The sequence below is a fragment of the Streptomyces sp. NPDC104309 genome, from assembly GCF_055584025.1.
On record NZ_JBVJMV010000025.1, the window covers coordinates 1 to 56,279 of the forward strand.

Genomic DNA, 56,279 nt, shown 5'->3' on the forward strand with positions numbered 1-56,279 from the left:
GGCCCTGTCCTGCCGATCTTCGCGGGCCCGGAACGCCTGGCACGGCACCTCGCCGCGTTGTCGGAGTCGCCCAAGTACGTCCAGTACGAGGACGAACCTCCGCCTTGCGATGCACCGCACCAGACGCCCCGGGCTGATCCACGAAGATCGACAGGACAGGACCTAGGCGCGCCGGTCCGCGCTCACGCGGCGCGGCGCCGTACGGGCGGGCTTCTCCAGGATCTTCAACTTCTGGGCCGAGTCGCAGTCCTGAGCGACTGCCAAGTGAGTGTGCATCCTTCGTTCGGGCACCGGTGGCCTCCAGCGACTTGCTGATGACAGCGAACTGGGCTTCGCCCCCACACATACGAAGGCGGCCACCCTGCGCACAGCGCGGGCGGCCGCCCTCTCTAGTGCCGTAGCAGACAACGTTTGCCCTGTTGTGATGTGACGCACCGTCCGGGTGTTGTGCCGGGCGGCGCGTGGCCGTCACCCTGACTGGGTGGCGGAACGAGTACATGTACGCGAGATCGACGATGACGAGGGCAGACGACTACTGCGGATCATCCGCAGGGGCACCGGATCGGTGGTGACCTGGCGGCGGGCCCAGATGGTGTTGCTGTCCGCCCAGGGCATGCCGGTGGCGAAGATCGCCGGGGTGTCGTTCACCAGCGATGACCGGGTCCGGGATGTGATCCACAACTTCAACGCCGACGGCTTCGACTCCCTTTATCCGAAGTACTCCGGTGGCCGGCCGAAGACCTTCACGCTGCCCGAGCGGCGCGAGATCAAGAAGATCGCCAGGTCGAAGCCGACCGAGCATGACCTGCCGTTTTCGACGTGGAGCCTGTCCAAGTTGGCGGACTTCCTGGTCGCCGAGGGGGTGGTCGACGACATCAGCCACGAGGGCCTGCGCATCCTGCTCCGCGAGGAAGGCGTCTCGTTTCAACGCCTGAAGACCTGGAAGGCTTCCCGCGATCCGGACTACGCGGCCAAGAAGGCCCGCGTCGAACACCTCTACGCGATCGCCGACGGCGAGGTCATACCCGAGGACGACGAGCCTGAAGTCATCTTGATGCCCCACCCGGGCCGGCAATGGGCCGAGCGCGGCGGCAAGCACAAGGACCTCGACCGTGAACCACGCCGGCGACGGCGGGCGACCTACAACCGCTACGGCGGAGTGCGGCACCTGTTCGCCGCCCTGGACCTGGCCAAGGACAAGCTCTACGGCCACATCAAACCGGTCAAGAAGCGGACGCAGTTCCTGGAGTTCTGCCGCTACCTGCGCAGCCTCCACCCGGACAACGTCCGCATCGCGATCGTCTGCGACAACTTTTCCCCGCATCTGACCACGAAGAGGTGCCAGCGGGTCGGCACCTGGGCGGCCGCGAACAACGTCGAGATCGCCTACACCCCGACGAACTCCTCCTGGCTCAACCGCATCGAGGCCCAGTTCACGGCCCTGCGCTACTTCACCCTCGACGGCACCGACCATGCCGACCACAAGGAACAGGGCAGCATGATCCGCCGCTACATCATCTGGCGAAACCACCATGCCGACGACCGGCGCCTACGCGCCGTCGTCGACAGGGCAAACGTTGCCTGACCCGGCACTAGTATGGTCCAGAGCTCAAAATCAGGAGGCAGACTCCGCATCCGCCTTGAGCGCTTCCTTCACCATCTCCTTCAGGTGCGCCTCGTCCTCCTTGCTGAGCGAGGTCTGCACGAGCTGACCACCGAACTTGACGATCTCGGGGATGACCTTGTCGCGGGCGGACTTCCTGACGAGCACGAAGACGGCGGCGGCGCCGGGCCGGAGATTGGCGCTCAGCTCCTTCATGAAGTCGTCATTGACACCGGTGTCGACAACGGTCCCTCCAGCGGCACCGGCCGCGGCGCCGACCGCGGCACCGAGGAACGGCACGAGGAAGAGCAGCCCGATGACGCTCCCCCACAGCGCGCCGCCCGCGGCACCGTTACCCACGTGGTTGACGGCCTGATGCAGCTTGATCTTGCCGTCCTTCTCACGCCGTTCGACGACGACAACGTCCTCCAGCTCGACGAGGTGCTCGCGGTTCATGGACAGCAGCTTGTCCCGGACCTGGTCGGCGGTGGCGAGATCGTCGTAGGCGATGACGAACAGATTGCTCATGCGGCTGACTCCTCCTCGTGGTGCGTTACCGCACCAACCATAGAGGAACTGCTATTAAATAAGACATTAAGTCCGAATGCATCGGCCCTCCGGCCGCTTCAGCCCTCCACCGCTCCCACCACCCGTGCCCGCTCAAGGCTCGCGAGTACCGCGTCGACCGTCTGCTCCACAGTCTGCCCGGTCGTGTCCAGCCAGAGTCCGATCCGCGGCGTCTCCTCCCGCAGCACCCGGTCCAGCGACTCGACCGTCCAGCCGCCCCCGTAGCCGCTCTTGGTGCGCCCGGCCTCCCGCTCGGCAACGGCCCCCGGATCGGGGGCGAGCACGACGACGTACAGCGGCTGCGTCCGTACGAGTTCGACGTAGTCGGCCAACTCCTCGCCCAGCACCACGTCCTGCACCACGGCGGTCCAGCCTTCACCCGCGTACGCGTCAGCCGTCATCGCGGACAGCCGGTACCGGAGCCGGAGTTGGGCGACAGCCTCCTCATACGCCCCCGGCACCATCTCGGCCCGCCCGGACACCACCATCCGCCGGAAGACATCCCCCCGCACATGAACGGCCCGCGGCAGCCGCTCGGCGAGGGCCTGGGCAACAGTGGACTTCCCGGAGGCCATCACACCGGTGATCAGGACAACGGCGGGGCCGGGATCAGCAGGTCGCAACACGATCGCGGTCAGCCCGCGACGGCACTCGCCAGGAAGGCGGTCCACGCGGCGGGGGCGACGGCGAAGGCGGGGCCGTCGACGACCTTGGAGTCGCGGACGTGGACGGTGTGGGGGCAGGTGGCCACCTCCACGCAGGCTTCGCCCTCGTTGTTGCTGTAACTGGACTTGCGCCAGTCGTAGGCGACTTCGACGCAAGCGCCGCCCTCGTTGTTGCTGTAGCTGGACTTGAACCAGGAGAGCTCGGGCCCGGTGGTCACAGTTGCCTCGCCTTCGTTTCGATGATCTCCGCCGACTTCCAGGGGTTGAGCGCCTGGGCCCGCAAGATGCCGAAGAGGTCGAATGTGTCTCCCACCTGATCCGGCCTGGAGATCAACCTATCGCCGCCCTGACCCTCCGCGAAGACCAGATTGCGGCCTTCCGCCGTGCACATCAACTGCATGGGCCCGTTCAACCCCGCGTGGGTGTGCTGATCCGAGGGCATCACCTGCACGGTGAGGTGGTTCATCCGCCGCATGCACTCCAGCAGATGCAGCAACTGCTCCTTCAACACCTCCGCGCCACCGAGCGTCCGGTCCAGGATCGACTCCTCGATGACGAAACCGACGTACGGCGGAGGCGTGCGCATCAGCACCGCCTGCCGTTCCAGCCGCGCCTCGACGTGCCGGACGATCTCGTCCTCGGTGTACGCGGGTTTGCGTGCCCGGTACAGGGCGTACGCGTACGCCTCCGTCTGGAGCAGCCCCGGGATCAGCATCGTCTCGTATGCGCTGATGACGCGCGCCTTCCGCTCCAGCCGCGCCCAGCCCAGAAACTTCGCCGGGTACTTCTCCTCGTCGATCAGCTCGACGCACACCTTCAGCGCACCGCCCGCGTCAAAGACCCGGTCCGCGTCGGCCAGCAGTTCCAGCGTCGGAATACGCTCCGCCCGCTCGACCGCCCCCATCAGCGACTCCGAGATCAACAGCTTGTCCGCAGCGTCCTTCTGCGTGAGCCCGGCCCGTACCCGATGGATACGAATCAGGTCTCCCACAAGCCTCCGCACCTGCGACGGCTCACCACTGGTCCCCACAGCCACCACCACCCTCACCACATCCCGTCGATGTGCATCGCGTCCTCCTGGTCACGCTACGCAGCCGAAGGAATCCTCATAGCCATGACGAGCAAGAATCGCCCCGAATGGGTACCCGCCGCCGGTCTCCACCTCCACCTGACCGGCATCCACTTCGACGCCATCCGGCTGCGCGGCGTACGGGGCGAGGCGGTGCTGCACCACCTCGGAACCCTCACCGAGGGCGAACCGGGCCCGGTCGTACGGGAGATCGCGGGCGGCCGATGGATGTACTTCCTGATCCCGCCCGGGTCGAGCAAGGAGTACGACTGGCCGCCGGGCGCCAGGTGCTTCGGGCCGGCTGCCCGTGACCAGTACGTGGGAATCCCCGCACCGGACGGCAACACGTACCCGCTGAGCTGGCGGTGCGGGGCACCACGGGAAGGGGAGTTCGTGGACGTGGAGCTGCTGTACGGGCTGGTGATGGCGCAGCTGGCGCCGGAGGAGGGCTGAGGCGGGCGCGGGTAGGTAAAATGACCGTCAGCTGCCGACCCTGGCGCGGAATGCGTCCATGGTCATGGTCTTGTCCGCGCTCGGGAGCGTGACGGTCTGCTTCTTGCCGAAGTCCAGGTAAGTCGTGCTGCTGGTGCGGCCGTCGCGCGTCGACTTCAGCTTCAGCAGATACGCCGGGTCCTTGGCGCTGACGTAGTAGGTGTCCGTGGCGGACGCCGACGCGGACACCTTGACGGCACGCGCCGGGGTGCCGTTCACCGTGGCGTCGTCGGACGGGGCATAGCGTCCTGTGGAGGACAGAGCGAAGTACGCGTCGCAGCCCTGCCCCGACTTCGTGGTGACATACGTGTCGTCCAGGTCGGCGGGGACGGTGATCTCCTGGCCCTGCTGCTTCAGGCTCGCGGCGAACAGGTTGGAACTGATGTAGGTCACGCCGTCCTGGCAGTACATGTTGCCGCCGATGGTGCCGCTGACCTCGATGCGGAGACCATGTTCCGGGTTCCACGTCATGCGCTGGAGGGCTCCGTCGTACGCGGTCGAGGTCCCGACCGCACTGAAGGTCGTGGTGCGCATCGTCTTGTTCACGGCCTCGATGCGCGCGGCGGCCGAACCGCCGGTCGCGTCATCCGCGGCAGCCGAAGTGGACTTCTTGTCAACGGAGTTGTCGCTGCAGGCGACCGCCCCCGCCAGGAGCAGGGCGGCCACGGCTGCTGTACGCAAGGGAAAAGACATGAACGGTCCTTCTGCTAGGGGAGGGTGACGCGCGGGCACGAGTGGGCGGCGGCCGTCGCGTCGAGGAAGTTCTGGAACGTGGCTTTCTTGACCTTCGCGTACGCGCCCCAGTCGCGGTGGACGCTGTCGATCAGGGCCCCCTCGTATTCAGTGTTCCAGTGCGCGGAAAAGTGCACGTCACTACTGTCACAGTGGAGAACGACCTGGTCGCTTCTCGCAACCCCCTTGTCGCCAGGGAGCGCTTTGAAGCCGTACGGAAACTTCTGAGCCGCCTCGACGAAATTCTTGTCCGACGTCACGGCAAAGGAAACGGCCCCCTTGGCCGACCCCGCCAGGCTCAGGTCACACGCCCACGTGTCGGCACTTCCGTCGTTCACCTGCTCCAGGTCCGGTTCGGCCCGGGAGACGACCACGGCCGCCTTCGGCAGCGCGAAGCCCCGCACTCCACACACGTTCTGGACATCTGTCGTCCGCGAGGCGTACGGGGCTGCGAGATCGGGGGCGGCCGAGAGCTCCGCCGTGCCGCAGCCGGCCTTGTCGGCGACCTGCCGCGCCGAGCGGGTCAGCAACCGGGCCAGACCGGCCGCGTCCACTGCCCCCTTCTGCACCTCGGCTTCCACGATCGCCACTCCGCTGCCGTCCTGCCAGCTGCCGAACTTGTCCCAGCAAGGCTTCGGCAGGACCACGTACCCGCCAAAGTCCTGCGACACGGCACCGGTCACGCCTCCCTTGAAGTAGGACCGGGCAGCTGATCGTGTCGGTACGGGTCCTGCCCCCCCCGTCGTCGTCAGCGGTGCGGCAGGTCGGCTCCCTGATATGAAGCCGGTCAGGGGCATCACCGCTGGCGGGAGCTGGAGCCGGGGGGATCGGTCGGAGGGGGCGCATAGGTCGGGTGCGTGGGCTGCTGGTGAGGCTGGGATTGCTGGTGCGGGTTGAGGTGCGGAGGCTGGTCCGGGTACGCGGGCGGTGCGGCTCCGGCGGCGGACCCGCGGCGGCGGGAGCGGATGGCCAGAGCGGTGACCACTGCGCCGATGAGCGCGGCTCCGCCGATGCCTAGGCCGATCCAGAGGCCGGTCTTGCTGCTGGTGTCGCCGGATACCGGGGCTGCTGCGGCAGGCTTGTCAGTGTCCTTTGAACTTCCGGTCGCCTTGGAAGGCTCGACGGAGGAGCTGGGGCTCTCGGCCGCCGCGAGATCGGGGAGCGGGTACACATCCGCCGGGCCGGGGTCGCCCGGGGTCTTCAGGGCGATGCGGGGGCGGACGATCCCGTAGCCGATGTAGTCCGTGCGCTCGTCGCCACTGATTGGGCCGCCGGCCGTGTTGAGCATGACGCGCAGAACCTGGTTGTTCGTCCAGTGGGGGTGCTTGGACCAGATCAGGGCGGCGGATGCGGAGGTGATGGCGGTGGCATCGCTGGTACCGCTGCTCTTGCACAGCTGAGTACCCCCACTGCAGGTGTGGACCATGTCCACGCCCGGGGCGGACAGATCGACCTGTGGACCATACTGAGAGGACTTGGCCCTCTTAAGGTCCTTCCCGACCGCCCCCACGCCGACGACGCCAGGAGTTCCGGCCGGGTACTCGATCGCGTTTCCCTCGTCAGCGCTGTTCCCTGCGGCTGCGAAAACGAGCGATCCCTTGCCCAGGGCGTACTTCACGGCATCCGTCAGACGTTGCGATCCCACATTGTTACCGAGAGAGATATTAATTACTTTGGCGCCGTTGTCAGCCGCAAAACGAATCCCTGCAGACACGTCGTCGTTGAAATTTTCATCCCCTGTCGCCCCATTGACTTTTCCGAAGTTATCCCTCACGCGAATGGGGAGAATTTTACTCGTCGGCGCTAGCCCAAAGGCACCGCCCCCGCCGCCGGAATCGCCCGTCCCGGCGATGAGGCCAGCCATCCCGGTCCCGTGATTGTCGTAATCGGCGTGCTCATCGCCCGGAGAGTCTGCCGCCAGGTCTTTCCCTTTGAGTACACGCCCTCGGAGATCAGCGGTTGACGCATCGACACCTGAATCAATAACGGCGACGGTAACGTTTTCTCCCGTACTCGACGCCCACATCTGATCGGCCTGCATCACGTCCAGATGCCACTGCCTCGCACGAACAGAATCCGCGGACACAGGGCTGGCGCCCACCAGTAGCGACGCCGCTACCGCGGATACGACGGTTCCACGACGGATGACCGCTGCACTGCTGGTACGCATCCAATTCCCTCTGTCTGTTTTCCTGCTGCTCAGTCGATCACTGGTGGGACAACCCGTCGGCTGCCCTGCTGCCACGTCTCTTCGTCCTCGACGAGATAGTCCAGCCGCTCACGTTCGTCACGGCGCGGCTCCCCGGCACGCTGAGGAGTTGCCGCTCCGCCGCGCCCCATCTGACCGCCCGCGCCCCGCACCAGACCGGTGCCTCCAGGAGTGAACGGGCGTGCAGATGTCCGCCCTGGCTGCTGCGGACGACCTCCCACCATGCCCCCGGTCTCCCCGGCAAGTCGGCGGCCACCCACGTTTCCGCTCTGGCCACCGCTCCCGACTCCGCTCATTCCCGCGCCGCGCCCCATCGCTCCACGGCCGGCGTGTGTGCCCTCGCCACCGATCACGGTGCCACGAGGAAGACCTCCCCCAGGCCGCCCGGACGTCTGCGCGGCCGGACGGCCACCGACGATCCCACCGTCTCGGGACGGGCGACCGACCGGGCTCGCGCCCGTATTCCCGTTACCCGGAGGCATCGGTGGACGGGGGATCCCAGTCGTCCTCCCGCCGGTGTTCGTCGGCTGAGGCCCTCCACCAATGACGGGCGGCAGAACAGCAGGCGTAGTGAGGAATGCATCGGGCTTGCCCGGCCCGGGAGTTACGGACGGACCCGGCACAGGAATTGACGGAGCCGTCGTCGGCAGCGTCTCAACACTGTCGATCTCCATGTCCACCGGCGGCCGCACCACACTGGCGACCGGTGCCGTCACGCTCGCGTACGTGGACGACGGCGTTGTCACGCCGCCCACCGCTCCGTGACCGCCCACAGGCGTCGAGAAGCTTCCGGCATAGGCACCGGCAACTTCCCCCGCCGACCCCCCGCCGGAGATGCGTTCGTTGGTGTCGCTCCGCTTGGCCCGTGTGTCCTCCGGCGCGATCACCTGCGGCGGCGGCGGAAACTCGGGCTTCTCCAGCTTGCCGAAGCCTTCGACCGACTGGGAGTACGTCTGGGAGAGCTTCCTCATCTCCGCAGCCGCCGCCTCCCGCTCCTCGGTCAGCTTCCGCACCAGAGCCGTGGCATCCGGATCGTTGTGATTCTGGAGAGCAGCCTTCATCGTCGCCTCCGGATCCCCCTGCGGACGCGGTGTCGCCGCCTTGGCCAGGGCGATCGCGTCAGCCGCGTGGCTCAGCTGCGTCGATGCCCCTTTGCTGTAGAGACCGAGACGCAGCGTCGCGTTGGCCAGGTCCGCGCTCCAGGTACGGAACGACTCCGCACCCTGCCCCTTCCATTCCACGATCTGCGGACGGGTCTTCAGTTCCTCACCGATCTTGTCGATCTCCGTCGCCGCGGTCGCCAAGCGGTCGGCCACAGCTTTGACGGCCTCGCTGTTGGCTTGCTCCAACCACGCAACCAACTGCACGTGGGACATGCCCTCGAACGATGTCGTACTCATCCCGCTCCCCCGTTCATACCAGCGATCGCCAGGTGATCTTCATCGCCATCACGCGGCTCCGGTCTCCTTCGTCGGCGAAGGCTGGGGAGTCGTCGCCGGCTGCCCACCGTCCTGCTTGCCCTCGTTCGGAACCGGGTTGTACTCACCCTCATAGTGCTTCTCCGCGCCCCACTTGATGGCGAGCATGCGGTCACGGATGTCGTCGTCCAGATTCTCGTAGCCCTTGTGCGCCGCCAGGACCGCGATGCCCAAACCTTCTATGGAGTCCGACAGCAGCTTCGATAAGGTTTCCAGCTCCGCAACAACCTTCTGGTACGCGGTGTGCAGGCCGGATGCCTCTGCCCACGCAGGGTCGCCGAACTGGGTCGCACCGATGGCGACTTCGCCCACCTTCTTCGAGTCTGCCGGGGATGCCTTGAGATCCCGAAGCAGTTCGTCGATGCGGTCGCGGAACTTCGTGAACGACGACAGTTCGGTGACCAGATCGCCAACGGCCTGCGGTGCCACCGCGCCGATCGCTCCGATGCCGCCCATGACAGCCAGTGGATACGCCGAAGACTCCGCCCCCGGATCGCTCTGCCCCATAACGCCCTCCCCCGTTTAGCAACAGCCGATTACCGCTTCAGCTTCGGGCTCACCTTAGCCAGCAACGGTGACAGTGGGCGCCTCCGGGTTGCATCCGCAACCCGGATCGCGCCATCCGTGCAGGGCTCAGGACTTGGGGGCTGCCACCGCCGCCTGGGGCCTGATCGGGAGGCGGTTGATCGGGCGGCCGGTGGCGGATCGTACGGCTGCGGCCACGGCGGCCGGGGACGTCACCACCGGGATCGCCGAGGCGGGCTTGGCGCCGAAGGGAGCGACCACGTCTCGTTCTTCGACGAGTTTGACGATGCGAATGTCCGGTGCGTCCAGGGAGGTCGGCAGCGCGTAGCCGGTGAGGTCGGGGTGGCGGATCAGGCCTCGGGCGCCGCGGAGGTTCTCGGTGAGGGCGGCGCCGCCGCCGCCCTGGGTGATGCCCGCCTCGATACGGGTCGCCAGCTGGGACGGGTTGAGGACCCGGCCGACGTCCTGGGCGACCGCCATCTCCACAACCCGTACGGAGCCGAGTTCGATGTCGACGTCCACCACCGCGCGGATCGCACAGAAGGCGAGGCCGATGAAGGCATCGCTCTGGCCCGACTCGTCCAGGGACTCGATGGCCCGACGGCGGGTTGTTCGTACGGACCGCCCAGCCCTCGATGAAGGCGTGCGGTGCGAGGCGGTGCTGCAGCACCTCGGGACGCTCACCGAAGGCGAACCCGGCCCGGTCGTACGGGAGATCGCGGGCAGCCGGTGGACGTACTTCCTGATCCCGCCCGGATCGAGCAAGGAGTACGACTGGCCGCCGGGCGCCAGGTGCTTCGGACCGCCCGCCTGTGACCAGTATGTGGGAATCCCCGCACCGGACGGCAACACACCCCCGCTGAGCTGGCGGTGCGCGGCACCGAAGGAAGGGGAGTTCGTGGACGTGAAGCTGCTGTACGGGCTGGTGATGGCGCAGTTGGCCCCGGAGGAGGGCTGAGGCGGGTGCCCGGATGCGCCATTGCACTGTGCCATGTCACATGGTTCACTCGCGGGCAATGAGGCCGGCTCGGGAGGTGCCGGGTGTCCGCACGGTCGATCGAGGAGACCTTTGCCGCGCCGGCTGAACCCCTCTGCGCCCATGGCCTGACGGCCCGCCCCGCTGTCCCGTGTCAGGATCGGACCCCACCATGACCATCACCGACATCCGCACCGTCGACTATCACGCCGGCGGTGAGCCGTTCCGGATCGTCACCGACGTGCCCGGGATCGCGGGCGACACCGTGGCGGACAAGCGTGTGAGCGCGATCTCCGATCCCGGGATCGACGGGCTGCGCGCCCTGCTGTGCTCCGAGCCCCGCGGCCACGCCGGCATGTACGGCGGGTTCATTGTTCCGCCCGACGACGCGGGGGCCCATTTCGGTGTGCTCTTCTGGCACAAGGACGGTTTTTCGACCGCCTGCGGTCACGGCACCATCGCTCTTGGTGCGTGGGCGGTGCGTAGCGGCCGGGTTCCGATCGATCCCAGCGGGGTCACGGAGGTGGTGATTGACGTGCCCTCGGGGCGGGTCCGCGCCCATGTGGCCACCGACGGCGACCGGGTCGTCAGCGTCGACTTCGTCAGTGTTGCCAGCTACGTCCTGCACGACGAGGTGGCGGTCCCGACCTCGCGCGGGGAGATCCGGTGCGGGATCAGCTTCGGCGGCGCGATTTATGCTCACGTCCCGGCCGCAGCGGTCGGCCTCGACGTGAGTGTGGCCTCGCTTGCCTCGCTGATCGAGCTGAGCCGCGAGATCAAGAGCTTCCTCAACCCCACCGCCTTCGCCGGGCACCCGCTCGACGACAGGCTGAGCGGCATCTACGGCGTCATCTATATCGACGACCAGGGAATCGGCCCGGACGGCAGCCTGCGGCAGCGCAATGTCACCGTGTTCGCCGACGGTGAGGTCGACCGTTCGCCCTGCGGGTCGGGCACCTGCTCGCGGGTTGCCGCGTTGCATTCCACCGGCCGGCTCAAGCCCGGCCAAGTGCTCGCGCACAGCTCGATCACCGAGACGACCTGGCTTGCGCGGGTGCAAAGGACCACGCACGAGGCAGGCCGGGAGGCCGTGGTGCCGGTGGTCACCGGTCGGGCCTACCAGACCGGCGAGCACCGGTTCGTCGTCGACCCCGACGACGACATGGTGCCGGGTTTCGTGCTTCGTTGAGGGAGAGTCACAACGTCAGCGCCCTATGCAGTTAGGCGCTGGAGTCGGCCGCAGGGAGGCCGCATGCCCTCGGCATTCTCCGAGGGAGATTCCGAGGGAGATTCCGAGGGAGATATGGAATTCGACTCAATGGCGGCAGCGCCCGGAGACGGCACCGGAACCGATGCGGTCTCCGGGTCGCACCCGCAACCCGGATCGCACCATCCGTACAGGGCTCAGGACTTGGGCGCCGCCACCGCCGCCTGAGGTCGGATCGGAAGGCGGTTGATCGGGCGGCCGGTGGCGGCTCGTACTGCTGCGGCCACTGCTGCCGGGGAGGTCACCACCGGTACGGCTGAGGCGGGCTTGGCGCCGAAGGGGGCGACCACGTCTCGTTCCTCGATGAGTTCGACGATGCGAATGTCCGGTGCGTCCAGGGCGGTCGGAAGAGCGTAGCCGGTGAGGTCGGGGTGGCGGATCAGGCCGCGGGCGCTGCGGAGGTTCTCGGTGAGGGCCGCGCCGATGCCCTGGGTGATGCCCGCCTCGATGCGGATCGCCAGCTGGGCCGGGTTGAGGACCCGGCCGACGTCCTGGGCGACCGCCATCTCCACGACCCGGACCGAGCCGAGTTCGATGTCCACGTCCACCACGGCGCGGATCGCGCAGAAGGCGAGGCCGACGAAGGCGTCGCCCTGGCCCGACTCGTCCAGGGGCTCGGTCGGGTGGGGGCGGCACTGGGCGGTGGCCCAGAGTTCCTTGCCGTGCATCTCTTCTGTGACGGTCGTGGACAGCACCCCGTCGTACGAGGTGATCTTGCCGCCGGCGATCTGGAGCAGTTCCGTGGACATGCCGAACTTGTGGGCCAGGGGCTGGAGAAGCTGCGTCCGGACCATCTTGGCGGCGCGTTCCACCGCTCCGGCCGAGACCCAGGTGTGGCGGCCGTGCGTCGCGGGGCCCGCCGGGGGCTGGTCGGTGTCGACGGACGCTACATGGACCTCTTCGATGCCCAGGGTCTCCTGGACGACCTGGCGGGCGAGCGTCGAGAAGCCCTGGCCCGTTTCGACCGCGGCACAGATGACCGTGGCGACGCCGTCGTGGACCCTGACCGTGGCCGTGGAGACCTCGTCGGCGCCCTCCGCTCCGAGCATGTGGACCATGCCGAGCGCATAGCCGACGCCCCGGCGCACCGCACCGGGCTCGCCCGCGCCCTCCGGGCCACCGGGGAGCAGCCAGTCGTCCTCCGGGGAGTCCTTGGGAAGGGCGGGGAGCGGGAAGTCACGTACGGAGGTGAGGAGTTCGGACACCGGCGCCGGACAGGTCACCGTCTGGCCGGTGGGGAGGATGTCGCCGGTGGACAGGGCGTTGCGCAGGCGCAGCTCGGCCGGGTCGATGCCGAGCTTGGTGGCCAGCTTGTCCATCTGGCCCTCGTACGCCGCGCAGACCTGCATCGCGCCCTCGCCGCGCACATGGCCGGACGGCGGGTTGTTCGTACGGACCGCCCAGCCCTCGATGAAGGCGTGCGGGACGACGTACGGGCCACAGGCGAAGGCGACGGCGGCGGCCAGCGACTCGGACGAGGCGTCGGCGTACGCGCCCGCGTCGAGCAGGATCTGCGCCTCGACCTTCACCAGCCGGCCCTCGGCGTCCGCGTGGTGCCGGTAGCGCAGGAGCGTCGGGTGGCGGTGGGCGTGGCCGAGGAAGGACTCCTCGCGGGTTGCGGCCAGTTTGACCGGGCAGCCGGTACGCAGGGCCAGCAGGCCCAGCGGGAGCTGGAAGCCGGGGTCCTCGCGGTCGCCGGTCGCGCCGGGGACGCCGGTGACGACGACCTTCACCCGGTCCGGTTCGAGACCGAAGCAGGCGGCGGCGAGATCGCGATCGGTGTGCGGGTCGGTGGAGGCCGTGTAGATCTCCACGCCGCCGTCGGGCCGGGGCACGGCGAGTCCGGCCTCGGCGCCGATCGGGGCCGGGTCCTGACGGCCGATGCGGTACAGGCCCTCGACGATGACCTCGCCGGTGGCCTCCGGGTCGCCGTAACGCAGCGGGATGTGACGGATCAGATTGCCGTCGGGGTGCAGCGGTTCGGCGGCGAAGGCCTTCTCCGGGTCGGTGACCGGTTCCAGGACCTCGTACTCGACGGCGATGGCCGCGGCGGCGAGCCGGGCCGTGTCGGGGTGGTCGGCGGCGACCGCGGCGATCGGCTCACCGTGGTGGCGGACCAGGTCGGAGGCGAAGACCGGGCGGTCGACGACCCTGCGTCCGTACGCGCCCTCCCCCGGGACGTCCGCGTGCGTGATGACGGCCCGTACTCCTGGCATCTCGGCGGCGCCCGAGGTGTCGATGGACAGGATGCGGGCGTGCGGGTGCGGGGAGCGGAGGACGGCCGCCCACAGCAGGCCCTCGGCCCAGAGGTCGGCGGCGTACGGGAAGGTGCCCTCGGTCTTGGCGCGCGCGTCGGCGGCCGGGAGGGAGACGCCGAGGCCGAGCGCGGGCGGCTCGGTGTCGGGTCCTTCCACCGGGGGGGCGGTGATCCGTGTGCTGGTCGCGTTGGCAGCGGTGGCTGCGTCGTTGCTCACGCCATGCCTCCGTCCTGCGAGTGCGGCTGGACACCACCGGCGCCGGCGGCGGCCTGATGCGGAATGCGGGCCTCGTCGGACTCCGGGGACAGGGAGTCCGACGAGGCGGGTCCGGCGCCGGCCTCACGGCCTGCGACGACCTCGTTCACGGCGTCGAGGACGCCCCGGTAGCCGGAGCAGCGGCAGAGGTTGCCGCAGAGTGCCTGACGCGTCTCCAGTTCGCTGGGGGCGTGGTTGCCCTCCAGGAGGTCGTGGACGGTCATGGCCATGCCGGGGATACAGAAACCGCACTGGACGGCACCGCACTTGGCGAGGGCGCGCTGGACGTCGGACGGCTCACCGTCCACGGCCAGGCCTTCGACCGTACGGACCTCGCTCCCGGCCGTGATCGCCGCGGGGACCAGGCAGGAGGCGACCAGACGGCCGTCCACCTGGACGTTGCAGGCGCCGCACTCGCCCTGTGAACAGCCGTCCTTGGCGCCGGCGAGACCGAGACGCTCGCGCAGTACGTAGAGCAGCGACTCGCCGATCCAGGCGTCGGTGACGGGGCGGTCGGCGCCGTTCACGTGCAGGACGTAGGAGGTGGCGGGGTGCTCGCTGGGGACATTGAGAGGCTGGGCTTCGAGGGGCTGGGCTTCGAGGGGCTGGGCCTCTACGCGCTCGGCTTCGAGGGGCTGGGCCTCTACGCGCTCGGCTTCGAGGGGCTGAGCTTCTACGGGTTCGCCTTCGAGGGGCTCGGCTTCGTGGGACTGGGTTTCGGGGCTCTGCTCTTCGGGGGATCGCGCTTCGACGGGGTGGGCTTCGGAGGTCTGCGCTTCGAGCAGTGGGGCCTCCGGCAGTGGCGCGTCTCCCGGGGCGCCCCGGAGGGGCGTGTCGGAGTCCGTGTCGGAGTCCGTGTCGGTTGTCGCACCCGGCTCCGCGTCGGGCGCCGTGCCGGTCGACGGCTCGGCCGGGCGCTGCTCGGGCAGGCTGTCGACCGCCGGCGCGGCGTCGGCGGCGGGGACCTGCGTGAGGTCCACCCCGAGAGCGGGGGTGTCTCCGGCAGCGGGTGCGGGGCCGTCCTCCACGGCGGTGACGGGTGCCTCCGGTGCCGCCCCGGATGCCTGCGGGGACTCCTCGTACGCCACAGAAGACGTCTCGGACGCCGTCGCGGAAAGCTGTGAGTCCGGCGCGGAAAGCTGTGAATCCGGCGCGGAATCGGCTTCCGGCGCGTGCTGCGGCTCGGTGTCCGCGCCGAGGTCCGGTTCCACCGCGTGCTCAGGCCCGACTTCGGCCTCGGACTCCGCGACCGGCTGCTGTGTCGCCCACGGTGCGGGCGCACCGCCCGGCAGCGTGGCCGGAGGAGTCCGGTCCGCGTACCACTGGGAGGCCAGAGCCGAGGCCGCGAACTCGCCGGACTCCTCCGGGAGGTCGCCATCGGCGACCGGAATCGTCCACTGGCCGGTGTGGCCGGACTGGCCGGTGTGGCCGAACTGGCCCGTGTGGTCGGCCGGTCCGGACTGGCCGGTGTGGTCGGCGTGATTGATGTGACCGGCCGAACCACCGTGGCCAACTGGACCACCGTGGTCACCATGAACACCGTGGTCACCATGAACACCGTGGCCGACCGAACCGCCGTGGCCGGTGTGACCGCCATGGCCGGTGTGACCACCGTGCTCGACATGACCACCGTGCTCGACATGACCACCGTGCTCGACATGACCGCCGTGCTCGACATGACTGCCCTGGTCGGCATGACCGCCCTGGTCGGCATAGCTCGTATGGTCCGCGTGCCCGCCGAACTCCCTGGGTTCGGCGGCCTGCGCGGACTCGGTGAAGTTCCACTGGCCGGTCGCGGCCGACGTTCCCCCGTACTGCTCCTGCGGCGGATACCCGTACCCGTACTGCGGCTGCTGCTGGTTCGGGTCCGGCCAGTGCACCGCGTCGGGTTCCGGCTGCTCCGCTCCCGTACCCCGCTCCTGCTGGCCCTGTGTCTGTACGACCCAGCTGCCCGTGGCCGCCGGGTCGAGTCCGACCGCGGGTGTCAGCGGCACGATCATCGGCGGTACGTAGCCCTGGCCGGGCGCCGCCAGCGGGATGTTCGCCAGGTCCTCCGGCGGCAGGTGGACGAAGGCGGTCGCCTCGGCGTCGTACTCGCCGCCCTGCGGCGTCGGCTGCCAGCCCCCGTGCTGCGGCTGCTCCCGCTGCCCGTGCTGTTCGTTGTGTTCCTCGTTGCTCACGACAGTGCCCTCCCCAGCGCGCGTCGGGCCAGCGCGGCGACGGTACGCCGCAGATGCAGTACGGCGGGGGGCAGCGGTGGCGCCTCTCCCCCGTCGGCGGGCGGTGCCTGGTCCGGGATGCAGGCCGCGGCGACGTACTCGCCGAAGGCGGCCAGCGCGTCGGGGGCCAGGCCCCGTTCGCCGTCCCAGTCGATCAGTGAGGCGATCCAGCGTTCGGCCTCCAGCGGGCGCAGCGGCATCGGAGCGATGGCGCCGACCGCGCAGCGCACCCCGCGCCGGGCCGGGTCGAGGACGATCGCGACGGATGCGGTGGCGCGGCCGGGACCGGTGCGGCCGGTGGCCTTCAGAAAGACCTGGGGGGCGTGCAGCAGCGGTACGCGGACGAAGCCGATCAGTTCGGCGGGTTCGAGCATGTCGCGGCCGGCCAGCAGGTGGGAGACCGGGATCTCGCGGCGGGCGCCTCCCGGGCCCGCGATGACGAGTTCGGCCTCCAGAGCGGCGAGCACCGGCAGGGCGTCACCGGTCGGGGCCGCGGTGGCGATGTTGCCGCCGAGCGTTCCGGCGTTACGGATCTGGGGCGGGCCCGCGGCGCGCGCGGACGCGGCCAGGGCGGGGATGAGGGCGGCGAAGTCGGGCCGCCCCATGCGTGCGTGGGTGAGTCCGGTACCGAGCAGGGCGTGGCCGTCCTGGTAGTGCCAGCCGCGGAGCTCACTGATCCGGCCCAGGCCGACCAGCCCCGAGGGGCGCAGCAGCCCCTTGTTGACAGCCGACATCAGGTCCGTCCCGCCTGCCACAGGAACGGCGGCGGGCATGGCGCCGAGTGCCGCCACGGCCTCGTCGAGCGAGGCCGGCAGCGTCACCGACTGCGTCGCCTGCGGTGCGTGCATGGTCAACCCAGCTGCCCCTTCCCGGTGTCCCGGCTGTCCGGCTCGTTTCGCCGTACGGTACGTGCTCAAAGCCTGGACGTGGCAACTCTGGCACATCTTCCGAGCGGACCGACGCGAGGGTCCACGAAGGGCGTATCCGTCCTCGGCCTGGGGGATGATCCCGATTCGCCCCGCTTCCGTGCGGAGTGTGAATTGCTGCCTCCCGGCGGGCCTCGCACGGGTCGTTCGTGCTGGGGCGGCTCCGTTCCGAGGGGGCGCGTACCGCCGGGGCGCGTACCGCCGGGGCGCGTACCGGTGGGGTGGGGGCGCGTCCGTGGCACGCGTACCGGGTGACGCGCGCCGGCCGTCACGCCCCCAAGGAGCGTGACGGCCGGTCCCGAGCGCGGCCGGGATCACACGTTCGGGGGCGGTCCCTCAAGAGGGCGTCCGAGGACGCCGGGGCGCTGCTGCCGGGGCAACGGGCCGCTCGGTGGCCGGTAATCGACGCCGAGGGCGTCCAAGCGGGCGTAGTGCGTGGTCATCCGGCGTTCGAAGTCGGCGAAGTCCCGGTCGGCGGGGGCGGGCAGGGGCGACCAGGCGACCTCCGCGAACGCGGCGAGGCGCGGGAAGACCTGGTAGTCGACGCGGGCCCGGTTCTGCATGACCTCGGTCCACACATTGGCCTGGGTGCCGAGGATGTGACGGGCCGCCTCCTCGGAGAGGCCCGCGGGCACGGGTTCGAATCGGTAGACGTCCTCCAGGGTGCGGATGAACCCGATGGGCATCGGCTCGTCGGGGCCGCCGTCCTGACGGTGGTCCAGGTACACGTGCTGCTCCGGGCACATCACGACGTCGTGTCCGGCCTCGGCGGCCGTGACGCCTCCCCCGTACCCCCGCCAGGACGACACGGCGGCGCCCGCCGGGAGGCCGCCTTCGAGGATCTCGTCCCAGCCGATCAGGCGACGGCCGCGCGCGGTGAGCCAGGTGTCGAAGTGCCGGATGACCCAGGACTGCAGTTCGTCCTCGTTGGCCAGGCCGAATTCGTCGATCCGGGCCTGGGCGGCCGGGGACTCCTTCCACTGGTCCTTGCGGCACTCGTCGCCGCCGATGTGGATGAACGGCGAGGTGGCGGCGGGAAAGAGGTCCAGGACCTCTTCGAGCACGCCCTCGAAGAAGCGCAGGGTGTTGTCAGTGGGGGCGAGTACGTTCGCGTTGATGCCCCAGGTGTCCCAGACGGAGAGGGTGGTGGTGTCGATGACGTCGGTGTTGCCCAGTTCGGGGTACGCGGCGATGGCGGCCTGCGAGTGGCCCGGGATGTCGATCTCGGGGACGACCCGGATATGCCGCTCGGCCGCGTACGCGACGATCTCGCGGATGTCGTCCTGGGTGTAGTGGCCGCCGTGCGGGGTCTCGTCCCACAGCTCGGAGGCCCGGTGGCCGTGCTTGGTGCGGGCGCGCCAGGAGCCGACCTCGGTGAGCCTCGGGTAGCGCTTGATCTCGATGCGCCAGCCCTGGTCGTCGGTGAGGTGGAAGTGGAAGACGTTCAGCTTGTGGGCCGCGAGGAGGTCGAGGTAGCGCAGGACGTCGTCCTTGGGCAGGAAGTGCCGTGCCACGTCGAGCATCATGCCGCGCCACGGGAAGCGGGGCCTGTCCTCGATGTCCGTGAAGGGGACGACGCGCCGCGTGCCGGGGTTGATCGGGGCCCGGCGGAAGGCTTCGGGGCCCAGGAGCTGGCGGAGCGTCTGCGCGCCCCAGAAGACTCCTGCGGCGCTCCCTCCGGTGATCTCCACACACCGGCGGCCGGGCTCGGCGCCCAGCCGGTAGCCCTCGGGCTCCAGGGCCGGGTCGATGCGCAGTCGGATGGTGTGCGTGGCGTCCTCGCCGCCCGGTGCGAGGGGCAGGCCGAAGGCGGCTCCGAGCGTGGAGCGCAGCCAGCGTTCGGTGTCCTCGGTACCGGGGGCCGCCGTGATGGTGGTGATCGGGTCCAGCGGGAATCCGTCCTGCCCCGCCGCGTCACCGGAATCAGCCGCGTCACCCGCGTGCACGGGTGCCGGGATCAGCGCCGGGATCAGTTCCATGGCCATGGCGTCAGTCCTTTACCGCTCCGCCGAGTCCCGAGACCAGGCGGCGCTGTACGAGTACGAAGAAGACCAGCACGGGAATGGTCATCACCGTCGAGGCTGCCATGATCCCTCCCCAGTCGTTCTCATCGGGTTTGAAGAAGACCAGCAGCGCCATCGGGAGCGTCGACTGGGAGGTGTCGCTGATGATGAACGACTTCGCGAACAGGAAGTCGTTCCAGGTCGAGATGAACGAGAAGACGCTGGTGGCCACCAGGCCGGGGAAGACCAGCGGGAAGAGGATCTGCCACAGGAAGCGGGCGCGGCTCGCGCCGTCGATCCAGGCGGCCTCCTCCAGCGCCTCCGGGACGGCCTTGACGAAGCCGCGCAGCATCCAGATCGCGAACGGCAGCGAGAAGGCGAGGTGCGGCAGGATCAGCGAGCCGAGCGTGTTCAGCTGGCCGAAGTCCCGCATCAGGAAGAACAGCGGGATGGTCAGCGCCTCGACCGGCACCATCTGTGCGACCAGGAACGTGATCATCAGCGTGGTGCGGAAGCGGAATCTGAACCGGGTCACGGCCGTGGCCGCCAGGAAGGCGATCAGCGCGGAGGCGATGACGACCGTCCCGGCGACGATCAGGCTGTTGAGGAAGTACCGCCCGAAGTCGTGCTGTTCGAAGACCCGGCGGAACGAGTCCAGGGACGGTGACAGCGTCCATGGGCGGGGATCGGTGGACTGGATCTCGCCGGCCGGTTTGAGGGCGGAGAGCACCATCCAGTACAGCGGGAAGGCGACCGCGGCGGCGATCAGGAGGGCCGCGCCCTCGGCGGCCAGCCGGCCCGGCCGGCGGATGTTCAGCATGCTCCGCGCGCTCACAGTTCCTCCCCCTGGCGCCGCGTCAGACGCAGATGGACGAGCGTGACGGACAGCAGGATCACCAGCATCACGACGCCGATCGCCGAGCCCAGGCTGTACTGCGAGGACGCGAACGCCTTCTGGTACGCGTACACGTTGAGCACCAGGTTCTGGCCGGCGATACCGCCGCCGTTGGTCATGACATAGATCTGGGTGAAGACCTTGAAGTCCCAGATGATCGACTGGATGGTGACGACGACGAGAATCGGGCGCAGCATCGGGGCCGTGACCGAGCGCCAGATCCGCCACTGCGAGGCGCCGTCCAGCGCCGCCGCTTCGAGCACCTCGGCGGGGATCGCCCGGATGCCCGCGTACACGGTCACCATCACGAACGGGAACGAGCACCACAGGACTTCGAGGAGCACCAGGGCGAAGGCGCTGTAGCGCCCGTACGTCCAGGAGAAGTCGCCGAGCCCCAGCACCCGGTTGACCGGGCCGAAGTCCGGGTCGAAGAGGAACACCCAGACGGTGGAACCGGTGATCGCGGGGGTCGCCCAGGCGCCGAGCGCGGCCAGCATCAGCGCGAGCCGCGGCACGGCCCGGATCCGGGTCAGCAGGACGGCGAGCGCGCAGCCGACCAGCAGGGTGGCCAGCACACAGGCGGCGGCGAAGACCAGGGTCGCCAGGAGCACCTGCCGGAACTGGCCGTCGCCGAAGAGCGTCGCGTAGTTCCCCAGCCCCTGGAAGGTGGTCGGTTCGCCGCCGCTGACCTGGGCCTGGGTGTACTCCAGGAAGGAGATCAGGCCGAGTTGGTAGATCGGGTAGACGAGCAGCCCGCCGAGGACCACGAGCGCGGGCAGGAGGTAGAGCCAGGGGGTCCAGCCGGGGCGGCGTGCGGACGGGGCGGGGCGGCGGCGCCGGGGCGGGCGGGCGGAGGTCCCACCCGCCCCGGACGTGCCGGGCGCTTTGTACGCCGTACTGTTCGCGGTCATCGTCAGCCCGCGTCGGCGAACGCGGCGTCCATCTTCTTCGCCGCGTCGTCCGAGGCCTTCGCCACGTCCTTGCGGCCGCTGACAATCTCCTGGAGCATCGTCGGCAGGACCAGCGAGGCGTCGATCTGAGCCCAGCCGGGCGAGGCCGGGACGAACTTCGCGCCCGCGCCGAGCGTCCTGACGAACGGCTCGACGAACGGCTCCTTCTTCGCGACCGTCGCCCGCACGTCCGTGTACGTCGGCAGGAAGCCCATCGCGTCGAACATCTTCGTCTGGGTCTCCTTGCCGGTCAGGGACTTCATCAGGTCCACGGCGAGGGTGCGGTGCGTGCTGCTCCTCAGTACGCCGATGTTGTTCCCGCCCGCGAACGCGGGGGCGATGGAGCCCTCGACGACACCGGGCAGCGGCACCACCGCGTACGCGCCCTTCACCGAACCGGCCTCGACGGCCGCGTGGCTGAAGTCACCGCCGATCGCCATGGCGGCCTTGCCGGAGGCGAACGCGGTGACGGTGGCGTTGCCGCCCATGGACGCACACGTGGCGGCCGGGCAGTTGTCGTCGCCGAAGAGCGAGGTGTACGCCGCGATGCCCTTGCGGGCCCGGTCGCTGTTGATGGCCGCCTGGTACGTACCGCCGTTGTCGTCGGCCAGTTCGCCGCCGTTGGCCCAGATGAACGGCATCGCACCGTACGTGTACGCGCCACCGACCGCCAGTCCGTACAGATCCGGCTTCTTCTTGTGGATCTTCTTCGCGGTGGAGATCAGCTCGGCCTGGGACTTGGGCGCCTCGATCCCCAAGTCCTCGAAGATGTCGGTGCGGTAGTACAGCGCGCGGACGCCGACGAAGAGCGGGGCCCCGTAGATCCTGCCGCCGACCGTGACGGACTGCCTGGCGGTCGGGTCGGTGTCCTTGGCCTCGTCCCAGGCGGCGAACTCCGCGCCGATGTCGGCGAGTCCGCCGTCCTTGACGTATCCGGCGGTGTCCGTGTTGCCGTACTCGATGAGGTCCGGGGCGCTCTTCGGGTCGTTGAACGCCGCCTTGATCCGCTGGGCGCGGGTGTCGACCGGGATGTACTCGACCTCGGCCTTCGCGCCCTTGTGCGCCTTCTCGAAGTCGGCGACCGCCGCGGCGACGACCTGCTTCTTCGGCTTGTTGCCGACCTCCTGGAACAGCCAGACCCGCAACGTGCCGGTCTTCTCGTCCCCCTTGGCTCCGGTGTCGGAGGTCTGCGGCGCGCAGGCGGTGGCGGTGAGACCCGCCAGCACAAGCGCCGCGACCGGAACGGCAATTCGGGCAGACAGCTTCATCCGGAACCCCTACCGGTAGGCGTTGCAACATACGCAACTCTCGTTTCGTTCTGCACAACTGGCAGGAGAGTAGGTGCGCGTGCGGACGCCGACAAGTGGTCTCAACCACTCTGTGACCCGCGGGTGCGGCCCGTGCAACGCGAAAGGCCCCCGGGGCGTGCGTCAACGCGCACCCCGGGGGCCCGAAGCAATGGCGGCCGAACGGCCCAGGACTACTTCTTGTCCTTGCCGCCCTTGCCCTTGTCCTTGTCGCCGCCGGCGCCCATGGACTCGTAGATCTCCTTGCACATGGGACAGACCGGATACTTCTTGGGGTCGCGCCCCGGTACCCAGACCTTCCCGCACAGTGCGACCACGGGAGTGCCCTCCAGGGCGCTCGCCATGATCTTGTCCTTCTGAACGTAATGGGCGTAGCGCTCGTGGTCGCCGTCGCCGTTCGACACCTGCGGCGTCGGCTCTACGAGGGTCCCCGTACCTGCCCCGCGCTCGGGCTCAAGAGTGCTCATAACCGCCAAGGGTACTGAAAGCCCGGAGCTTCAGTTCAGCGACGGGTCGTCGGGGTACGTGGCGATCATCGCCAGTTCGCTGCGCTGGCGGCGCAGGACCGCCCGCCAGAGGTGTTCCGGGCGCGGGGAGGAAACGTCCCCGGGCTCGGACTCGACGACGTACCAGGCCCCCTCGGTCAGCTCCGTCTCCAGTTGCCCGGGGCCCCAGCCGGCGTACCCGGCGAAGATCCGCAGCGAGCCGAGCGCCGCGGCCAGCAGCTCCGGCGGCGCCTCCAGGTCGATCAGGCCGATCGCCCCGTACACCCGGCGGAAGCCGAGGGGGTCCTCCCTGTTCGGGCGGGGACGGGAGCGCGGTGGCGGGCCCTCGTCGCCGGGGATGACGGCCACCCCGAGCGCCGAGTCGAGCGAGACCGGGCCACCCTGGAAGACGACGTCCGGTTCTCCGGTCAGGCCGGCCCAGGACGTGAGGATGTCACCGACGCCGACCGGGGTCGGGCGGTTCAGGACCACGCCGAGCGAGCCCTCCTCGTCGTGGTCGAGGAGCAGCACCACCGCGCGGTCGAAATTCGGGTCCGCGAGCGCGGGTGTGGCCACAAGCAGTCGCCCTGTGAGCGAGGACACCTCGGTCATGGCAGAAATGATCCCGCATCTTCGCTCCTCGCGGGGGCCAAGTGGGCCGCCAGGTCACCGAACGGGCCCGAGCGCAGCTCAGGGCGCACGGAGGCATGGGGAGCACATGGGCCCGGGGGCGTTGCGGACGGTAACCCTCCGCAAGAGTCGGGAAGCAGAGCGTGTTGTGGCGGATTCATGACGTTCGCACACACCCCGACCTCTTACGGAAGGGGGGGCACGGGCCATTACCCTTTCGTTTGGCCCCCTGCCCGACCACTCCGGAACGCGAGATTCATGACCGGCACAGACGATGTCCTGCTTGTCCACGGCGGAACCCCGCTGGAGGGCGAGATCCGCGTCAGAGGCGCCAAGAACCTGGTGCCGAAGGCAATGGTCGCCGCGCTGCTCGGCAGCGGGCCCAGCCGGCTGCGCAATGTGCCTGACATCCGCGACGTGCGGGTGGTGCGGGGGCTGTTGCAGCTGCACGGTGTGACGGTCCGGCCGGGTGACGAACCGGGCGAACTGATCCTTGACCCGACCTATGTCGAGAGCGCCAACGTCGCCGACATCGATGCCCACGCGGGCTCGTCGCGCATCCCGATCCTCTTCTGCGGCCCGCTGCTGCACCGGCTGGGCCACGCGTTCATCCCGGGGCTCGGCGGCTGCGACATCGGCGGCCGGCCGATCGACTTCCACTTCGACGTGCTGCGGCAGTTCGGCGCGACCATCGAGAAGCGCGCGGACGGCCAGTACCTGGAGGCCCCGCAGCGACTGCGCGGCACGAAGATCCGGCTGCCGTACCCGTCGGTGGGCTCCACCGAGCAGGTGCTGCTGACGGCCGTGCTCGCCGAGGGCGTCACCGAACTGTCCAACGCGGCCGTGGAGCCGGAGATCGAGGACCTCATCTGCGTACTGCAGAAGATGGGCGCGATCATCTCGATGGACACCGACCGGACGATCCGGATCACCGGTGTCGACCGGCTGGACGGCTATACGCACCGCGCGATCCCGGACCGCCTGGAGGCGGCCTCCTGGGCGTCCGCGGCGCTGGCCACCGAGGGAAACATCTACGTACGGGGCGCACAGCAGCGCTCGATGATGACCTTCCTGAACACCTTCCGCCGGGTCGGCGGCGCGTTCGAGATCGACGACGAGGGCATCCGTTTCTGGCACCCGGGCAGCGCGCTGAACGCCATCGCCCTGGAGACGGACGTGCACCCCGGTTTCCAGACCGACTGGCAGCAGCCGCTGGTCGTGGCCCTGACGCAGGCCTCGGGCCTGTCCATCGTCCACGAGACGGTGTACGAGTCCCGGCTCGGCTTCACCTCCGCGCTCAACCAGATGGGCGCACACATCCAGCTCTACCGCGAGTGCCTGGGCGGCTCCGACTGCCGATTCGGCCAGCGCAACTTCCTGCACTCCGCGGTCGTGTCCGGGCCGACGAGGCTGCAGGGCGCGGACCTGGTCATCCCGGACCTGCGCGGCGGGTTCTCGTACCTGATCGCCGCGCTGGCGGCACAGGGCACCTCGCGGGTGCACGGCATCGACCTGATCAACCGCGGCTACGAGAACTTCATGGACAAGCTGGAGAAGCTGGGCGCGAAGGTGGAGCTGCCCGGCGGGGCGCTGGTCTGAGACCCGGCGGCCGACGGCTGCTGACGGGGGTTCGGGGCACCGCCCCGGGCCCCCGTTTCCCGTTCCCGGAGGGTCCGGGTTCGTCCCTCCGGGTCCACGTTGGCGGCAGAGGCCCGGAAAGGGCCCTCTCGGGCCGGTACACGGAAGGGCGGTCACCCTGGTCGGGTGACCGCCCTTCGTCGCGCCTGTGGGGCTTACTTGCCCTTGGCGGCTTCCTTGAGCTTGGAGCCCGCGGAGACCTTCACGCTGTAGCCGGCCGGGATGTTGATCGGGTCGCCGGTCTGCGGGTTACGAGCGGTGCGAGCGGCACGGTGGGTGCGCTCGAAGGTCAGGAAGCCGGGGATGGTGACCTTCTCGTCGCCCTTGGCGACGATCTCACCGACGGTCTCGGCGAGCGCGGCCAGCACGGCGTCGGCGTCCTTGCGAGTCACCTCGGCGCGGTCGGCCAGGGCGGCCACCAGCTCACTGCGGTTCATGTTGTTACTCCCGTGTTCTTCTTGCCTGTGAGGCGTGAGATCGAAGCCGATGCTGCCAGGGCCCTCGGACAGTCCCCGGACCCGGGTCTGTCGTCAGACCCTCGCGCCCGATTACGCATCCTGCCCCCACCTGCGGCGGGAAAGCCAATCCGGCACCCTCCGGAGTCACACGAAAAGCACCACTGCCTCATCGTGGTGACGTTCCGTCGACTCCCCGAAAGCGGTCCGCAGCGGATGCGGGGCTCTGCGGGACGCGCCGCCCGCCCACCCTAAAGGGGCGTTTGGGGCGCCGCGACCCGCGACGCGCCGTACGCAGGGCCGACGTGGAGTGCCGCGGCCGCGGCCGGACGCCGGCAGGGGCCGCGGCGGGTTCTGCGGACGGTCGGCGTCAGCCGAGCTCCCCCGCACCCGTCAGGGTGCCACCCGCCGCCTTCGCGGCGTCCCGGACGGCACCGGCGACCGCTCCGGCGACCTTGTCGTTGAAGACCGACGGGATGATGTAGTTCGCGTTCAGCTCGTCCTCGGCGACGACGTCGGCGAGGGCACCCGCGGCGGCGAGCATCATCTCGGTGTTGACGGTGCGGGACTGGGCGTCCAGCAGGCCGCGGAAGACACCCGGGAAGACCAGCACGTTGTTGATCTGGTTCGGGAAGTCGGAGCGGCCGGTGGCGACAACTGCCGCCGTCTGACGCGCGATTGCCGGATCCACCTCGGGGTCCGGGTTCGCGAGCGCGAACACGATCGCACCGTCGGCCATGGCGGCGACATCGGTGCCGTCCAGGACGTTCGGGGCGGAGACGCCGATGAAGACGTCGGCGCCCACGACGGCCTGCTTGAGGGTGCCCGTGACGGACTCGGGGTTGGTGTTGTCGGCGATCCAGCGCAGCGGCGAGTCGGCGTCGGCGGAGACCAGGTCCTCGCGGCCGGCGTGCACCACACCGTGGATGTCGGCGACGACGGCGTGCTTGACGCCCGCGGCGATGAGGAGCTTCAGGATGGCCGTACCGGCCGCTCCGGCGCCGGACATGACGACGCGTACGTCCCCGATTCCCTTGCCCACCACGCGCAGCGCGTTGGTCAGCGCGGCCAGGACCACGATCGCGGTGCCGTGCTGGTCGTCGTGGAAGACGGGGATGTCCAGGGCCTCGCGCAGCCGCGCCTCGATCTCGAAGCAGCGGGGGGCCGAGATGTCCTCCAGGTTGATGCCCGCGAAGCCGGGGGCCATCGCCTTGACGATCTCGACGATGGCGTCGGTGTCCTGGGTGTCCAGGCAGATCGGCCAGGCGTCGATGCCGGCGAAGCGCTTGAAGAGGGCCGCCTTGCCCTCCATCACCGGGAGGGCCGCCATCGGACCGATGTTGCCGAGGCCGAGCACCGCGGAACCGTCCGTCACGACTGCGACGGAGTTGCGCTTGATGGTGAGACGGCGGGCGTCCTCGGGATTCTCGGCGATCGCCATGCAGACCCGGGCCACACCCGGGGTGTAGATCATCGAGAGGTCGTCACGGTTGCGGATGGGGTGCTTGGACGCCATCTCGATCTTGCCGCCGAGGTGCATCAGGAACGTACGGTCGGAGACCTTCCCCAGCACGACGCCCTCGATGCCGCGCAGGTTCTCGACGATCTCGTCGGCGTGCGCGGTGGAGGTGGCGGCGATGGTGACGTCGATCCGCAGCTTCTCGTGGCCGGAGGCGGTCACGTCGAGGCCGGTGACCGAACCGCCGGAGGACTCCACGGCCGTGGTGAGCTGGGAGACCGCTGTGCCGCTCGCGGGCACCTCCAGCCTGACCGTCATCGAGTACGAGACGCTGGGCGCCGTTGCCATGGCCGAGTCCTTCGCTTTCTTAGCTTCTTTGCCGCGCGGCCGGGGCGCTCGCCTCGGACGCGCTCCCCGATCGTCGCACCTACTGGCCGGTAGCCGGTAATGACTGCCACGTTTCGGAAAGTAGTTTCCACCATACGAGAAACAACCGCTTCAGTGGAAGCCCCAAACATGTCCGGCCCGAGCGCCTCCGCGGACCCGGCCGGGTCCGTGAACGAGAACAGACCCGGTCACGAGAACAGACCCGTGAACGAGAACAGACCCGCGCCACCGGAAGGTGACGCGGGTCTGTCTTCTTGGTCAAGCGGCACCGACCCGCCATGCTCGCCTCGCGGCAAGTGGTCGCTCGAAGCGACGAAGGTTGGGCCCGGGGGCTTGGATCGAGCCGGTGCCGACACCAGGCTAACAAAGACCCCGCGGAAGTGATTCCCGGAGTACGGGTCGGTTCGGAAATCCGCCCGCCCGGCGGTGCCCGCGCCCGCTCGCCCAGCCCCTCGGCGGGTGCGGGGCGGCGGCCTCGTCAGTCCCTCAGCAGGTCCGGGACACCGTCCTCGTCCGGCAGGTCCCGCTTCCCCGAGACCACCGTGAGCTGCTGCGTCGCACGCGTCAGCGCCACGTACAGCACCCGCAGGCCGGCCGGGGACTCGTCCGCGATCTCCGCGGGCGAGACGACCACCGTGGCGTCGTACTCCAGGCCCTTCGCCTCCAGGCTGCCCAGCGCCACCACCCGCTCGCCGAGTTCGGCGAGCCAGTCGCGGGCCTGGGCCCGGCGGTTCATCGCGACGACCACGCCCACGGTGCCGTCCACCTCGGCCAGCAGCCGCCGCGCCTCCTCGCGCACCGAGGCGGCCAGATCGCCGTCCCGTACGGTCTCGAAGCGCGGCTTCACGCCCGTGGAGCGGACCGCGGCCGGTGACTCCATGCCGGGCATCGCCAGCGCCAGGACCTTCGAGGCCAGCTCGGCGATCTCCGCCGGGTTGCGGTAGTTGACCGTGAGGGTGAAGCGGCGGCGCGGGCGGTTGCCGAGCGCCTCGTCGCGCGCGCTCGCGGCCTCGTCCGGATCGGACCAGGAGGACTGCGCCGGGTCTCCGACGATCGTCCAGGTCGCGTGCCGGCCGCGGCGGCCGACCATGCGCCACTGCATGGGCGTGAGGTCCTGCGCCTCGTCGACGATGACGTGCGCGTACTCCGTACGCTCCGCGGCCAGTCGCTCGGCCCGCTCGCGCTGGGTCTCCTCGCGCTGCGGCATCAGCTCCTCCAGACCGGAGAGCTGGTCCAGCGGGTCGAACTCGCGCTTCTTCTTCGGCCGGTACGGGGTGCCCAGCAGCGTCTGCAGCTCGTCGAGGATCGCCACGTCGTGCACGGAGAGCGGGCCGTTCCCCTCGCTGTCGAGCCGCTTCAGCGAGCGGGCGAGGCGGCGCACCTCACCCTGGTTGAGGACCCGGCGCGCCCAGCGGCCGAGCCGCTTCTCGTCGGCCATCGCGACGAGCACCCCGCGCGGGGTGAGTTCGGGCCACCAGGCGTTCAGGAAGTCGAGGAACGGGGTCTCGGTGGAGACGTCCTCGTCGAAGGAGGAGCGCAGCTCGGCGGCCAGTTCGGGGTCGCTGTAGCGGCCCCGGCCGGAGGACCTGTTCCACAGGGCGTCCAGGAGCATTCTGCGGGCGCGCGGGCGCAACAGGTTGACCGGGGCGGTGCCGCCGAGCACCGACTGCCGGATGCGGTGCAGTTCGTCGGCGTTCAGCTCGACACGGGCACCGAACGCGACGACCCGCAGCCGGGTCGGGGTGCCCGGGGTCCGGTCGGTGCCCTCGGTTTCCTCGGCTTCGTCGCCGAAGGACAGCTGGCCCTCCCGCTCCGGAGCCTTGCGAGCGGTGCCGGGCTGTTCCAGCGCCCCGCGTGCCGCCTTGCGCAGCACCTGGAGCATCCGGGAGGAGCCCTTGATCCGGGCGACGGCGGGTTCGTCGTACGTGGTGGCGCCCTCGACGCCGGCCGCCTCGTCGGAGAGCGAGCCGACCGCGCGGATCGCCACCTGCCCCTCCTCGCCCAGCGAGGGCAGCACGCCCTCGGTGTACGCGACCAGGAGCGGGGTCGGCGAGACGACGAGGATGCCGCCCGCGTACCGCCGCCGGTCCTGGTAGAGGAGGTAGGCGGCACGGTGCAGGGCGACGGCGGTCTTGCCGGTGCCCGGACCGCCGGAGACCTCGGTGACGGAGGCGGCGGGTGCCCGGATCACCAGGTCCTGCTCCGCCTGGATGGAGGAGACGATGTCCCGCATCGTGTGGCTGCGGGCCTGGCCGAGCGCCGCCATCAGGGCGCCGTCGCCGATGACGGGGAGCTTGTCGCCGCCCAGGTGGGCGGTCAGCTCGGGGCGCATCAGGTCGTCCTCGACCCCGAGGACCCTGCGGCCCTTGGAACGGATGACCCTGCGGCGTACCACCCTGCCCGGTTCCTTCGGCGTCGACCGGTAGAACGGCGCGGCGGCCGGTGCGCGCCAGTCGATGACCAGCGGCGCGTAGTCGGAGTCGAGGACCCCGATGCGGCCGATGTGCAGCGTCTCGGCGATGTCGGCGGAATTGTCCTCGCGTACGGCGTCGTCGGCCGGCTCGACGGAGGTGTACGCGCCGTCCGGGCCGAGCTCACCGTCCTTGCCGAGCAACAGGTCGATCCTCCCGAAGAGGAAGTCCTCGAACTCGCTGTTCAGCCGGTTGAGGTGGATCCCGGCCCGGAACACCTGGGCGTCGCGCTCGGCGAGCGCACCCGGGGTACCGACATGGCCGCGCTTGGCGGCGTCGTCCATGAGAAATTCCGCCTCGTGGATCTTCTCTTCGAGACGGTCGTAAACACGGTCGAGATGTTCCTGCTCGACACCGATTTCCCGGTCCCGCAACGAATCGACAGCGGCATCCTGCGCGGCCACCGAGGCCCCCTTCTGACGTGCATTGGGCAGCCGTCAACCCTATGCGAAGGCGGGCCCGCCGCGCACCTGCCGCGCGTATCGAAATGACTCGCGGGGGTTTCGATCAGGCATCGGCCCCCGCGTCCGGGGCCGCAGGAGTGACAGCCTCCGTGCCCGCGCGCCCGGCCGTACCCGCGCCCGTCGGCCTGCCCACGCCCCCGGACGTACCCGCGCCCGTACCCGCGTCCCCGGACGTACCCGCGCCCGTCGGCCTGCTCACGCCCCCGGACGTACCCGCGTCCGTGCCCGCCGCGGCCGCCCTGCGCCGGTGGCGGGCCACCCGCTCCCGGTTTCCGCACACCTCGCTGGAGCACCAACGGCGTCGGCGCCCCCGCGAGGTGTCCAGGTAGAGCCGACGGCAGTTGTCGGCCTCGCAGCGGCGCAGTCCGGCTCGGGCCACCGGGTCGGTCAACAGCTCCACGACGTCGCGGGCCACAGCGGCCAGCAGCGCCCCGCAGTCGGGATCGGTGCTCAGGGTGCGTACCAGCGTGCCGCTCCCGCCCCGTACGGCCCGCAGCCCCGGCGGCGCGGCTGCGGCGAGCGCGTTGACCTGTTCCAGGGCGCTCTCGGCTCTGTGGCCACCGAGCTCGGCGGTCAGCAGGCGCTCCACGCCGGCCCTCAACTGCCGAAAGCGCACCACCCAGGTGTCGTCCACCGCGCCGAGGTGGGTGCCGCTCGGCACGAGTCCGGCGGCCACCAGCCAGTCGGCGAGCCGCTCGGCGCCGTCGAGCAGTTCGCAGGCGCCGGAGGTACCGATTCCTGTTGCCACCAGGTCCAGGCAGGGGCGCCCGGAGTCGAACCGCCAGTCGTACGAGCTCTTGCCCGCCGCCATGCGTAGGTCACCGCCTCGGGGTCTCCGATCGGGGTCTCCCCCAGGGTGCCCCTCAGGCGTCCACCCCGGAACCCCTGCCGCCACACGGGTCCGCGCCGACGGGGGCCCGTACGGTGTCCCGATGGACAACGACCCCCGTACCGCCGCTCCGGAGGCCGGGCCACTCCTGCTCCGGGCCTGGCTGCCGGAGGACATGGCGGCCCTGATCGAGGCGTACCGCGATCCCGTGATGCGCGCCCAGCTGCTCATGCCGGTCACGGACGAGGCGGAGGCGCGGCGCTGGCTGCGGGTGCAGCAGGAGGGCCGCGAATCCGGCAGCCGCTTCAGTTTCGCGGTGATCGATCGCGATCTCGACGACGAGCTGGTCGGCAATGTAGCGCTCAAGTACCCCGCACCGGGCTCCGTCGGCGCGGAGGTCGGCTACTGGACGGCGGCACGGGCGCGCGGGCGCGGGGTCGCCCCGCGAGCGCTCGGGGCGCTCACCGACTGGGCGTTCGAGGCGTTCGCCGGGGACGGGCTCACGCGGCTGGACCTGCTGCATCGGGTGGACAACGCTGCGTCCTGCCGGGTCGCGGAGAAGAGCGGTTACGGCTTCGCGGAGGTTCTTCCGGCGCGGCCGCCGTGGCCGCTGGACGGGCACCGGCATGTGCGGCTGCGCACCGGGCACGTCGGGTAGCCGTTCCGTTCCATCCCGTCGTCGGGCGGGCTCGGCTCTCACCCCCGCCCGGCGGAACGAAGCCCGTCCGGGGATCGACGGCGCCGGTCGACCCGCTCGCCCGCGGTTCGAGGACATCGCTCGGCCCGTCCGGGACCGACTGCGCCGGTCGGCCCGCGCACCGTTCGAGGACGACGACCCGGCCACCGTTCGAGGACCACCATCAGTCCGTCCGGGGCCGTCAGCCCATCAGCGGCGGATCGTCGTGCAGAATCCGCTGGAACATCCGGTGGTCACGCCACTCGCCGTTGATGTGCAGATAGCGCGGGGCCATGCCGTACTCCTCGAAGCCGCACTTGGCGAGCACCCGCTGCGAGGCCTTGTTGTCCAGCGCCGTCCCGGCCTCGATCCGGTGCAGCCGCAGACCGTCCCCGGCCAGCTCGCAGACCCGCTCCACGGCGGCCGTGGCCAGGCCGCGGCCCGCGTGCTCGACATCGACCCAGTAGCCGAGAACTCCGCTGCGGAACGGCCCGAGCGCGATGCCGGTGAGGTTGAACCCGCCCACCGCACGGTCCTGTTCGTCGGCGAGCACCCACGGCATCGCCCGCCCCGCGTCACGGTCCGCGAGCATTCCGGCCAGCCGTTCCCGCTGTCCCTGCTCGGTGTAGAAGGCGTCGGGCCGCACGGGCTCCCAGCGACTCATGTGGTCGCGACTGCGGATCAGGGACACGGCGAGGGAGGCGGCGTCGGCCGGGGTGGCGGGACGGAGCCGCACCTGCGCGTCGAGCCGGTGGGTGACGTCGATCATCCCTTCACACTATCCCGGCCTCAACACGCCGTCCCTGTCCGGTCTCGTCACCCGTTCACGCCGCCCGCCGCGCGGACAGGGCCGCCAGGCGGTCGAAGGTGCGGATCAACTCCGCCCGCCTCTTCTCCTTGTACTCCGGTTGGGGTTCGAGACCGTCGATGGTCCGTTCCCACACGTCCATGAAGGTCCTCTTCCAGCCCTCGACCACCGCCGCCCCGGGCACCGTGGCACCGACGTAGTGCTGCTCGGCGATCAGACACAGCAGCTCGACGTTGCACGGCACGGCGACGCCCCAGTAGTCGTCGGGCTCCAGGCCGACCGGGTCGCCGGCCATCGCCTCCTCGATCTGGGAGACGAGCCGCCCGGTGAGGTCCGACAGATGATCCGCCGCCGTGTCGTCGTCGAAATTCCCACTGCCCCAGGTACCCACAGGGCCCCCTCCGGTCGTCGTTGCGTGCCTGCGACCGTTCTAGCAAGCCGCACTGACAACGCCCGGGTGCCGTGCGCTCCTGGACGCCCGCGTATGGAGCTGCGCGCCTGAGCCATGGAGCGGGACCGTCCCCGCCACTTCACTGGGAGACATGACAACCACTCGGCCCATGCGCCCCTCCCGCGCCCCGCAGCACCTCGTGCTCGGTGGTGCCGCCGTCGCCACCGGCCTGGTCGCGGGCACGTTCTACGTGTTCTCCTGCGCGGTGATGCCGGCCCTCGGGCGCAGCGACGACCGGACCTTCATCGAGGTCATGCAGAACATCAACGACGTCATCGAGAATCCGGTCTTCTTCGCCGGATTCTTCGGGGCGCTGGTCCTCATGGCGGTCGCCGCCTGGCAGCAGCGCCGGTCCCCCGGTCCGCGCCTGTGGGTCTTCGCCGCCCTGGCCGTGTACGCCGTCGCCTTCCTGCTCACCTCGGGCGTCAATGTCCCGCTGAACAACGCCCTCGCACACGCCGGGAATCCGGCGCGGATCGCCGACCCCGCAGCCGTGCGCGAGAGATTCGAGGGCGCCTGGGTGGCCTGGAACGCCGTCCGGGCCGTCCTGTGCACCGCCGCTCTCGCTCTTCTCCTGCGTGCCCTGTTCCTGACGGCACGCCGGAATCCGCGACGTCCTCAGGAACCCGTGTACTCGCTGTCCTCCACCGGGTCCAGCGCCAGCCGGTAACCGCGTTTGACGACCGTCTGGACGAGCCGGGGCTCGCCCAGCGCCGTACGCAGCCTCGCCATGGCCGTCTCCACCGCGTGTTCGTCGGTGCCGCTGCCGGGCAGTGCGCGCAGCAGATCGGCGCGGGCCACCACCCAGCCCGGCCGGCGGGCCAGGGCATGGAGCAGGGCCATTCCGGCGGGCGGCACCGGGCGCGGTTCGCCGTCGACGATCACGGCGTGACCGCGGATCTCGACCCGGTGTCCGGCGACCGGCAACGCACGGACTCCGGCGGGGAGCTCATGGCACAGCAGCTGGACGAGCGGCGCCAGCCGGAAGCGCTCCGGCTGGACGGTGTCGATCCCCCGGGCCCGCAGCGGCAGGGCGGTGACCGGTCCGACACAGGCCACGAGAACGTCGTCCCGCAGCGCGCCCAGGAGCTCCGGGAGCAGCCCGCGCTTCTCCGCCCGGCCGAGCAGCGAGGCGGCGGCGGGAGCGCTGGTGAAGGTGAGGGCGTCCAGGCCCCGGGCCAGGGTGATGTCGAGCAGCCGGTCGAGCGGGGCCATGTCCTCGGGGTCCACCCAGCGGTAGACGGGTACGGCGACGACCTCGGCCCCCGCCGCGCGGAGCCGCTCGATGAAGCCGGAAAGAGGTTCGCCGTGCAGTTGGAGGGCGACGCGGCGGCCTTCGACACCCTCGTCCAGGAGCCGGTCCAGCACCTCCGCCATGGACTCCGAGGCGGGGGACCACGCCTCGGTCAGCCCGGCGGCCCGGACGGCGCCCTTGACCTTGGGACCACGGGCCAGCAGTTCGGCGCCGCGCAGGGCCTCCAGCAGTCGGCCGTCGAGACCCCAGCCGTCGGCGGCCTCGATCCAGCCCCGGAAGCCGACCGCAGTGGTGGTGACGACCACATCGGGCGCGGATTCGACGATTCGGCGGGTGACGGCGAGGAGTTCGCCGTCGTCGGCGAGCGGCACGATCCGCAGGGCGGGCGCGTACAGGACGGCCGCTCCCCGCCGCTCCAGCAGTGCGCCGAACTCCTCCGCGCGGCGTGCGGCGGTGACCCCGACCGTGAAGCCCGTGAGCGGCCCGTGCTGTTCGTCCTCGTGCATGTGGTCTACCCGGCTCTCGTCCCGCTGCTGCCCGATGATGCCGAGGGCCGAGCCTGCCAACGGTGCGTGACAGACCTGGTTCACCCGTATTTCCCGCCCGTTACGTCGTAGGACATCGGACGGTCGTGATCGCACCTCGCTCGCGCCGCGATGCGGCCGAGCCGGGGCTCGCGAGCCCGGCACGATCCGAACGAGAGGCCCGAGGCGGGCGCGGGCACCGGCCGAGTGCGGTCCGGCGAAGGTATACCGTCCCCCGCCGCCCCGAACCCGCGTCGCCGCGCCCCGTCCCCCGCCGCCCCGCGCGCCCCGCCGCTCCGGCCTCCGCCCCGTCGCCACCCGGACCGCTTCCGCGATCCGCCCTTCCGCGATCCGCCCTTCCGCGATCCGTCCTTCCGCTCCGCCTCCCGGACGTCTGGATCAGGCGGGCCCCGCCATGAGCGACGCGTCGGGCTCCGGCAGCCAACTCCCGCCGGGCCGCACCATCCAGCCCTCCTCGGAGCCCAGTCGGGCCGCGGCTTCGCGCAGGGCGTCCAGGCCGGGGTGACGCAGCCCCTTGCGCCAGACGAGCAGGAGCGGGGAGAGCGGTACGGGCCGGACCAGCGGGCGCATCACGGTGCCCGGCAACGGCGGAAAGTCGACCATGCACAGCACCGGGTACCCCGACTTGGCCGTGACCCGTTGGAATTCGGCCGCGCCGATCGCGAGCGGTACGGGTGGTGCCAGTTCGATGCCCCACTCGGCGAAGAGCAGCCGGGCGAGGTCCGTCCACTCCGTGGTGCGCGGGTTCCCGGCGCCCGCGTAGACGGTCTCACCGGCCAGGTCGTCCAGCGCGACGGCCTCGTGCGCGGCGAGGCGGTGCCCTACGGGGAGCAGAACGGCCATCGGCTCGTACCTCACCGGCTGTACGCCGAGCCGGGCCCGGATCCCGGGGTCGAGTCCGGCGGCCCGGCCGAAGGAGACATCGAGCCGACCGGCGAGGATCTCCGCCGCGGCCCAGGTGAGCCCGCTCTCGAAGCGCGCCATCAACTCGCACCCCGGAGCCAGTTCCCGCGCGCGGGCGAGGACCCGGGCGGCCGTCATGCCGTCGGTGTTGAGGTCGACGAAGAGCGGCCGGGCCGCGGGGTCGGTGAAGGCCTCGGCAAGATCGGCGTGCGCCTCCAGCACCCTCCGGGCGTACGGGAGGAGTCGTTCGCCGTCGGCAGTGAGGGAGACCTGCCGGGTGGTCCGTACGAACAGTTCCGCACCCAGTTCGCGTTCCAGTCGGCGGATGTCCCGGCTCAGCGCCTGCTGGGCGACGTAGAGCCGGGTCGCGGCGCGGGTGAAGTGCAGTTCCTCGGCCACGGCGACGAAGGCACGCAGCAGCCGGGGGTCGGTATGGGGATGCGTAGGGGCGCCCGGATCGGCAGCGGAGGAGGCCACATCGAGAATTTACAACACAAGTGCGTCAATCGGTACGGAGAAGGTGTTGGACCGTGCGGGCCGCGCGCCCCGAAGGTTGAGCCATGCCGTACGAGAGAACCCCGCCGACCGCCCCCTTGCTCGCCGTCTCCGGAGATCTGCTGGTCATCGCCCCGCGCGCGACCGCCCCCGCCCGGCCCGCGTCCACCAATCCGTACCGCAGACTGCTCGCCACCCCGGGCGCGCGTGCGTTCACCGCCGGTAATCTTCTCGCCCGGGTACCCATGGGCATGTTCAGCGTCAGCGCGGTGATCATGATCGCCGGGTCGCGCGGCTCCTACGCCCTGGCCGGTGCCGTCACCGCGACCGGCCTCGCCGCGACGGCGGTGGTCGCACCCTGGACGGCCCGGCTCGTCGACCGGTACGGGCAGGCCAGGGTCGCCGTGCCCGCCACCGCGATCGCCGTTCTCGGCTCGCTCGCCCTGCTGCTCTGCGTGCACCACGGCGCCCCGGGCTGGACGCTCTTCGCCTCCTACGCCGCGACCGCCACCACCCCCAACACCGGCGGGATGTCCCGTGCCCGCTGGGCCCATCTGCACCGGGGTGATCCGGCCGCTCTGCACACCGCGAACTCCTTCGAGCAGGCCGTCGACGAACTCTGCTTCATGCTCGGCCCGGCCCTCGCCGCCCTGCTGTGCGCGGCGCTCTTCCCGGAGGCCGGAACACTCGTCGGGGCGATCCTGCTGATGACCGGCGTGCTGATCTTCGCCGCCCAGCGCGCCACCGAACCGCCGGTGGCACCCCGCACCCAGGCGGGTTCCCCGCTCCGAGCCCCCGGCATGCCGGCCCTGCTCGCCGCCTTCCTCGCCACGGGAGCGGTCTTCGGTGCGATGGAGGTCGTCACGATCGCCCACGCCGGGGGCGCGATTCTGGCCCTCCAGGCGGCCGGGTCGTGTGTGGCGGGGCTGTGGTACGGATCGCTGCGCCCGGCTGTGGACATCCGGCGCCGGCTGCTGGGCTGCCTGGCGGGCATGACGGCGCTGATGTCCCTGCCGCTGCTCGCCGCCTCCTCGACCGATTCGCTGCTCGTCCTCGCGGGCGCGCTGCTGCTGGCCGGTGCCGCCACGGCCCCCACCATGGTCACCGGGATGACGCTGATACAACGCCTCACCCCCGAGGGCCAGTTGAACGAGGGCATGACCCTGGCCGTGACCGCGCTGCTGGGCGGGATCGCGGTGGGATCGGCGACCGGCGGCTGGATGGTGGAGCACACGGGGCAGGTGACCGGCTATGCCGTACCGATGTGCGCGGCGGGGCTGGCACTGCTCGTCGCGACCATCGGGGTCCGGGTCCCTCGGGGCCGTTGAGCGGTGTGCGCCCTCGCGCCGACCAACCGCGCGGTGCCCCACCGTCGTCGGCCCACCACGCCGGGGGTATGTACATGGTCAGTGCGCGCCGGGACGCGGTACGCCGACGCCGGGTACGAGTGCCTCGGAGCCTTGGGAAGCTCGCGGAAGAGGCCAAGAGGGTCATCCGCCCCGGCGAAGACGTGGACGTCACGATCAGGAAGAGGGGTCCGCACAGAATGTCGGCAACTGATCCCATGGAAGATGTGTTCGAGGATCAGACCGAGCCCATGCATGTCGTGGTCTCGTTGGGCTTCATCACCCGACTCCCCAGGTGCAACAAGACCAGGCGGGGGCAAGTACCAGCTTCACACGCCCCTGCTGTACTCCGGCAGCGCCACTCGACAGGACGAGGCGATCGGGTACGCCAAGGCTCGCTTCGAGGACAAGCGGCTCCCCGTCGTGCCCGAACCCGGAGCCGTGATCGCGCATGAGATCGCCCCGGATGGTGTCGCCGACATCCGTGCTTGACCGGGACGTCGACCGGCAGGGCCTCGGACACACGCAGGGCGCCCGAGGCCGGTGCGCGGCAGTCAGCCCCTGGTGGGGGCGTAGTAGCTGCCGAGCATGTCGGTGACCCACCGGGGCTGTCGGACCTCGCCCCGGGGGCCCATCTCCTCGAACCAGGGCTTCACTTCGATGACCGGGGTGCCGTCCACGGCGTCGAGGTCCTCGACGTGGAGGTCAAGGCCGTCCACCTCTACCAGGCGGCAGCGGGAGACGCCGAGCCAGTTGAGGCGGCGCATGTTGCGGTGGCCGACGAAGCCGACTTCAGGCCAGTCGGGGTTGTCCCGGGGGCGGCGGACACCGAGGGGGAGGTCGGTGGGGTCGGTCAGATGGAAGCGAAAGACCACGTCGAGGTGGGAGAACTCTTCCAGCCCCTTCGTGGCCTCCACGGGAAAACGGCTGTCCAGGCGAATGATCGCGCGAGTGCCGCCCCAGTAGTCGTCGGTCGGCTCGGTGCGGCCTCCGACGACGTGGCCCAGAGCCTCGACCTCGAACTTCTCTGCCATCAGGTTCCTTTCGGAGTCAGGCTGTGGCGGCCAGGTACGCCGTGGCCCGAGTGTGCACGGTGGTGACGGATCGGATGCCACGCCTGCGCAGCGGGGAGAGAGTGGCTCGCATGTCGGAGGCAGCCTTGCGGGTGCGTGCGGACCGGACGCCGGCCATGGCATCCAGGGACGCGGACCACGTCGCGCAGGCCTCTTCGGTGCGGTGCCGGCGTGCCTGGATGTCGCCGAGGTAGCCGAGAGTCACGGCATGAGTTCGGGCGAACTTCTCTGCTTTGCGGGTGCGGACGGACCGGCGGAGCTGCTGCTCGGCGGCGGCCAGATCCCCTATGTCTCGAAGTGCCAATGCGGTTTCATGGGCCAGGGAAGCTTCCTGGAAGAAGAACACACGGCTCGGCTCGTCGTTCCCCTGCGTGGCGGCGGAGAGGTCGTCCTCGGCTCGGAGCAGTGCCTGCGCGGCAGCCCGGTTTGCGCCGGTGGAGGCGAGAGCGCGAGCGTGGACGACTCCGAGGAGGGCGCGCTCGCGCGGGCCGGCCTCTGCGTACCGCCTGCCGTCGGCGGACGCGGCTGCGAGGTCCAGAGCGGACTTGGGGTGGCCGAGGTCGTTCGCCTGGTGCGCCATCGCTCTGATCACGTGTGCGGCCATGGAAGCGTCATCGGCTTCGGCAGCGAGCTTCACCGCGACGGTGAAGTGCCTCTGGGCAGTGGGGTGTTCGCCGTTGTCGAATGCCATCCACCCAGAGAGATAAGCAAGTTCCGCCGCGGTGGAGAACATGCTGCGCCGTACGCCATCGTCAGCGAAGGTGCCGTTGAGGTAGCCGGCGACTTCAGTGCTGAGGTAACGGACCACGGCCGTACGCGCGTGGCCCCCACCGTGTCGCTGGTCCATGGTGGAGAACAGGGCCGTCATGTCGCGAGCGGCCTGGAGATCGCCCAGCCCGACAAAGCGCCCCGAGATCCGCCGTTCGTTGCCCCGATCGGCCATGCGCGTCCACCAGGCATCGGGAGGCAGGGCGAGGGCAGCGAGCGAGTAGGCCGCGCTCCCCAATGCCTGCCTGCGGTCCATGTCCACGGTGTCGGTCCTCCCGAGAGGGCCAGGGCGCTCAGCGCATCCGTACGCCAGTCCAGCGGATCGTGGGTGGGTTCGGGCAGCCCGATCTCTCCGAGGGTGACGGTGCGTCCCAGGCGGCGCGAGAGCGCTTCGACCAAGTACCGTCCGACGCCGCCGGACGGCCGCACACCGTAACGAACCCAGTGGGTCACAGTGGACTTGTTCGTCTGGATGGTTTCGCCGTTCTCCGCTGCCACGCGTCGCACGGCATGGGCCAACGCCTCATTGGTCATACCCGCTTCGGCGATCGCATGGGCCAATGCTGCGTTGGGTTCACGCACGGATGCCATGACGTCTCCTCCAGGCGGTAAACCGCATAAACCACTGTGAGTAGCCAACACCGTACTCCTGGCAGCGGTTTGAAGGTTCACTGATGACAGCCGCTCAGGGCTGAGGAAAACCTGATCCGCCTTGTGCTTCCCGCTTCCCGACTGCGTGATTCCCCTGTGCCGCTTCCGGGCCTGCCGTCCCCCGACGGGCCCGGAGGCGGTCGTCCACCGCATCCCGGCCACCGGAGACCTCGATGACCGATCGTCCAGAGCGCGACCCGTCTCTCGCCCACACCCCCGGCACGAACCTGCCCGGCGGCCACCCGTCCGCTGAGTTGCTCGCGCGGGCCCAGCGCGGCTGGAACACCTTCCTGGCTCGCACCGGGCTGCTGCCGGGCAAGGACGAGGAGATCGAACGCAGCCGGAGCGACAACGAAAGCACTGAGCGATGAGCGCCATGCCCGAAGCATCCCCGACCTGGACCGACATGGGCCGGGACGTGGACCTGGCACTCGCACTCGCACAGGGGCGACCGACCGGGCCGGCTGCCGACGAGGTGCGCAAGCGGCTCCGCTCCCACATCGGACTGCTCGCCGACCCGGCCGAGGAGTACGCGAAGGGCCTGGCCGACTCCCGGGCCCGGGACATCGCGACCGCCACCGTGGACCACGCCCGTGGTCTGCTCCGCGACCAGGACGGCAACCCTGCCGCCATGCTCCGACTGCTGGGCAAGGCGGCCTACCACCTGATGCGGTACGCCTCCCGAGTTCAGCGGCACGGACAGCAGCCGTGAGCGGCGAGGTGCCGCCCGAGCGACCGTCCCGAGGCAGTGCGCCGGACCGATCGCCGACGACGTACTTCGACTGCGTCCTCACATCAGCGATCGACGCCGCCGCACACGTCCCGCTCCCCCGACCTCAGCCGGGCGCGGAGCATCGCGCTGCACACAGTGGGGTCCGCCCGCAGCACAGCTGAAGGTCGGAGCCTGGACCCTGCCTTCAGACTCCGGCTGCTTGCCAAGAGCTCCGGGCACGTCGCCCGCTACGCCGCCAAGGCACGGACGGCCTGACTCGGGCCGCTGACGCCTCGCGGCAACAGCGGAACCCGTCCGATCACTTCCCTCTGGAGAAGGAGAAAAGTCGATGCGCAAGCTGATCGCCACCGAGAACACCCGGAACAAGCCCACCGAGGGCGTTGAGGAGGAGGCCGCGCTGGTCGAGATCGGCGACGCCGCCGTGCTGACCGAGGGCCAGGGCAGTGGCCACAGCGAGGACAAGCGCCGCGCCTACAACTGCTGACCGGTCCGGCGGACATGGTGGTGCGGGCCCGGCATGCCCAGCCCGCACCACCTGCCCCACCCACCTCTGGAGGAAATCCGTGGCCCTCGGCGGCTTCAGCACGACGGGGAACGAATGCCCCTTACCTCTCGGTGCAGAACTGATCGCCCCGACGTCGTCCGTATGGCGGCTCGGTACTACCCCTGTCCGCACGCTGACCGCCGACGACGGCACGCGCCGAGTGCTTCTCCTCGGTTGGTGCGGCGCCACCGACGCGCATTTGTCCGCCCTGGTCCATCGCCCTGTCCCCACCAACGCGACTTGGCGCTGGCCGGGGAACTACGCGGTCGTTGAGGAGAACGCCGACAACGTCGTACTGCACACCGACCCGGTGTCAGCCTTCCCCCTGTACTCCATGCCCTGGCGGTCGGGCTGGGCATGGTGCACCTCCGCCCGGCTGCTCGCCGCTCTCGCCGGTTCTGGCCCGGATCCGCAGCGGCTGGCTTGCGCGACCTTGACTCCGTCGGTCCCGGCGTTGATCGCCGGACGCAGCTACTTCACGAATGTGGAACAGGTGACGCCGGGCTGCCGTACGGAGCTGCCGCGTATCGGTGCCGTTCGCCGCCGCATCAACCTGTGGCGGCCCGATCCCGAGGCGTCACAGCTCGCCCATCGGCGTCTGCGGCTCGCCCTCGCGGAATCCGTCGCGCTGCGGGCCAGGGCCGATCCGACGCTGTCCAGCGACCTGTCCGGCGGCCTGGACTCCACCACCGTCGCCGTCCTCGCCGCCCACGCTCTGCCTGCCCCGCACCGGCTGAACGCTGTCACCATCCACCCTGAAGGCAACCAGGGCGGAGCCGATCTCCGCTACGCCCGGCTGACCGCTGCCGCGTCCGGCGGCCAGATCGTGCACCACCCGCTCCCCCTGGGAGCCCGGCACCTGCCCTACACGCTCATCACCGCTGCGCCGCCCACCGACGAGCCCGCCCCATCGACCTTGACCCAGGCCAGGCTGCGCGGGCAGTTCCGATGGATGCGTGACCACCTCGGCACACGGACCCACCTGACCGGCGATGGCGGGGACAGCGTGCTCTTCCAGCCTCCTGCACACCTCGCCGATCTCATTCGCCACCGACACCTCGGACGCGCGACAAGCGAAGCGTTCGGCTGGGCGCGCTTGCGTCGCGTCTCCGTGACGCCGCTCCTGCGAGATGCCGTCGCCATGGCGCGCACACCTCGCCGCGAAGCCCTCTCCAGCATCGCCGAGCATCTGGCCGGGCGAGAGGCCGGCAACCGGGGCAACGTGCGCTGGTTTCCGCTGCTGCCCCTTCCCGACTGGGCTGAACCGGATGCCGTCAGACACGTCACCGAGGCCGCCCGGCAAGCGGCTGAGTGCCCCGATCAGCTGGCTTGTCTCGACGCATCCGTGCGGACCCTCGTGGATGAGATCCGGGAGGTGGCCCGCACGGCAGCAGCCGATGTGGAACTCGCAGTGAGCTGTGGCCTCGATCTCCACAATCCCTTCCTGGACCCCACTGTGGTGAACGCAGTGCTCACCAACCCGCTGGAGCACCGACCGGCCGTTCACGCATACAAGCCGCTCCTTGTCCGTACTGTCGGGGATCTGCTGCCGCCCGAAGTGGCCGCCCGCACCACGAAGGGCAGCTTCGATACGGACCACTACGCGGGAATGCGCACCAACCTGGACGACCTGTCGGCACTGGCGGATGGATACCTCGCCGGGCTCGGACTCATCGACCCCCGACGCCTGAGAAGTCACCTGCGCCAGGCCGCCGCCGGAATTCCCGAGCCGCTCGCCACACTTGAGCAAGTACTGACCACCGAGGCATGGCTCGTCGCACACCACCGGGAACCCGCCCCGGCCTGGACCTCCCAGCCCTTGCGGAGCGCCCCGTGACCGATCTCCCTTCTCACGCCACCGCACCCGACCACGTCCGCGCTGTGGACTTCGGTCATGTCCTGGTCCTGATCAACTACCGCACCAGTCGGGTCCATTGTCTGCTCCCCGAAGCCTCGGCATGGTGGCGAGCGGCAGCCGCAACCGGACACCTGGCCCCAATACCGCCCACCGCCGCGCGCCGATTTCTTGCCGCCGGGCTCCTGACGCCCACCACGACAGCTACTCCGTGGACACTCCCTGCGGATGCACCCGCACCCGAAGCGAGCTGGGGCAGCACAGAGCACCCCGCCGGTCTGGCCCGACCGCCCCGCAGTCCTTCCCTCACCGCCTCGTCTTCCCTGGCAGCGGTGCTCGCGGTCAAGCGGGCAGGGCCGGCACCGGGCACCATGCATCGCATCACCAGTGCCGTGCGGTTCGCCGCGTCAACTTGCCTCCGCCCCGCCACCACGTTCCAGGCCGTCCAGGCCGTGCGCCGGGCCGGATGGCGTTTCCCGGGACGTGCGGCCTGTTTGGAGGAGTCCGCTGCCGCTGTCTTTCTCCTCGCCACCCGGCGGCTCGCCGTCACCTGGTGCCATGGTGTCGCCGCCGACCCGGTGCGCCTGCACGCCTGGGTACAGACTTGGGACGGGGCCGCGGTCGCGGAGCCCGACTCGACGCGCGTGTACGCGCCCGCCATCACGATCGGAGGCCCCCATCACCAGCTCTGACCCGATTCTCTGGATCAGTACCGGCACCTGCGCCCTCGGCCCCTACCGACCCGACCTCGTCGAGACGTACTGGCGGTGGGAGCAGGACCCCTCTCTCCTGGTCGGCTACGGGCGGCAGGGCCCGGAATCGCTGGAAGCGCGGACCGAGGGCATGGCCCACCAGTCGCGCGGCGAGAACATCCGGTTCACGGTCTACGACCTGGCGGGCGGCAACCCGGTGCCGGCCGGGGTGAGCACGCTGCTCCCGGACCACGGTGTACGGACGGCCGAGTTCGTGATCATGCTCGCCCCCGAGGCACGTGGGCGCGGGCTGGGCCGCGAAGCCACCCGGCTCACGCTCGACTACGCCTTCCACGTGACGAATCTGCGCATGGTGTGGCTCAAGGTCCTCGCCCCAACGTCGCAGGAGTCAACGCCTACGCGAGAGCGGGGTTCCGGAAGGCCGGAACGCTGCGCCAGTCCGGATATTGGCTCGGTCAGGTCTGCAACGAGATCATCATGGACGCGGTCGCCTCGGAGTTCAGCGGTCCGTCCGCCGTGCGGAAGCTGCTCGCCCCGTAGCGGGGCCCTCGCCCCGTAGCGGGGCCCTCGCCCGCGTACGACAGCCGACGGCGAGGCCGTGTGCCGAGCCCGCCGGGCACGAAAAAAGCCTCTGCCCCGCGAATGGTCTCGCGGGGCAGAGGCTCACATGGGAATTGTGGAGATGGCGGGAATCGAACCCGCGTCCAACGGTGCAGAATCAGGGCTTCTCCGTGTGCAGTTCGCTGTGCTTTTCTCGGCCCCGGTAGTCACGCGAACAAGCTACCGACAGGCCCAGCCACTGTTTGGTTTCCTTCCAGGCCCCGTGACCGGGCCTAGAAGTTTAGATCCCTTGATGATGCCAGGATCCGGGTCGGGATCACCCCCGGGCTGACACTTCGCAAGTCGCTACTTAGGCAGCGAGGGCGAAGGAATCGCGCTTGGTGTTGGCGATTATTGGTTGCGACATATGGTTTACGAGATCATTGCCGCTTCCTCGACACGCTTCCCCTGCTTCGACATCCGCTGTCGAAACCGATCATCCCCATGTGGTGTTTTCAATACGCGCACCCGCTGTGAGGTGCAGTGCCATCGTACGTGACCAACGCACGACGATGCCAGCCTATTCCTGCCGGCCCGTCCGCACGCTTCCCGGACCCGCCCACGCACCCCGCGGGGCAAGGCCGCTACGCGCTCCGCTGGCGCCGGCGCGCCGCCGAGACCGCGCGGTTGGTCTCGCGCAGGTCCTGCTTCTCACGCAGGGTCTGCCGCTTGTCGTACTCCTTCTTTCCCTTCGCCAGAGCGATCTCGACCTTGACCCGGCCGTCCTTGAAGTACAGCGCGAGCGGCACGATCGTGTGGCCCGTCTCGCCCGACTTCGACTCCAGCTTGTCGATCTCGGCCCGGTGCATCAGTAGCTTGCGCTTCCGCTTGGCCGAGTGGTTGGTCCAGGTCCCCTGCACGTACTCCGGGACGTGGATGTTGTGCAGCCATGCCTCGCCCCTGTCGATCTGGACGAAGCCGTCCACCAGGGAGGCCCGCCCCAGCCGCAGCGACTTGACCTCGGTACCCATGAGTACGAGACCGCACTCGTAGGTGTCGAGGATGTGGTAGTCGTGCCGCGCCTTCTTGTTCTGCGCGATGAGCTTGCGCCCCGTGTCCTTTTCCTTAGCCATAGTGCGGCCATTTTCGCACTACGACCCACCCCCGAGGCCACTCAATACCGTCTCGGCCCGCCGCTCGGCCCCGGAGCCGACCGCGAGGTCCGGGGTGATGCCGCGGCCGTCGACCCCACGGCCCGCCGGGGTGCGGTAGTGGCCCACGGTCAGCTCGGCCACCGAACCGCCCGGGAGCTTGCTGGGCATCTGGACCGATCCCTTGCCGAAGGTGCGCGATCCGACGGTGACGGCGCGGCCCCGGTCCTGGAGCGCGCCGGTGAGGAGCTCGGCCGCGCTCATCGTGCCGCCGTCGACGAGGACGACGAGCGGGCGGACGGTGTCGCCGCCCGGCTGCGCGTAGAGCGCGCGCTGCTCGCCGTGTACGTCGTACGTGGCGACCAGGCCGCCGTCCAGGAACGCGGAGGCGGCGGTGACGGCCTCGGTGACCAGGCCGCCGGAGTTGCCTCGGAGATCGAGGAGCACCCCGGCGCGCGCCGGTGCGTCCCGGACCGCGTCGCGGACCTTCGAGCCCGAGCCCCTGGTGAACGAGTCGACCTCGATCAGCACAGCTGCGGAGGAATCGGAACGGTCGGGTCCGATACGCCGCACGGTGACGGCCTCGGTGGTGAGTTCGGCCCGGCGCAACGTCTCGGTCCGCAGCGCGGCGCCCCGCTGGACCTCCAACGCGACGGTGGTGCCGACGGCCGCCTCCGTACGGTCTCCGCGCAGCAGGGCGACGACCTCGGAGACAGGGCGCCTGTCGACCCGGCGGCCGTCGACGGTACGGAGCAGGTCGCCCGGCTCGATGCCGGCCCGCTCGGCAGGGCCGCCGGGCTGCACCCTGGCCACCTCGACCAGTCCGTCGGCGGAGCGCTCGGCGGAGATCCCGACGCCGGTGTACGAGCCGTCGAGGGCCTGCTCGAACTCCTCGTACTGCTGCTCGTCGTAGACCGCGCCCCAGCGGTCGCCGCTGCGGCTGACGACTTCCTCGGCCGCTTCCTTGCCGGACTTGCCGTCGGCCACGGCCCGTGCGGCGGCGGCGGCCACCTCGTCGCCGTCGAGGGTGGCGGCGACGGAACGGGTCGCCGGCTCCGGGGACTTCGCGCCGCCGCGCGGCAGCGAGCCGGTGGCCGCCGCGGTGGCCAGCACGCTCGCGAAGACCAAGGTCAGGGCCGCCCCGCGGCGCACACCGCGGGGCCCGAAACACTGCGTGGGACCCGACATGGCGTCGAGTGTAGGACAACGCCCCTGCGGCGCACGGCCGGTTGGCCGTGCGCCGCAGGGGCGCTTGTCACACCTTCAGGTACTTGCGGAGCGCGAAGAGAGCGGCAACGGCGGGCATCAGCAGACCGATCGCCAGAACCAGGGGCAGCTTGGTGAAGACCGCGTCCCAGCCGATGAAGTCGATCAGATTCAGCTTGCTCTGCAGCGCCAGGCCACCGTCGATCAGGAAGTACCGGCCGGCCAGCAGCATCACGCAGGCGAGCACACCGCCGATGAGGCCGGCGAACGCGGCCTCCATGATGAACGGCATCTGGATGTAGAAGCCGGAGGCGCCGACGAGCCGCATGATGCCGGTTTCACGCCGTCGGCTGAACGCGGACACCCGGACGGTGTTCACGATCAGCATCAGCGCGATGACCAGCATCAGCGCCATCACGAAGAGGGCGGCCACGTTCATGCCGTTCATCAGCTGGAAGAGGTTGTCCAGGATGGATCTCTGGTCCTGGACGGACTGCACCCCGTCACGGCCGGCGAAGGCGGTGGCGACGACCTTGTACTTCTTCGGGTCGTGGAGCTTGACCCGGAACGACTCCTGCATCTGGTCCGGCGTGATGTTGCTCGCCATGGGCGAGTCGCCGAACTGCTGCTGATAGTGCTTGTACGCCTGGTCGGCCGACTCGTACGTGACCGTCTGGACGACGTCCATCTTGCCGAGATCGGTCTCGATCTCCTTCTTCTGCTCCGCGGTGACGGCACCCTTGGCGCACTTGGGTGTGGAGGTCACATCACTCTTGCTGCAGAGGAAGATCGAGACGTTGACCTTGTCGTACCAGTAGTCCTTCATCGTGCTGACCTGCTCGCGCATGAGCAGCGCGCCGCCGAACAGGGCAAGCGAGAGGGCGACGGAGACGACGACGGCGAAGGTCATCGTGAGGTTGCGACGGAGGCCGACGCCGATCTCCGACAGGACGAACTGGGCGCGCATGGCGTCCTTTCAGTGCTTGGTGCTCAGTGCTGGTAGCCGTAGACGCCGCGGGCCTGGTCGCGAACGAGACGGCCCTGCTCCAGCTCGATGACGCGCTTGCGCATCTGGTCGACGATGTTCTGGTCGTGGGTCGCCATGATCACGGTGGTGCCGGTCCGGTTGATCCGGTCCAGCAGCTTCATGATGCCCACGGAGGTCTGCGGGTCGAGGTTGCCGGTCGGCTCGTCCGCGATCAACAGCATGGGGCGGTTCACGAACGCCCGCGCGATCGCCACTCGCTGCTGCTCACCACCGGAGAGCTCGCCGGGCCTCCGGTCCTCCTTGCCGCCGAGGCCGACCAGGTCGAGAACCTGCGGCACCGCCTTGCGGATCTCACCGCGCGGCTTGCCGATGACCTCCTGCGCGAACGCCACGTTCTCCGCAACGGTCTTGTTGGGGAGGAGCCGGAAGTCCTGGAACACCGTGCCCAGCTGGCGGCGCATGTGCGGCACCTTCCAGTTGGACATGCGCGCGAGGTCCTTGCCCAGGACATGGACCATGCCCTGACTGGCGCGCTCTTCACGGAGGATGAGTCGCATGAAGGTGGACTTGCCGGAGCCGGAGGAGCCCACCAAGAAGACGAACTCGCCCTTCTCGATATCGAGAGACACATCCCGTAGAGCGGGACGGCTCTGCTTCGGGTAGGTCTTGGAGACGTTGTCGAATCGGATCACGGATGCACCACGGTCGGCCGGGAGTAGGTGTGCGTGACCATACGCGAACCGGGCTGAGGCGTGCAGGCGCGCATCCAAGGATGGGCGTTTTATGGCGGAACGGCACCGGTCGACAGCGGGGCCGAAGCCCTACGGATCGGGCGATGTCCGGCGGGCCGCGCCGAAAACCACGCGAGCTGGCACAGTGGGAGGGGAACGGTTGCGTTTCCATGAGCGTTGTGCGGAGAGAAGGCATATGCGGCTCCGCCGCGCGGGAGGAGGAAAGCGCATGACCTACGACCGACTGGTGTGCGCAAACTGCGCGGCGCCTGTGAACGAGGGCCGCTGCCCCGTGTGCCGGGCCAGCCGTGAGCGGCTGCAGCGGGAACAGGGACAGGGAATCTTCGCCGGGCTGAGCCCCGTGACGCTGGTGGCCCTGCTGGTGGTGCTGCTGGGGGCGCTGGCGCTGCTGGCGCACCAGACGGTGTAGCACCGGACCGCGCAGCCGAGGCCGTCCGTCCGTCTGCGCAAGCGTGTACGTGTACGCGGAGGGGCCCGGGATGCCGACAGGCGTCCCGGGCCCCTCTGTGCGTACATGTGCCGCAGGTGGCCCTCAGGGCCTCTCGTTCGGATCTTGCCGGGCTCCGGCCTGATCCGAACGAAAGTCCCTAGGCGACCGTACGGCCGTTCATCAGGCGCGGCAGGATCCGGAAGCCGATGCCTCCGGCAATCATCGTCGCGGCGCCGACCAGCAGGAACGTGGTCTCGGCGGCACCGGTCTCGGCGAGCTCGTCCTTGCCCTTGCCCTGCTCGACCGGCTGGTTGCCCGCCGAGTCGGGGGTGGTGTTGTCCGCGCACTTCGCACCGTCGAGGTCCACGGTGCAGGTGTCGGCGTCGCCACCGGTGGTGCCGGAAGAGGCGTTACCGGTGGTACCACCGTTGCCGGAGGTGCCACCGTTGCCGGAGGTGCCACCGTTGCCGGAGGTGCCACCCTGGTGACCCGCGCCACCCTGGTCGCCCGCGCCACCCTGGTCGCCCGCGCCACCCTGGTCGCCCGCGCCACCCTGGTCGCCCGCGCCACCCTGGTCACCGGCACCACCCTGGTCGCCCGCGCCACCCTGGTCACCGGCACCACCCTGGTCACCGGCACCACCCTGGTCGCCCGCGCCACCCTGGTCACCGGCACCACCCTGGTCGCCCGCACCACCCTGGTCGCCCGCACCACCCTGGTCACCGGCACCACCCTGGTCGCCCGCACCACCCTGGTCACCGGCACCACCCTGGTCGCCACCCTGCGTGGTGCCGCCCTGGTCGACACCGCCCGGGTCGCCGCCCTCGGTGCCACCCTGGGACTCGCCCGACGGCCCGGTGAGGCCGGCGTCGATCCCCAGACCGGTGTCGTCGACGTGAGCGTTGGCCGACAGCCCGGCAACGTTGACATCGACGCCGACGGCCGATGCCACACCGGCAGCGGTGAGCGAGGCGCCCGCGGCGATCACCGCACCCGCGGCTATCCGCGCGACGCGTACTCGCGTCTTCTTGGTCATCTGCTGCTACCCCCAGTAGCTGTTCTCGTCAGTGGAGCAGCCATATGCGGGCCCCGGCTCTGCGGGGTTCGCTCCGAACGGCGCCACATCGAGTCGTGGCCATGCCGCCCGCCCCCGTTCACACCCGTCCCAGACATACGCATGCTGCCCTAGCACCCTGTCCAGAGTTAAGGACTACGTCAAGGCCGTTCCGGGCAATGTGAAACGGTTTGCTCGCAGTTGACCGTCATTCAGAATCACGACTGTGACGCACTCGCCACGGCGTCTGCGCAACTCGGAGGCCCAACTCCCTTTCGGAGCCGCTCCACACCGCCCCCAATGAAAACGGCGGTGCCGGAACCCCGTGGGGATTCCGGCACCGCCGCAAGAAACAGAAGCAAGGTGCAGAGGACAGGAACAGGCCCCTGCGGCCCGCCTACTTCTCCCGCTGCTTGCGCCAGCGGATGCCCGCCTCCAGGAAGCCGTCGATCTCGCCGTTGAAGACTGCTTCCGGGTTGCCCATCTCGAACTCCGTACGCAGGTCCTTGACCATCTGGTACGGGTGCAGGACGTACGAGCGCATCTGGTTGCCCCAGGAGTTGCCGCCGTCGCCCTTGAGGGCGTCCATCTTGGCCTGCTCCTCCTGGCGGCGGCGCTCAAGGAGCTTCGCCTGGAGGACGTTCATCGCGGACGCCTTGTTCTGGATCTGCGAGCGCTCGTTCTGACAGGAGACGACGATGCCGGTCGGGAGGTGGGTCAGGCGCACCGCGGAGTCCGTGGTGTTGACGCCCTGACCGCCGGGACCCGACGAGCGGTACACGTCGACGCGGAGCTCGGACTCGTCGATCTCGATGTGGTCGGTCTGCTCGACCACGGGCAGCACCTCGACACCCGCGAAGGACGTCTGGCGACGGCCCTGGTTGTCGAAGGGCGAGATCCGGACGAGCCGGTGGGTGCCTTGCTCGACGGAGAGCGTGCCGTAGGCGTACGGCACCTGGACGGCGAAGGTGGTCGACTTGATGCCGGCCTCTTCCGCGTACGACGTCTCGTAGACCTCGGTCTTGTAGCCGTGCCGCTCGGCCCAGCGGACGTACATGCGCTGGAGCTTCTCGGCGAAGTCGGCGGCATCGACGCCGCCGGCCTCGGCCCGGATGTTGACCAGGGCCTCCCGGGCGTCGTACTCGCCGGAGAGGAGCGTACGGACCTCCATCTCGTCCAGCGCCTTCTTGACGGACCCCAGCTCGGACTCGGCCTCGGCCAGGGCATCGGCGTCGCCCTCGTCCTGGGCGAGCTCGAAGAGGACCTCAAGATCGTCGATGCGGCCGCGGAGGGCCTCGGTCTTGCGGACCTCGGCCTGGAGGTGCGAAAGCTTGCTGGTGATTTTCTGCGCCGCCTCCGGGTCGTCCCAGAGGGAGGGCGCGGCCGCCTGCTCCTCAAGCGCGGCGATGTCCGCCCTCAGCGCATCCAGGTCCAGGACGGCCTCGATCGACCCCATGGTCGAGGAGAGGGACTTCAGCTCTTCGGAAATATCGACGACTGCCACGGGTCCAGCGTAACGGCTGTCGGCGCGGACATTCCTCGGGCCGCATGATCACGACTCGGTGACCGGGCGCGCGGCGCCTTCGCGACCCCTGCCGCCGAGGGCTGCCGAGGGGGCGCCCGGCCCCGGAAGCCGTCGGGAACCGCCCCACGGGGGCGTTCCGGTCAGGGTGTTCCCGGCGCCGAGCTCTTCGTGTCCTGCGCGGGTGCGTCCGTCCCGTCGCCGCCCAGCGCCAGCCACCCACCCACGCCGAGGGCCACCACCAGCACCAGCGCCGCGGCGCCCAGCGTCAGACGGCGCTTGCGGACCGCCGCGGACTTGTTGCGGGCCGAGCCGGGGCGGGGCCTGCCCGGGGCGCGCGGGGCCCTGGCCGTGCCCCGGGGGCCGCCGGAGAGTTCGTCGGGGGCCGGTACGCGCATGCTCGTGTGGGTGTCGCGGTTGGAGTCGGTGGACGAGCCGGGGACCAGCGGGACCGCGCCGCGGCGGCGGGGTTCCTCGGGCGCGGGGGTGTACTGCTGCTCGTCGTACGTCCGGGGCTCCGGTTCGGCGTCCGGCTCGTCCACGTCCAGCGGCGGGATGCCGGCCAGCTGCGGGAGCTGCTCGCGCAGCCGGGCCGCCAGCTCGGAGGCGCGCAGCCGGGAGGCCGGGGCCTTGGCCAGGCACTGGACCAGGAGCTGCCAGAGCTCCTCGGGGATGCCCGGGAGCGGGACGACCGTCTCCGTGACGTGGCGGCGCAGGACCGCGCCGGGGTGTCCGCCGCCGAACGGCGTGAAGCCGGCGAGGAGTTCGTACAGGACCGTGGCGAGGGCGTAGATGTCTACGGCGGCGCGGGGCGGGAGGCCCTCGACTATCTCGGGGGCCAGATAGTCCGGCGTGCCGATGATCTTGCTGGCCTTGGTGCGGCGCGGAGTGTCGATCAGTTTGGCCACGCCGAAGTCGGTGAGCAGCGCGGGGTGCGAGCCGCCGGGGCCGAGCGGGCCCTCCATGTCGAGCAGGATGTTCTCCGGCTTGACGTCACGGTGGACCACTCCGGCCGCGTGCGCGGCGGCCAGGCCGTCGGCGACGTCCGCGATGATCGCGACGGCGGCCTCGGGCGCGAGCCGGCGTTCCCGGTCGAGGCGGGTGCGCAGGTCCGTGCCGCGGACCAGGTTCATGACCAGTGCCAGGTCGTTGCCGTCCACCACGAGGTCGCGGACGGCGACGACATGGGGATGGTCCAGGCCGAGCAGCGCGGTGCGCTCCTGGACGAAGCGGCCCACGAGCTCCTGGTCGGACGCGAGGTCCTCGCGGAGCAGCTTGATGGCCACCGGGCCCTCGGGCCCCTCGCCGAGCCACACCGTGCCGGCGCTGCCGCGCCCCAGGATCTGGTGGGCGGTGTACCGGCTGCCGATATTCCGTGCCAAGACTGCTCCCTCAGCGGCTGGCGATGGACCGTCGCTCATGACCCCCGGTCGACAAAGTTACGCGTCGATCGGGGTGTTGAGTGCCCGGGATGGCGCCAACCCTCACTTCTGCGGGCGAAATGAGATGGAAACTGGCCCGCAGAAGTCGATTTAGCTACAGAGTTGATGATGTGTCGGCCGCTCAGGGGCCGCTGCTGCCACCCAGATTCGAGACCCAGTCGGTCACGGTGGAGACGGTGTCGCTGATCGCCTGCCAGTAGCTCTTGCCCTGGCCGATCCAGTCCTGCAGCGGGGTCAGTTCCCAGATCAGCCAGCCCGCGACGAAGAGCAGGACCAGCGTGAACAAGCAGCCCTTGAGACAGCCGAGTCCGGGGATCCTCATCGGGTTGGCGCTGCGCTGCCTGGGCTCGCGGGGCTGCCTCGGGGCAGGCTGCTGGGGCGGCGGCTGCTGCGGGGGCGCGTACTGCTGCCGCTGGTACTGCTGTTGGGGCTGCGGCTGCGGCTGATACTGCTGGCGCTGGGGCTGGGGGTACTGCTGCGGCGGCTGCTGCTGGTACTGCGGTGGCTGCTGCCGTTGCTGCGGCTGGGGCCGCTGGGGGCGGCGGCGCAGCGGGTCCTGGTTCGGGTCGAGGTACTGGACCTGCGTCTGCTCGTTGCGGTCACGGGCCGCCCGGAGCTGGGACTGCCAGGGGTGCGGGTCCTCGGGCTGCGGAGCGCCGTCCGGGCGCGGCGGTACGGGCGGCAGGACCGAGGTCGGGTCGGCGTGCCCGCCCGAGCCCTGGCCGGGGGCGTGCTGCATGACGCTGGTCGCGGCGTTCGGATCGTACGAGCCCGCGTTGCTCGGCAGCACCTGCGTCGGGTCGGCCGCGCCGGGCGTCTGCGGAACGGCCGCGGGCGCCGGGTCGGGTGCGAGCAGGGCGCCCACGCCGTCGGCCGCCGCGATCTGGGCGGCACTGGCCTGCACTCCGATGCCGGCCGCGACGGTGCGCAGCGCGCGGGCCAGGTTCTCGGCGCTGGGCCGCCGGTCCGGGTCCTTGCTCAGGCAGCGCTCGATGACCGTCCAGAGCGGCGCCGGGACGGTGGTGGGGCGGCGGGGCTCCTCGCTGAGGTGCCGGTGCAGGACTTCGAGGGCGGTGCCGCCGGCGAACGGCGGACGGCCGGTGATCAGCTCGTACAGCAGGATGCCTGCGCCGTAGATGTCGACGGCGGAGGTCTGCGGGCGGCCCTCTGCGGACTCGGGCGCCACATAGGCGGGCGTGCCGACGAACTCATGGGTCCGGGTGAGCCCCGGGGAGTCGGCCAGCCGCGCGATGCCGAAGTCGGTGAGCATCGGGCGCATCCCGCCGTCGCGCTCGTCGAGCAGGACGTTGGCGGGCTTCAGGTCGCGGTGGACGACGCCGTCGGCGTGGCTGGCGGCGAGCGCGTCCGCGATCTGGGCGGTGAGCAGCGCGGCGGCGACCGGGGTGAGCGGACCGTTCTCGCGGAGGTAGCGGTGCAGGTCGGGGCCGTCGACCAGATCCATGACGAGGGCGAGGAGATCGCCCTCGACGACCAGGTCGCGGGTGCGCACGATGTTCTCGTGGGTGAGCCGGAGCAGCACGGAGCGCTCGCGCAGGAACCGCATCACGATGTCCGCGTCGTTGGCGAGCTCCTCCTTCAGGACCTTGATCGCCACGGTCTCGCCGGGCTGGCCGGCCACGGCCGCCTCGGCGCCCGCGGTCTCCCGCTGGCGGGCACGCCAGACGGTGCCCGTGGCGCCGCGTCCCAGCGGCTCTTCGAGCAGGTACTTGCTGCCTACCGGCCGCACGTCATGCGCTCCCTGCTGATCGTGGTGCTTGCGGTGCTCCCGGATCGGCCCGGGAGTTCCGGCCCACTCTAGGGCCTGTCGTCAAACTGCCGTCGCCGCCCGGAGGGCTGCCGTGCGGCGCCCGGCACGCACGACGGACGGCGGTCCGTCGGCAGGCCCGGCGCGGGGCGGCCCGCGAGGTCGAGCCGGTCCGCCCGCTGTTCGTCGTCGGCTCCGCCCGCCGGGCCCGGCTGCCTCCCGAAGAGGTACCGGACCGGTCACGGAACAAGACGCTCACATCGGGCCAATGGTTGCCGCACACTCGTACGACGCGTTCCGGACACCCTCCCGTACCGGTTCCGCCGCCGCGGTGAACCTTCCAAGCAGGCACTTATGGGCGCACAGCAGACGTTTCAAGATCACTTAGCGGTGACCCCCGGGCGTGTTGTCAGTGGCAGGTGCGAGGATGCCTTCAGCACGGGACTGTGGGGTCGGGAGCCCTGCGGCACGTGACGAACCTGTACCGGACGACGCGTCCGTGTCGGGTGGGGGGAATCACAGGGCCTTTCCCCTGCCCGGCGCCGGGCGCAGAAGGGACCGCTGACGGCGATGCAGATCCGGCTGACCGTCCTCGCGCCGCGCAGCGGCCAGACCCCGGCGCGCGCCTGCGACGTGCTGGTCACCGCCCCGTCGGGGACGGCGCTCGCCACGGTGGCGTCCCCCCTGGCGGCGGCGGTCTCCGGGCCCGACGGCTCGCTCGGCAGCGGTGCGGTGGTGCTGTTCGCCGGGCGTGAGCGGCTGGACGCGCAGCGGTGCGCGCTGGGTGAGCCCCCGCTGGTCGACGGAGCGGTGCTCTCGCTCCAGGTCCCGGGCGAGGACGAGGCGGCGGACGACGCCGTTCCGGCGCAGCTGCACGTGATCGCGGGGCCCGACGCGGGCGGCGTCCACCTGCTGCACGGTGGCCGGATCCGGATCGGCCGCTCCGCCGACGCGGACGTCCCGCTCGACGACCCCGACGTGTCCAGGCTGCACTGCGCGGTGACGGTCTCGGCGGACGGTCTGGTCTCGGTCGCGGACCTGGGCTCCACCAACGGCACCCTGCTCGACGGCACGGAGGTCCGCGACCGCCCGGTGCGCCTGGATCCCGGCGCGCTGCTGCGGCTCGGCGAGTCGACGCTCCGGCTGACCTCCGGCGCCCGCACGCCGACGCTGGCGACGGCCCCGGACGGCGAGGGACATCTGCGGGTGTCCGGCACAACGGGCGCGGCCGGTGGCAAGGCGTACGGTTCCGGCCATGCGTACGCCCAGGCCGTCTCCCCCGGCTCCGGGCCCGCCCCTCAGGAAGGGACCGACGACCCTCACGCGTACGGAAGCGGCGACGGCGGGCACACCGACACCCGCCGCCGGTCCCCCGCCGAGCGCTCCCCCCGGTCCACGG

General features: G+C 70.3%; 51 protein-coding genes, 1 other RNA gene and 3 pseudogenes (1 of these 55 running past the window's edge). 17 read left to right on the forward strand and 38 right to left on the reverse strand.

Features of this window, described 5'->3' with window-relative positions; all coding sequences use genetic code 11:
• The first annotated feature begins 481 nt into the window (after window positions 1-481).
• Entirely contained in the window at window positions 482-1,585 is a 1,104-nt protein-coding gene (locus ACZ68L_RS30005) for an IS630 family transposase (protein WP_469582854.1), read from the forward strand.
• A 30-nt stretch (window positions 1,586-1,615) separates the two neighbouring features.
• Here ACZ68L_RS30005 and ACZ68L_RS30010 read toward each other — a convergent pair whose 3' ends face one another.
• From ACZ68L_RS30010 to ACZ68L_RS30025, 4 genes are all read right to left on the reverse strand, one after another.
• Window positions 1,616-2,131: a DUF1269 domain-containing protein gene (locus ACZ68L_RS30010; RefSeq protein ID WP_469582856.1), complete on the reverse strand. Its 516-nt coding sequence runs from the start codon at window positions 2,129-2,131 to the stop codon at window positions 1,616-1,618.
• A gap of 98 nt (window positions 2,132-2,229) precedes the next feature.
• Window positions 2,230-2,796 carry an AAA family ATPase gene (locus tag ACZ68L_RS30015; RefSeq protein ID WP_469582859.1) on the reverse strand — a complete coding sequence of 189 codons (567 nt, stop codon included), beginning with the start codon at window positions 2,794-2,796 and terminating at the stop codon, window positions 2,230-2,232.
• Window positions 2,797-2,804: 8 nt separating this feature from the next.
• The gene (locus ACZ68L_RS30020; RefSeq protein WP_469582861.1) at window positions 2,805-3,053 is read right to left on the reverse strand and encodes a DUF397 domain-containing protein; all 249 of its coding nucleotides are present in this window, start codon (window positions 3,051-3,053) and stop codon (window positions 2,805-2,807) included.
• Entirely contained in the window at window positions 3,050-3,826 is a 777-nt protein-coding gene (locus ACZ68L_RS30025) for a helix-turn-helix domain-containing protein (protein ID WP_469582862.1), read from the reverse strand. The genes ACZ68L_RS30020 and ACZ68L_RS30025 overlap by 4 nt, the downstream gene beginning before the upstream one ends.
• Window positions 3,827-3,949: 123 nt before the next feature.
• On the opposite strand from ACZ68L_RS30025, the gene ACZ68L_RS30030 reads away from it, so the two are divergent.
• Window positions 3,950-4,357: a hypothetical protein gene (locus tag ACZ68L_RS30030; RefSeq protein WP_469582864.1), complete on the forward strand. Its 408-nt coding sequence runs from the start codon at window positions 3,950-3,952 to the stop codon at window positions 4,355-4,357.
• 27 nt (window positions 4,358-4,384) lie between these two features.
• Here the strand turns inward: ACZ68L_RS30030 and ACZ68L_RS30035 are convergent, their stop codons facing one another.
• The 6 genes and pseudogenes from ACZ68L_RS30035 to ACZ68L_RS30060 all read right to left on the reverse strand — a co-directional run.
• Window positions 4,385-5,089: a hypothetical protein gene (locus tag ACZ68L_RS30035; protein WP_469582866.1), complete on the reverse strand. Its 705-nt coding sequence runs from the start codon at window positions 5,087-5,089 to the stop codon at window positions 4,385-4,387.
• Between the two features lie 14 nt (window positions 5,090-5,103).
• Window positions 5,104-5,799, reverse strand: coding sequence for a hypothetical protein (locus ACZ68L_RS30040; protein WP_469582869.1), 696 nt, complete (start codon window positions 5,797-5,799; stop codon window positions 5,104-5,106).
• Window positions 5,800-5,924: 125 nt separating this feature from the next.
• Window positions 5,925-7,298: a type VII secretion-associated serine protease mycosin gene (gene mycP, locus ACZ68L_RS30045; protein WP_469582871.1), complete on the reverse strand. Its 1,374-nt coding sequence runs from the start codon at window positions 7,296-7,298 to the stop codon at window positions 5,925-5,927.
• Between the two features lie 29 nt (window positions 7,299-7,327).
• A complete protein-coding gene (locus ACZ68L_RS30050) occupies window positions 7,328-8,737 on the reverse strand; it encodes a WXG100 family type VII secretion target (protein WP_469582874.1) in 1,410 nt (469 codons plus the stop codon).
• 48 nt (window positions 8,738-8,785) lie between these two features.
• A complete protein-coding gene (locus tag ACZ68L_RS30055; RefSeq protein WP_469582877.1) occupies window positions 8,786-9,322 on the reverse strand; it encodes a hypothetical protein in 537 nt (178 codons plus the stop codon).
• A gap of 126 nt (window positions 9,323-9,448) precedes the next feature.
• Window positions 9,449-9,931 (reverse strand): annotated as a pseudogene (locus ACZ68L_RS30060) (molybdopterin cofactor-binding domain-containing protein); the annotation flags it as partial.
• Between ACZ68L_RS30060 and ACZ68L_RS30065 the strand changes: the two are divergent.
• Window positions 9,849-10,298, forward strand: a complete 450-nt coding sequence (locus tag ACZ68L_RS30065; RefSeq protein ID WP_469582880.1) for a hypothetical protein — start codon at window positions 9,849-9,851, stop codon at window positions 10,296-10,298. The pseudogene ACZ68L_RS30060 and the gene ACZ68L_RS30065 sit on opposite strands and share 83 nt — an antisense overlap.
• 190 nt (window positions 10,299-10,488) lie before the next feature.
• Entirely contained in the window at window positions 10,489-11,505 is a 1,017-nt protein-coding gene (locus tag ACZ68L_RS30070; RefSeq protein ID WP_469582883.1) for a proline racemase family protein, read from the forward strand.
• A 215-nt stretch (window positions 11,506-11,720) separates the two neighbouring features.
• Here the strand turns inward: ACZ68L_RS30070 and ACZ68L_RS30075 are convergent, their stop codons facing one another.
• The 9 genes from ACZ68L_RS30075 to ACZ68L_RS30115 form a co-directional block, all read right to left on the reverse strand.
• Window positions 11,721-14,057, reverse strand: coding sequence for a xanthine dehydrogenase family protein molybdopterin-binding subunit (locus ACZ68L_RS30075; RefSeq protein WP_469582886.1), 2,337 nt, complete (start codon window positions 14,055-14,057; stop codon window positions 11,721-11,723).
• Window positions 14,054-16,276, reverse strand: coding sequence for a (2Fe-2S)-binding protein (locus tag ACZ68L_RS30080; RefSeq protein ID WP_469582891.1), 2,223 nt, complete (start codon window positions 16,274-16,276; stop codon window positions 14,054-14,056). The genes ACZ68L_RS30075 and ACZ68L_RS30080 overlap by 4 nt, the downstream gene beginning before the upstream one ends.
• A complete protein-coding gene (locus tag ACZ68L_RS30085) occupies window positions 16,273-17,169 on the reverse strand; it encodes an FAD binding domain-containing protein (RefSeq protein WP_469582893.1) in 897 nt (298 codons plus the stop codon). Before ACZ68L_RS30085 ends, ACZ68L_RS30080 begins: the two co-directional genes overlap by 4 nt.
• Before the next feature lie 386 nt (window positions 17,170-17,555).
• Window positions 17,556-19,226 carry a beta-N-acetylhexosaminidase gene (locus ACZ68L_RS30090; RefSeq protein WP_469582894.1) on the reverse strand — a complete coding sequence of 557 codons (1,671 nt, stop codon included), beginning with the start codon at window positions 19,224-19,226 and terminating at the stop codon, window positions 17,556-17,558.
• A gap of 4 nt (window positions 19,227-19,230) precedes the next feature.
• Window positions 19,231-20,064, reverse strand: coding sequence for a carbohydrate ABC transporter permease (locus ACZ68L_RS30095; protein WP_469583094.1), 834 nt, complete (start codon window positions 20,062-20,064; stop codon window positions 19,231-19,233).
• A gap of 11 nt (window positions 20,065-20,075) precedes the next feature.
• Window positions 20,076-21,050, reverse strand: a complete 975-nt coding sequence (locus ACZ68L_RS30100; RefSeq protein WP_469582896.1) for a carbohydrate ABC transporter permease — start codon at window positions 21,048-21,050, stop codon at window positions 20,076-20,078.
• Window positions 21,051-21,052: 2 nt separating this feature from the next.
• Entirely contained in the window at window positions 21,053-22,357 is a 1,305-nt protein-coding gene (locus tag ACZ68L_RS30105; protein ID WP_469582898.1) for an extracellular solute-binding protein, read from the reverse strand.
• 212 nt (window positions 22,358-22,569) lie between these two features.
• Window positions 22,570-22,863, reverse strand: coding sequence for a DUF3039 domain-containing protein (locus ACZ68L_RS30110; protein ID WP_072484142.1), 294 nt, complete (start codon window positions 22,861-22,863; stop codon window positions 22,570-22,572).
• 30 nt (window positions 22,864-22,893) lie between these two features.
• Window positions 22,894-23,493, reverse strand: coding sequence for a YqgE/AlgH family protein (locus ACZ68L_RS30115; RefSeq protein WP_469582904.1), 600 nt, complete (start codon window positions 23,491-23,493; stop codon window positions 22,894-22,896).
• Window positions 23,494-23,769: 276 nt separating this feature from the next.
• Here ACZ68L_RS30115 and murA point away from each other — a divergent pair, with 276 nt between their 5' ends.
• Window positions 23,770-25,110 carry a UDP-N-acetylglucosamine 1-carboxyvinyltransferase gene (murA, locus tag ACZ68L_RS30120; protein WP_469582906.1) on the forward strand — a complete coding sequence of 447 codons (1,341 nt, stop codon included), beginning with the start codon at window positions 23,770-23,772 and terminating at the stop codon, window positions 25,108-25,110.
• A 194-nt stretch (window positions 25,111-25,304) separates the two neighbouring features.
• Here murA and ACZ68L_RS30125 read toward each other — a convergent pair whose 3' ends face one another.
• From ACZ68L_RS30125 to ACZ68L_RS30140, 4 genes and pseudogenes are all read right to left on the reverse strand, one after another.
• Window positions 25,305-25,586 carry an HU family DNA-binding protein gene (locus ACZ68L_RS30125; protein ID WP_003968811.1) on the reverse strand — a complete coding sequence of 94 codons (282 nt, stop codon included), beginning with the start codon at window positions 25,584-25,586 and terminating at the stop codon, window positions 25,305-25,307.
• Between the two features lie 388 nt (window positions 25,587-25,974).
• Entirely contained in the window at window positions 25,975-27,411 is a 1,437-nt protein-coding gene (locus ACZ68L_RS30130) for an NAD-dependent malic enzyme (protein ID WP_469582909.1), read from the reverse strand.
• 517 nt (window positions 27,412-27,928) lie between these two features.
• Complete coding sequence (locus tag ACZ68L_RS30135) at window positions 27,929-30,325, reverse strand: HelD family protein (protein WP_469582910.1); 2,397 nt, start codon at window positions 30,323-30,325, stop codon at window positions 27,929-27,931.
• A gap of 271 nt (window positions 30,326-30,596) precedes the next feature.
• Window positions 30,597-31,196 (reverse strand): annotated as a pseudogene (locus tag ACZ68L_RS30140) (CGNR zinc finger domain-containing protein); the annotation flags it as partial.
• Window positions 31,197-31,317: 121 nt separating this feature from the next.
• Between ACZ68L_RS30140 and ACZ68L_RS30145 the strand changes: the two are divergent.
• The gene (locus tag ACZ68L_RS30145) at window positions 31,318-31,872 is read left to right on the forward strand and encodes a GNAT family N-acetyltransferase (RefSeq protein ID WP_469582912.1); all 555 of its coding nucleotides are present in this window, start codon (window positions 31,318-31,320) and stop codon (window positions 31,870-31,872) included.
• A gap of 220 nt (window positions 31,873-32,092) precedes the next feature.
• Here the strand turns inward: ACZ68L_RS30145 and ACZ68L_RS30150 are convergent, their stop codons facing one another.
• Window positions 32,093-32,659 (reverse strand): GNAT family N-acetyltransferase, encoded by a 567-nt coding sequence (locus ACZ68L_RS30150; RefSeq protein WP_469582913.1) that lies wholly within the window; start codon window positions 32,657-32,659, stop codon window positions 32,093-32,095.
• Between the two features lie 55 nt (window positions 32,660-32,714).
• The gene (locus tag ACZ68L_RS30155) at window positions 32,715-33,089 is read right to left on the reverse strand and encodes a DUF4259 domain-containing protein (protein WP_469582915.1); all 375 of its coding nucleotides are present in this window, start codon (window positions 33,087-33,089) and stop codon (window positions 32,715-32,717) included.
• A 151-nt stretch (window positions 33,090-33,240) separates the two neighbouring features.
• On the opposite strand from ACZ68L_RS30155, the gene ACZ68L_RS30160 reads away from it, so the two are divergent.
• On the forward strand, window positions 33,241-33,819 hold the full coding sequence (locus tag ACZ68L_RS30160; RefSeq protein WP_469582918.1) for an anthrone oxygenase family protein: 579 nt from the start codon (window positions 33,241-33,243) through the stop codon (window positions 33,817-33,819).
• Here the strand turns inward: ACZ68L_RS30160 and ACZ68L_RS30165 are convergent.
• A complete protein-coding gene (locus ACZ68L_RS30165) occupies window positions 33,768-34,910 on the reverse strand; it encodes a uroporphyrinogen-III synthase (RefSeq protein ID WP_469583097.1) in 1,143 nt (380 codons plus the stop codon). The genes ACZ68L_RS30160 and ACZ68L_RS30165 overlap by 52 nt on opposite strands.
• Window positions 34,911-35,327: 417 nt before the next feature.
• The gene (locus ACZ68L_RS30170; RefSeq protein WP_469582921.1) at window positions 35,328-36,329 is read right to left on the reverse strand and encodes a LysR family transcriptional regulator; all 1,002 of its coding nucleotides are present in this window, start codon (window positions 36,327-36,329) and stop codon (window positions 35,328-35,330) included.
• An 83-nt stretch (window positions 36,330-36,412) separates the two neighbouring features.
• Between ACZ68L_RS30170 and ACZ68L_RS30175 the strand changes: the two genes are divergently transcribed.
• Entirely contained in the window at window positions 36,413-37,675 is a 1,263-nt protein-coding gene (locus ACZ68L_RS30175) for an MFS transporter (RefSeq protein ID WP_469582925.1), read from the forward strand.
• A gap of 572 nt (window positions 37,676-38,247) precedes the next feature.
• Here the strand turns inward: ACZ68L_RS30175 and ACZ68L_RS30180 are convergent.
• On the reverse strand, window positions 38,248-38,727 hold the full coding sequence (locus ACZ68L_RS30180) for a TrmO family methyltransferase domain-containing protein (protein ID WP_469582927.1): 480 nt from the start codon (window positions 38,725-38,727) through the stop codon (window positions 38,248-38,250).
• Between the two features lie 16 nt (window positions 38,728-38,743).
• Window positions 38,744-39,790, reverse strand: a complete 1,047-nt coding sequence (locus ACZ68L_RS30185) for a Tat pathway signal protein (protein WP_469582930.1) — start codon at window positions 39,788-39,790, stop codon at window positions 38,744-38,746.
• A gap of 568 nt (window positions 39,791-40,358) precedes the next feature.
• Between ACZ68L_RS30185 and ACZ68L_RS30190 the strand changes: the two genes are divergently transcribed.
• From ACZ68L_RS30190 to ACZ68L_RS30215, 6 genes and pseudogenes are all read left to right on the forward strand, one after another.
• Complete coding sequence (locus tag ACZ68L_RS30190; protein ID WP_469582932.1) at window positions 40,359-40,556, forward strand: hypothetical protein; 198 nt, start codon at window positions 40,359-40,361, stop codon at window positions 40,554-40,556.
• 5 nt (window positions 40,557-40,561) lie between these two features.
• On the forward strand, window positions 40,562-40,897 hold the full coding sequence (locus tag ACZ68L_RS30195) for a DUF6415 family natural product biosynthesis protein (protein ID WP_469582935.1): 336 nt from the start codon (window positions 40,562-40,564) through the stop codon (window positions 40,895-40,897).
• Between the two features lie 349 nt (window positions 40,898-41,246).
• Entirely contained in the window at window positions 41,247-41,402 is a 156-nt protein-coding gene (locus ACZ68L_RS30200) for an albusnodin family lasso peptide (RefSeq protein ID WP_469582937.1), read from the forward strand.
• Window positions 41,403-41,481: 79 nt separating this feature from the next.
• Entirely contained in the window at window positions 41,482-43,299 is a 1,818-nt protein-coding gene (locus tag ACZ68L_RS30205; RefSeq protein ID WP_469582940.1) for an albusnodin/ikarugamycin family macrolactam cyclase, read from the forward strand.
• On the forward strand, window positions 43,296-44,009 hold the full coding sequence (locus ACZ68L_RS30210; RefSeq protein WP_469582943.1) for a lasso peptide biosynthesis B2 protein: 714 nt from the start codon (window positions 43,296-43,298) through the stop codon (window positions 44,007-44,009). The genes ACZ68L_RS30205 and ACZ68L_RS30210 overlap by 4 nt, the downstream gene beginning before the upstream one ends.
• Window positions 44,010-44,022: 13 nt before the next feature.
• Window positions 44,023-44,570, forward strand: a pseudogene (locus tag ACZ68L_RS30215) (GNAT family N-acetyltransferase).
• Between the two features lie 134 nt (window positions 44,571-44,704).
• Here ACZ68L_RS30215 and ssrA read toward each other — a convergent pair.
• From ssrA to ftsE, 5 genes are all read right to left on the reverse strand, one after another.
• Window positions 44,705-45,074, reverse strand: a transfer-messenger RNA (tmRNA) gene (gene ssrA / locus ACZ68L_RS30220).
• Between the two features lie 140 nt (window positions 45,075-45,214).
• Complete coding sequence (gene smpB, locus ACZ68L_RS30225) at window positions 45,215-45,703, reverse strand: SsrA-binding protein SmpB (RefSeq protein WP_469582946.1); 489 nt, start codon at window positions 45,701-45,703, stop codon at window positions 45,215-45,217.
• 18 nt (window positions 45,704-45,721) lie between these two features.
• Entirely contained in the window at window positions 45,722-46,909 is a 1,188-nt protein-coding gene (locus ACZ68L_RS30230) for a S41 family peptidase (RefSeq protein WP_469582949.1), read from the reverse strand.
• A 67-nt stretch (window positions 46,910-46,976) separates the two neighbouring features.
• Window positions 46,977-47,894: a permease-like cell division protein FtsX gene (ftsX, locus tag ACZ68L_RS30235; protein WP_469582951.1), complete on the reverse strand. Its 918-nt coding sequence runs from the start codon at window positions 47,892-47,894 to the stop codon at window positions 46,977-46,979.
• A gap of 23 nt (window positions 47,895-47,917) precedes the next feature.
• A complete protein-coding gene (gene ftsE / locus ACZ68L_RS30240) occupies window positions 47,918-48,607 on the reverse strand; it encodes a cell division ATP-binding protein FtsE (RefSeq protein ID WP_361456107.1) in 690 nt (229 codons plus the stop codon).
• 268 nt (window positions 48,608-48,875) lie between these two features.
• Between ftsE and ACZ68L_RS30245 the strand changes: the two genes are divergently transcribed.
• On the forward strand, window positions 48,876-49,076 hold the full coding sequence (locus ACZ68L_RS30245) for a hypothetical protein (RefSeq protein WP_469582956.1): 201 nt from the start codon (window positions 48,876-48,878) through the stop codon (window positions 49,074-49,076).
• Window positions 49,077-49,254: 178 nt separating this feature from the next.
• On the opposite strand, the gene ACZ68L_RS30250 is transcribed toward ACZ68L_RS30245, so the two are convergent.
• Window positions 49,255-49,464, reverse strand: coding sequence for an LPXTG cell wall anchor domain-containing protein (locus tag ACZ68L_RS30250; RefSeq protein ID WP_469582960.1), 210 nt, complete (start codon window positions 49,462-49,464; stop codon window positions 49,255-49,257).
• A gap of 117 nt (window positions 49,465-49,581) precedes the next feature.
• On the opposite strand from ACZ68L_RS30250, the gene ACZ68L_RS30255 reads away from it, so the two are divergent.
• Entirely contained in the window at window positions 49,582-50,286 is a 705-nt protein-coding gene (locus ACZ68L_RS30255) for a hypothetical protein (protein WP_469582963.1), read from the forward strand.
• Between the two features lie 262 nt (window positions 50,287-50,548).
• Here the strand turns inward: ACZ68L_RS30255 and prfB are convergent, their stop codons facing one another.
• The 3 genes from prfB to ACZ68L_RS30270 form a co-directional block, all read right to left on the reverse strand.
• A complete protein-coding gene (prfB, locus tag ACZ68L_RS30260) occupies window positions 50,549-51,655 on the reverse strand; it encodes a peptide chain release factor 2 (protein WP_469582966.1) in 1,107 nt (368 codons plus the stop codon).
• Between the two features lie 161 nt (window positions 51,656-51,816).
• Complete coding sequence (locus tag ACZ68L_RS30265; protein WP_469582969.1) at window positions 51,817-53,055, reverse strand: serine/threonine-protein kinase; 1,239 nt, start codon at window positions 53,053-53,055, stop codon at window positions 51,817-51,819.
• Window positions 53,056-53,236: 181 nt separating this feature from the next.
• On the reverse strand, window positions 53,237-54,862 hold the full coding sequence (locus tag ACZ68L_RS30270; protein WP_469582972.1) for a serine/threonine-protein kinase: 1,626 nt from the start codon (window positions 54,860-54,862) through the stop codon (window positions 53,237-53,239).
• 588 nt (window positions 54,863-55,450) lie between these two features.
• Between ACZ68L_RS30270 and ACZ68L_RS30275 the strand changes: the two genes are divergently transcribed.
• Window positions 55,451-56,279, forward strand: partial view of an FtsK/SpoIIIE domain-containing protein gene (locus ACZ68L_RS30275; RefSeq protein ID WP_469582975.1) — the 5' portion only. It continues 2,804 nt past the right edge of the window; only the first 829 of its 3,633 coding nucleotides appear in the window; its start codon is at window positions 55,451-55,453; its stop codon lies off the right edge, out of view.

Excerpts from the sequence above, each read along its gene's own strand:
- ACZ68L_RS30110 (WP_072484142.1), bottom strand. The coding sequence starts at position 22,863 with ATGAGCACTCTTGAGCCCGAGCGCGGGGCAGGTACGGGGACCCTCGTA.
- ACZ68L_RS30010 (WP_469582856.1), bottom strand. The coding sequence starts at position 2,131 with ATGAGCAATCTGTTCGTCATCGCCTACGACGATCTCGCCACCGCCGAC.
- murA (WP_469582906.1), top strand. The coding sequence starts at position 23,770 with ATGACCGGCACAGACGATGTCCTGCTTGTCCACGGCGGAACCCCGCTG.
- ACZ68L_RS30055 (WP_469582877.1), bottom strand. The coding sequence starts at position 9,322 with ATGGGGCAGAGCGATCCGGGGGCGGAGTCTTCGGCGTATCCACTGGCT.
- ACZ68L_RS30230 (WP_469582949.1), bottom strand. The coding sequence starts at position 46,909 with ATGTCGGGTCCCACGCAGTGTTTCGGGCCCCGCGGTGTGCGCCGCGGG.
- ACZ68L_RS30195 (WP_469582935.1), top strand. The coding sequence starts at position 40,562 with ATGCCCGAAGCATCCCCGACCTGGACCGACATGGGCCGGGACGTGGAC.
- ACZ68L_RS30190 (WP_469582932.1), top strand. The coding sequence starts at position 40,359 with ATGACCGATCGTCCAGAGCGCGACCCGTCTCTCGCCCACACCCCCGGC.
- ACZ68L_RS30160 (WP_469582918.1), top strand. The coding sequence starts at position 33,241 with ATGACAACCACTCGGCCCATGCGCCCCTCCCGCGCCCCGCAGCACCTC.
- ACZ68L_RS30050 (WP_469582874.1), bottom strand. The coding sequence starts at position 8,737 with ATGAGTACGACATCGTTCGAGGGCATGTCCCACGTGCAGTTGGTTGCG.
- smpB (WP_469582946.1), bottom strand. The coding sequence starts at position 45,703 with ATGGCTAAGGAAAAGGACACGGGGCGCAAGCTCATCGCGCAGAACAAG.
- ACZ68L_RS30165 (WP_469583097.1), bottom strand. The coding sequence starts at position 34,910 with ATGCACGAGGACGAACAGCACGGGCCGCTCACGGGCTTCACGGTCGGG.
- ACZ68L_RS30175 (WP_469582925.1), top strand. The coding sequence starts at position 36,413 with ATGCCGTACGAGAGAACCCCGCCGACCGCCCCCTTGCTCGCCGTCTCC.
- ACZ68L_RS30180 (WP_469582927.1), bottom strand. The coding sequence starts at position 38,727 with ATGGCAGAGAAGTTCGAGGTCGAGGCTCTGGGCCACGTCGTCGGAGGC.
- ACZ68L_RS30125 (WP_003968811.1), bottom strand. The coding sequence starts at position 25,586 with ATGAACCGCAGTGAGCTGGTGGCCGCCCTGGCCGACCGCGCCGAGGTG.
- ACZ68L_RS30245 (WP_469582956.1), top strand. The coding sequence starts at position 48,876 with ATGACCTACGACCGACTGGTGTGCGCAAACTGCGCGGCGCCTGTGAAC.
- ACZ68L_RS30105 (WP_469582898.1), bottom strand. The coding sequence starts at position 22,357 with ATGAAGCTGTCTGCCCGAATTGCCGTTCCGGTCGCGGCGCTTGTGCTG.
- ACZ68L_RS30115 (WP_469582904.1), bottom strand. The coding sequence starts at position 23,493 with ATGACCGAGGTGTCCTCGCTCACAGGGCGACTGCTTGTGGCCACACCC.
- ftsX (WP_469582951.1), bottom strand. The coding sequence starts at position 47,894 with ATGCGCGCCCAGTTCGTCCTGTCGGAGATCGGCGTCGGCCTCCGTCGC.
- ACZ68L_RS30035 (WP_469582866.1), bottom strand. The coding sequence starts at position 5,089 with ATGTCTTTTCCCTTGCGTACAGCAGCCGTGGCCGCCCTGCTCCTGGCG.
- ACZ68L_RS30070 (WP_469582883.1), top strand. The coding sequence starts at position 10,489 with ATGACCATCACCGACATCCGCACCGTCGACTATCACGCCGGCGGTGAG.
- ACZ68L_RS30130 (WP_469582909.1), bottom strand. The coding sequence starts at position 27,411 with ATGGCAACGGCGCCCAGCGTCTCGTACTCGATGACGGTCAGGCTGGAG.
- ACZ68L_RS30095 (WP_469583094.1), bottom strand. The coding sequence starts at position 20,064 with ATGCTGAACATCCGCCGGCCGGGCCGGCTGGCCGCCGAGGGCGCGGCC.
- mycP (WP_469582871.1), bottom strand. The coding sequence starts at position 7,298 with ATGCGTACCAGCAGTGCAGCGGTCATCCGTCGTGGAACCGTCGTATCC.
- ACZ68L_RS30185 (WP_469582930.1), bottom strand. The coding sequence starts at position 39,790 with ATGGACCGCAGGCAGGCATTGGGGAGCGCGGCCTACTCGCTCGCTGCC.
- ACZ68L_RS30090 (WP_469582894.1), bottom strand. The coding sequence starts at position 19,226 with ATGGCCATGGAACTGATCCCGGCGCTGATCCCGGCACCCGTGCACGCG.
- ACZ68L_RS30150 (WP_469582913.1), bottom strand. The coding sequence starts at position 32,659 with ATGATCGACGTCACCCACCGGCTCGACGCGCAGGTGCGGCTCCGTCCC.
- ACZ68L_RS30145 (WP_469582912.1), top strand. The coding sequence starts at position 31,318 with ATGGACAACGACCCCCGTACCGCCGCTCCGGAGGCCGGGCCACTCCTG.
- ACZ68L_RS30100 (WP_469582896.1), bottom strand. The coding sequence starts at position 21,050 with ATGACCGCGAACAGTACGGCGTACAAAGCGCCCGGCACGTCCGGGGCG.
- ACZ68L_RS30030 (WP_469582864.1), top strand. The coding sequence starts at position 3,950 with ATGACGAGCAAGAATCGCCCCGAATGGGTACCCGCCGCCGGTCTCCAC.
- ACZ68L_RS30200 (WP_469582937.1), top strand. The coding sequence starts at position 41,247 with ATGCGCAAGCTGATCGCCACCGAGAACACCCGGAACAAGCCCACCGAG.
- ACZ68L_RS30065 (WP_469582880.1), top strand. The coding sequence starts at position 9,849 with ATGTCGACGTCCACCACCGCGCGGATCGCACAGAAGGCGAGGCCGATG.